The sequence below is a fragment of the Marinifilum sp. JC120 genome (assembly GCA_004923195.1).
Taxonomy (GTDB): Bacteria; Desulfobacterota; Desulfovibrionia; order Desulfovibrionales; family Desulfovibrionaceae; genus Maridesulfovibrio.
This window is the reverse complement of record RDSB01000001.1, coordinates 519,045-570,104: the sequence shown is the minus strand read 5'-3', so window position 1 is coordinate 570,104 and position 51,060 is coordinate 519,045. Positions and strand designations below refer to the sequence as shown.

41 protein-coding genes and 1 pseudogene (1 of these 42 cut by a window edge) are annotated in these 51,060 nt (G+C 46.8%); 27 read left to right on the top strand and 15 right to left on the bottom strand.

Annotation, left to right across the window (positions count from 1 at the left end):
• Window positions 1-618 precede the first annotated feature (618 nt).
• A pseudogene (locus D0S45_02650) lies at window positions 619-798 on the top strand (cell filamentation protein Fic).
• Between the two features lie 171 nt (window positions 799-969).
• Here the strand turns inward: D0S45_02650 and D0S45_02645 are convergent.
• Window positions 970-2,151 carry a sensor histidine kinase gene (locus D0S45_02645; protein ID TIH20260.1) on the bottom strand — a complete coding sequence of 394 codons (1,182 nt, stop codon included), beginning with the start codon at window positions 2,149-2,151 and terminating at the stop codon, window positions 970-972.
• 7 nt (window positions 2,152-2,158) lie between these two features.
• A complete protein-coding gene (locus tag D0S45_02640; GenBank protein TIH20259.1) occupies window positions 2,159-2,371 on the bottom strand; it encodes a hypothetical protein in 213 nt (70 codons plus the stop codon).
• Window positions 2,372-2,954: 583 nt separating this feature from the next.
• Here D0S45_02640 and D0S45_02635 point away from each other — a divergent pair.
• The 3 genes from D0S45_02635 to D0S45_02625 all read left to right on the top strand — a co-directional run bounded on the left by D0S45_02635 (window position 2,955) and on the right by D0S45_02625 (window position 5,945).
• On the top strand, window positions 2,955-3,497 hold the full coding sequence (locus D0S45_02635; GenBank protein ID TIH20258.1) for a hypothetical protein: 543 nt from the start codon (window positions 2,955-2,957) through the stop codon (window positions 3,495-3,497).
• A 340-nt stretch (window positions 3,498-3,837) separates the two neighbouring features.
• Entirely contained in the window at window positions 3,838-4,569 is a 732-nt protein-coding gene (locus D0S45_02630) for a hypothetical protein (GenBank protein TIH20257.1), read from the top strand.
• Window positions 4,566-5,945, top strand: coding sequence for a TonB-dependent receptor (locus tag D0S45_02625; protein TIH20256.1), 1,380 nt, complete (start codon window positions 4,566-4,568; stop codon window positions 5,943-5,945). Before D0S45_02630 ends, D0S45_02625 begins: the two co-directional genes overlap by 4 nt.
• 70 nt (window positions 5,946-6,015) lie before the next feature.
• Here the strand turns inward: D0S45_02625 and D0S45_02620 are convergent, their stop codons facing one another.
• Window positions 6,016-7,050, bottom strand: coding sequence for an AraC family transcriptional regulator (locus D0S45_02620; GenBank protein ID TIH20255.1), 1,035 nt, complete (start codon window positions 7,048-7,050; stop codon window positions 6,016-6,018).
• 253 nt (window positions 7,051-7,303) lie between these two features.
• On the opposite strand from D0S45_02620, the gene D0S45_02615 reads away from it, so the two are divergent.
• The 10 genes from D0S45_02615 (at window position 7,304) to hydF (ending at window position 19,356) form a co-directional block, all read left to right on the top strand.
• On the top strand, window positions 7,304-9,097 hold the full coding sequence (locus D0S45_02615) for an ABC transporter ATP-binding protein (GenBank protein ID TIH20254.1): 1,794 nt from the start codon (window positions 7,304-7,306) through the stop codon (window positions 9,095-9,097).
• A complete protein-coding gene (locus D0S45_02610) occupies window positions 9,094-10,893 on the top strand; it encodes an ABC transporter ATP-binding protein (GenBank protein TIH20253.1) in 1,800 nt (599 codons plus the stop codon). Before D0S45_02615 ends, D0S45_02610 begins: the two co-directional genes overlap by 4 nt.
• An 8-nt stretch (window positions 10,894-10,901) precedes the next feature.
• Window positions 10,902-12,308: an MATE family efflux transporter gene (locus D0S45_02605; protein TIH20252.1), complete on the top strand. Its 1,407-nt coding sequence runs from the start codon at window positions 10,902-10,904 to the stop codon at window positions 12,306-12,308.
• 556 nt (window positions 12,309-12,864) lie between these two features.
• Window positions 12,865-14,199, top strand: a complete 1,335-nt coding sequence (locus D0S45_02600; protein ID TIH20251.1) for a 4Fe-4S dicluster domain-containing protein — start codon at window positions 12,865-12,867, stop codon at window positions 14,197-14,199.
• A 12-nt stretch (window positions 14,200-14,211) separates the two neighbouring features.
• Window positions 14,212-14,550 carry a twin-arginine translocation signal domain-containing protein gene (locus tag D0S45_02595; GenBank protein TIH20250.1) on the top strand — a complete coding sequence of 113 codons (339 nt, stop codon included), beginning with the start codon at window positions 14,212-14,214 and terminating at the stop codon, window positions 14,548-14,550.
• A 223-nt stretch (window positions 14,551-14,773) separates the two neighbouring features.
• Complete coding sequence (locus tag D0S45_02590) at window positions 14,774-15,016, top strand: CopG family transcriptional regulator (GenBank protein ID TIH20249.1); 243 nt, start codon at window positions 14,774-14,776, stop codon at window positions 15,014-15,016.
• 14 nt (window positions 15,017-15,030) lie between these two features.
• Entirely contained in the window at window positions 15,031-16,455 is a 1,425-nt protein-coding gene (gene hydG, locus D0S45_02585) for a [FeFe] hydrogenase H-cluster radical SAM maturase HydG (GenBank protein ID TIH20248.1), read from the top strand.
• Window positions 16,456-16,570: 115 nt separating this feature from the next.
• Window positions 16,571-17,176 carry a hypothetical protein gene (locus D0S45_02580; protein TIH20247.1) on the top strand — a complete coding sequence of 202 codons (606 nt, stop codon included), beginning with the start codon at window positions 16,571-16,573 and terminating at the stop codon, window positions 17,174-17,176.
• Window positions 17,157-18,164: a [FeFe] hydrogenase H-cluster radical SAM maturase HydE gene (hydE, locus tag D0S45_02575; protein TIH20246.1), complete on the top strand. Its 1,008-nt coding sequence runs from the start codon at window positions 17,157-17,159 to the stop codon at window positions 18,162-18,164. The genes D0S45_02580 and hydE overlap by 20 nt, the downstream gene beginning before the upstream one ends.
• A complete protein-coding gene (gene hydF, locus D0S45_02570) occupies window positions 18,154-19,356 on the top strand; it encodes a [FeFe] hydrogenase H-cluster maturation GTPase HydF (protein ID TIH20245.1) in 1,203 nt (400 codons plus the stop codon). Before hydE ends, hydF begins: the two co-directional genes overlap by 11 nt.
• Before the next feature lie 443 nt (window positions 19,357-19,799).
• Here hydF and D0S45_02565 read toward each other — a convergent pair whose 3' ends face one another.
• A complete protein-coding gene (locus D0S45_02565; GenBank protein TIH20244.1) occupies window positions 19,800-22,490 on the bottom strand; it encodes an AAA family ATPase in 2,691 nt (896 codons plus the stop codon).
• Window positions 22,491-22,743: 253 nt separating this feature from the next.
• On the opposite strand from D0S45_02565, the gene D0S45_02560 reads away from it, so the two are divergent.
• From D0S45_02560 to D0S45_02510, 11 genes are all read left to right on the top strand, one after another.
• Complete coding sequence (locus tag D0S45_02560; protein TIH20243.1) at window positions 22,744-23,034, top strand: hypothetical protein; 291 nt, start codon at window positions 22,744-22,746, stop codon at window positions 23,032-23,034.
• Between the two features lie 131 nt (window positions 23,035-23,165).
• Window positions 23,166-24,431 carry a PAS domain S-box protein gene (locus D0S45_02555; GenBank protein TIH20242.1) on the top strand — a complete coding sequence of 422 codons (1,266 nt, stop codon included), beginning with the start codon at window positions 23,166-23,168 and terminating at the stop codon, window positions 24,429-24,431.
• Between the two features lie 322 nt (window positions 24,432-24,753).
• Window positions 24,754-25,539, top strand: a complete 786-nt coding sequence (locus tag D0S45_02550; GenBank protein ID TIH20241.1) for an ABC transporter substrate-binding protein — start codon at window positions 24,754-24,756, stop codon at window positions 25,537-25,539.
• Window positions 25,540-25,590: 51 nt separating this feature from the next.
• Window positions 25,591-26,247, top strand: a complete 657-nt coding sequence (locus D0S45_02545; protein ID TIH20240.1) for an amino acid ABC transporter permease — start codon at window positions 25,591-25,593, stop codon at window positions 26,245-26,247.
• Window positions 26,248-26,256: 9 nt separating this feature from the next.
• A complete protein-coding gene (locus tag D0S45_02540; protein TIH20239.1) occupies window positions 26,257-26,988 on the top strand; it encodes an amino acid ABC transporter ATP-binding protein in 732 nt (243 codons plus the stop codon).
• A 13-nt stretch (window positions 26,989-27,001) separates the two neighbouring features.
• Window positions 27,002-28,315 carry a lysine 2,3-aminomutase gene (gene ablA / locus D0S45_02535; GenBank protein TIH20238.1) on the top strand — a complete coding sequence of 438 codons (1,314 nt, stop codon included), beginning with the start codon at window positions 27,002-27,004 and terminating at the stop codon, window positions 28,313-28,315.
• A complete protein-coding gene (gene ablB / locus D0S45_02530) occupies window positions 28,305-29,144 on the top strand; it encodes a putative beta-lysine N-acetyltransferase (protein ID TIH20237.1) in 840 nt (279 codons plus the stop codon). Before ablA ends, ablB begins: the two co-directional genes overlap by 11 nt.
• 29 nt (window positions 29,145-29,173) lie before the next feature.
• On the top strand, window positions 29,174-30,013 hold the full coding sequence (locus D0S45_02525; GenBank protein ID TIH20236.1) for a glycine betaine ABC transporter substrate-binding protein: 840 nt from the start codon (window positions 29,174-29,176) through the stop codon (window positions 30,011-30,013).
• Between the two features lie 172 nt (window positions 30,014-30,185).
• Window positions 30,186-32,486 carry a hypothetical protein gene (locus D0S45_02520; protein ID TIH20235.1) on the top strand — a complete coding sequence of 767 codons (2,301 nt, stop codon included), beginning with the start codon at window positions 30,186-30,188 and terminating at the stop codon, window positions 32,484-32,486.
• 1 nt (window position 32,487) lies between these two features.
• On the top strand, window positions 32,488-33,900 hold the full coding sequence (locus D0S45_02515; protein TIH20234.1) for an amino acid permease: 1,413 nt from the start codon (window positions 32,488-32,490) through the stop codon (window positions 33,898-33,900).
• A gap of 13 nt (window positions 33,901-33,913) precedes the next feature.
• On the top strand, window positions 33,914-35,266 hold the full coding sequence (locus D0S45_02510) for an amino acid permease (protein ID TIH20233.1): 1,353 nt from the start codon (window positions 33,914-33,916) through the stop codon (window positions 35,264-35,266).
• Here D0S45_02510 and D0S45_02505 read toward each other — a convergent pair.
• From D0S45_02505 to D0S45_02490, 4 genes are all read right to left on the bottom strand, one after another.
• Window positions 35,263-37,989, bottom strand: a complete 2,727-nt coding sequence (locus tag D0S45_02505; GenBank protein ID TIH20232.1) for a glycosyltransferase — start codon at window positions 37,987-37,989, stop codon at window positions 35,263-35,265. The genes D0S45_02510 and D0S45_02505 overlap by 4 nt on opposite strands.
• Before the next feature lie 9 nt (window positions 37,990-37,998).
• Window positions 37,999-39,534, bottom strand: coding sequence for an HlyD family efflux transporter periplasmic adaptor subunit (locus tag D0S45_02500; protein ID TIH20231.1), 1,536 nt, complete (start codon window positions 39,532-39,534; stop codon window positions 37,999-38,001).
• A gap of 214 nt (window positions 39,535-39,748) precedes the next feature.
• A complete protein-coding gene (locus tag D0S45_02495; GenBank protein TIH20230.1) occupies window positions 39,749-40,549 on the bottom strand; it encodes a hypothetical protein in 801 nt (266 codons plus the stop codon).
• Window positions 40,531-41,148, bottom strand: coding sequence for a TetR family transcriptional regulator (locus D0S45_02490; protein ID TIH20229.1), 618 nt, complete (start codon window positions 41,146-41,148; stop codon window positions 40,531-40,533). Before D0S45_02490 ends, D0S45_02495 begins: the two co-directional genes overlap by 19 nt.
• A 214-nt stretch (window positions 41,149-41,362) precedes the next feature.
• Here D0S45_02490 and D0S45_02485 point away from each other — a divergent pair, with 214 nt between their 5' ends.
• Together D0S45_02485 and D0S45_02480 are read left to right on the top strand one after the other, a co-directional pair.
• Window positions 41,363-42,187 (top strand): hypothetical protein, encoded by an 825-nt coding sequence (locus D0S45_02485; GenBank protein TIH20228.1) that lies wholly within the window; start codon window positions 41,363-41,365, stop codon window positions 42,185-42,187.
• Complete coding sequence (locus D0S45_02480) at window positions 42,187-42,711, top strand: hypothetical protein (protein TIH20227.1); 525 nt, start codon at window positions 42,187-42,189, stop codon at window positions 42,709-42,711. Before D0S45_02485 ends, D0S45_02480 begins: the two co-directional genes overlap by 1 nt.
• Before the next feature lie 112 nt (window positions 42,712-42,823).
• Here D0S45_02480 and D0S45_02475 read toward each other — a convergent pair whose 3' ends face one another.
• The 7 genes from D0S45_02475 to thrS form a co-directional block, all read right to left on the bottom strand.
• Complete coding sequence (locus D0S45_02475) at window positions 42,824-44,413, bottom strand: alkaline phosphatase (protein TIH20226.1); 1,590 nt, start codon at window positions 44,411-44,413, stop codon at window positions 42,824-42,826.
• Window positions 44,414-44,582: 169 nt separating this feature from the next.
• Window positions 44,583-46,982 (bottom strand): phenylalanine--tRNA ligase subunit beta, encoded by a 2,400-nt coding sequence (locus D0S45_02470; GenBank protein TIH20225.1) that lies wholly within the window; start codon window positions 46,980-46,982, stop codon window positions 44,583-44,585.
• 32 nt (window positions 46,983-47,014) lie between these two features.
• Complete coding sequence (locus D0S45_02465) at window positions 47,015-48,061, bottom strand: phenylalanine--tRNA ligase subunit alpha (GenBank protein ID TIH20224.1); 1,047 nt, start codon at window positions 48,059-48,061, stop codon at window positions 47,015-47,017.
• 1 nt (window position 48,062) lies between these two features.
• Window positions 48,063-48,416, bottom strand: a complete 354-nt coding sequence (locus D0S45_02460; protein ID TIH20223.1) for a 50S ribosomal protein L20 — start codon at window positions 48,414-48,416, stop codon at window positions 48,063-48,065.
• Window positions 48,417-48,509: 93 nt separating this feature from the next.
• On the bottom strand, window positions 48,510-48,707 hold the full coding sequence (locus tag D0S45_02455) for a 50S ribosomal protein L35 (GenBank protein TIH20222.1): 198 nt from the start codon (window positions 48,705-48,707) through the stop codon (window positions 48,510-48,512).
• A 43-nt stretch (window positions 48,708-48,750) separates the two neighbouring features.
• Window positions 48,751-49,296 (bottom strand): translation initiation factor IF-3, encoded by a 546-nt coding sequence (locus tag D0S45_02450; GenBank protein ID TIH20221.1) that lies wholly within the window; start codon window positions 49,294-49,296, stop codon window positions 48,751-48,753.
• Window positions 49,283-51,060, bottom strand: the 3' portion of a protein-coding gene (gene thrS / locus D0S45_02445; GenBank protein TIH20220.1) for a threonine--tRNA ligase. 151 nt of this gene lie beyond the right edge of the window; 1,778 of the gene's 1,929 nt are visible here — the last part of the coding sequence; the start codon falls outside the window, past its right edge; the stop codon is at window positions 49,283-49,285. The genes D0S45_02450 and thrS overlap by 14 nt, the downstream gene beginning before the upstream one ends.

Here is a 51,060-nt window from a genome sequence, read left to right as displayed (position 1 = left end):
GCTTCGTTATATGAATAGCCTAGATCGGTGACGAGCTTGACGGCAGACTTCCTAAATTCTTCTGAATACTCTCGGTTACTCATGACTGTCTCTCCATGAGCTGACCTTAACCTCTCGAAGACTGTCCGTCATCTATAGGGCACTTCAAGAGCAACCACAGCACCGCCCCACATAATCGAAAGTAAATGCCGCCAATCTTCCCCCGTCATTCCTTCGGGAGTACTACATTCTTTGAATGATCCCCCATGGGCCTGCTACAAGATTGTGGACACGAGGTTAAGTCGCTATCCTGACTTTCAATTGAGGCCTACTATAATCGCAGAAGACGCCATTTCAGCAATGGATGGCTGTCACCTGCTGAATTCGAAATCAACTGTCAGGAAAATATGTTTGTGGCTTAACTGACTGTCCAGAAAAGTGTGGCAGGATCAGTTCGCGGATGTCCCGGTGGAAAGTCTGGTTTTCGAACACCAAGAAGAATATTATGACGCCCTTCAACAGAGCACGATTAAGGCGGACTCGGTACTGTTCATTGAGTTCATGCTCAGAATGATTCAGAATGTCGTTTCATCTGCCACCCCCCAAGTTAAAGAATTGATTGAAGTCATTTCTGGCGAAATGCGCCGTGATGAGTTGCAAACTGCTTTGGGTCTCAAAGACCGCAAGTAATTCAGGGAGCTTTACCTCAAGCCTGTACTTGAAGAGGGGCTTGTGGAAATGACCATTCCCAACAAGGCCAAGAGTAGAAATCAGAAGTATCGGTTGACTGAGAAGGGGCAACTGGCTGCGTACCGCTAACCAGTCTTTTTTCGAGGAAGCTTGGAGTATAGGCCTGTCTTTGCCGCGGTTGAACTTGCTTTTTGTCTTTAGTTTTTTTCACCTATAAAAGCGTGTTTAGAGGGAATATGAAATATAAGAGGGGTCATATATTCCCCGGAGCGGAGAGTCCGAATAAATGCGATGTTGCAGTTAGGCCTTGGGCAGGTGGACATATATGGTTGTCATTTCGGGGGTAGAACAGTTTAACTCAATATTGCCATTTTGAGCTTTGACCATCATCATGGCTAAGTATGTTCCCAGTCCAGTTCCGAATTCTTTGCCTGATGTAATCATTTTGTTGAAAAAAGTGTCTCTTATGCTCTCTGGAACTGCTCCGTAGTTGCTAATAGCGATGGAACAATACTTGTTTTTACTGAGAATAACTGCAATTGGCTTTCCTTGAGGAGAAGCTTCTAATGCATTTGTAAGTAGGTTCATGAAGATGCTGTAGAGAAGAAACTTATCTCCAGTTACGGGAAAATAATCGCTTTCAGTGTCATCAGCGCCCATGCAGGTGATTTTAATTTCATGTTTGTAACTTGAATGGGAGCTAGTGATACGTTCGACAACAGTTGAGAGTATTTCGAATAGATTTACAGTCGTAAATTTTTTTTTATAAGTTCCTTCTTCTATCCGATAAAGTGTTAAGCTTGACTCAAGTATCTCAAGCATTTTTTCCCCACTGTCCCGGATCAGTCGCACAATGATCTTTTGTTTGTCAGTTAGGTTGGGATCAGAAAGAACCGATTCTGGCAATGATGCTGATGCGATCAAAGCATTTCTGAGATCGTGATGGATCATTTTTTCTATTAATTCCCTTACTTCGATTTCTTCATGTAAACGGTCTATTTCGGTTTTGAGTATAGATATAGATTGATTTGCATCATCCAAATCAGCAATGTTTATTGTTAATTCGGCATCTGTGATACGTTGTTTTTTCTTATAACCATCAATCCTATCAATGGTATTTTGAGATTCCGTATCAAGTTTTTCCAGACTTCGTTTTAATTTGTAGCGCTCAGACTGCATGTCTGTGATCACATCATCCTGCTCCAAAATTTTATTCTGGAGTTTGAATTTTTTCATATCACTTGTAGACGTTGCTGTTTTGTCCCGTATACCTCTCATTATAGTCGCAATTGTTCCAATAAGAATACCAAGGAGTAAGGTTCCCAGAAGTACTAATGCACGTGATATTTGTATGGTCCAAAATAAGAAAGCGATCTGAATCTGCTCAGTATTTTGGATGATGAACAATACGAAAAAAAGGATTATCAATATGATGACAGCTAAATATGACTTTTGTCTGACTTTTGTTAGAAATTTTATCATCAATACCTCAGGAAATATCCATCTTTTTTAGATGAGGAGGTTGGTTCTTTGTGGGAGAGTGTTTGCCACACCAATCTGTTTTTTTTACTCTTGGCCAAATTCCCATGGCGTTATTGGAGGTTGGATAAACTATTGGAGGCGAGAACCTGCATATCCCGTCATCCTTGTAGTCCATTTGGCTTTGAAGGTAGTAACGACAATTTTCACATGCTTTATCCATTGAGTGATCTCCTTAAAAGTCTTGCTGTCGGTAAAGTTGTGTGTTTTTTTGATTCTCCCTTTAATCTTATGACTTCTGTAATCTTAGGTCAACCAGCATGCAAAAAAAATAATGCTCAGTCCTGATCCCGTTCTTTGTTTTTGAAGATGAGGTTTGAGTCCGTCCTACAGAGTTTGTGAAGTGCCCTATAGATGACGGACAGTCTCTGAGAGGTTAAGTTCAGTTCATGGAGAGACAGTCATGAGTAACCAAAAGTATTCAGAAGAATTTAGGAGTCTGCCGTTAAGCTCATCACCGAGCTTGGCAATTCATATAATGAAGCTGCGGAGCAGCTTGGATGTAGCTCTTGGTCCATTCGGCAATGGACTAAATAGTATAGCAAGATAAAGGATGTTCCACCTGAGTTTGAGCATATCTCTGCTGCTGATGAGATGAAAAAGATTCGAGAAGAAAATGCTCGACTCCGCATGGAGAACGAAATCTTAAAAAAGGCAGCGGCGTACTTTGCCAAGGAGTCCCTATAAAGTACGCATGGATCGCCAAACAAGACGGACTCTATCCGGTCATTTCTTTGTGCCGCGTTTTGTCTGTAAGTAGAAGCGGCTATTATGACTGGCAAAAAAGGTTACCAAGCGAGCAAGAGAAACGGCGGAAACAAATTCGTCAGGCTGCTCGTGCTTCTTATAAAGAAAGCGACAGTGTTTATGGATACCGGAAAGTTTATAAGGACGTAATTGAGGCTGTCGATTTCTATTGTTGTCCAGAAACAGTACGGCGCATCCTTGCTGCTGAGGGGATGAAATATCACTCGGTGCGTAAGCATCGCTACTCGAAGTCGCATCGGAACGAATCTTTTGCGCTAAACTTATTATCAAGAGAAGCAGAACTGACGTGCAATGCACTGGATATGGCTATCAATAACCGACGTCCTACTGGAGAGGTACTGTTTCACTCAGATCGAAGAAGTCAGTACACCTGTACTTCTTTTTCATCGGCTCTTCACAAGCACGGCTGCATAACCAGCATGAGTCGACGAGGTAACTGCTGGGATAATGCTGTCGCAGAAAACTTTTTCAGCAAACTAAAAAGAGAGCGGGTAAACCGCACCGTCTATAAAACTGCGTGAGCAGGCAAGGCAGGATATTTTTATCTACCTTGAAATTTTCGACAACAGAAAACGCAGACATGCCGGGATCGGCTATGCTTCACCAGATCGATTTGAGCAGGACTATTACCGTTACCGTAAACAAAAACTAGTTGCTTAACCTAAAAACGGGCTGTCCGTTCTTTATGTAGCATTTCAAACGTTATTATTGCCGAATGGTATTTGAAGATCTCTGTTTTTGAGTATTGAAGCTCCTTCTGCGGGGAGAGGTTTGTAGATTATTTGATGTTAGTTTTCATTTTCATTTTCATTGGTGCGCTGACTGACCGAAAAAAATTCAACCAGATATGAGGAATGAAGAATGAAGATTGTATTGAAGGCCATGCGGGGGAGTGTCGTTTTGCTGATGGCGGTTGCCTTAGCAATTGTATTAGTGGGCATATGCCCTGCATATGCCCAGAATGAGGAAAAGGAAGAAAACAAACAGGAAGACTATGTATTAAAACCGGTAAAGGTTTTCGCCAATAAACGCGAACAGAGTGCTCAGAAAGTGCCTATTTCCATGACTATCATGGACAGCAATAAGCTTGAGGATGCGGGAATCAAGACACTCAAAGATGTTTTTGACCGTATTCCCAATCTGTACACAGGGGAAACTGTAGGTAACAATCGGTTTATGTCCTTTCGTGGTAAGACTACCATGGGCTTTATCGAAGCTAACCCTCTTATCGTTTATGTTGACGGCGTTCCCATGGATTCGTTTCTGAATACAGATCCGAGCCTGCTGAATATCGAACGTATTGAGATTTTGCGAGGATCTCAGAGCGTTATGTACGGAAAAAGCAGTATGGGCGGAGTCATCAATATTATTTCCAAAAAACCGACTAATGAAAAAGCATTCACTACTTATGGTTCAGTGGGCAGCTATCTCAGTCGTGAATTAGGCGGGTTGGCAACTGGGCCCATCATTGAAGACAAGGTTTATTACTCTGTTTCCGCTCAGTACGAAGGCACTGACGGCTATATGAAGAATAAAAATTCTCATGAAAGTAACAAAAGGGACACGGCCGCATTAAAGGGCAGTTGCGCATGACTCCCAGCGACCAGCTCGAGATGAACCTTGTTGCAGATTACATGTCTGAGTACAAAGGGATGGAAGCTAACATTAAAGGGATCAGCCCGACTCTTGAAAGTGAGCTCAACCCTGATGATAGTACTGTTGGTAATGCTTTTAACACTGCATTCTCTCTGGGGTATACTACAGATTGGAGTAAGCTTGAGTCTGTTTCTACCTATCGCCGTGACTCGGTGGATTACATGCAGGATATGACTTATCTTCACCTTGGCGGAATTAAGGATTCCCGTCGTCAGATTGAAAAGTGGGAGTTCAGTCAGGAACTTCGTCTCAAATCACCTGAAGATCAGGGCGGTATAAGTTGGCTGGCAGGCTTTTATGGCAGCCACAAAGACCATAATAGAAAGAAGGTCTATTCAACTATTCCGGCTCTTGGCATGGAGATGCATAGTCCCAACGAAGAAACTACTAATGATTATGCCGCATTCGGGCAGGTGGTTTTTCCGTTCTTTCAAGATAAGCTGGAATTGTCTACTGCTTTACGTTTGCAGTACACAGATAAGAAAATAGACTTCAAGCACTATAGGGTTATGGGTGGTGTGGTTACCCCGGGTAATCAGGAAACCACCAGTGATAACTGGAGTGCGGTCCTGCCGCGTCTCGGGCTTTCCTATCAGTTTACTGACGATATAATGGCTTACTCCAGTGTAACAAGAGGTTTTCAGCCCGGGGGATTCAACTGGTCCAGTATCAACATAGATCCTGGTAAACATACTTTCGAAGAACAGACTTCCTGGGATTATGAGGTAGGTGCTAAAACCATGTTTTTGAATAACAAACTTATGGTCAACGCCAACTTATTCTATTCTGATATCAGTGACTTGCAGACCATCTCCTATGAGGCCACAACCATGTCCTATCTGGCGCGTAATGCAGGTAAGGCTTATAGCTGGGGTGGGGAGCTTGATGTCACAGCCCGACTGATTAAAGGGTTGGATCTGGAGTTCGCTGCAGCATTTACAAGAGCGAAGTTTGAGAAGTACACTGGTGAAGGTGCGACCGGACCGTTTGACTATAAAGATAACCATGTGCCTCTTACGCCTGAGCATACCTTGAGTGTCGCAGCTCAGTATCGATTTGAAAACGGTATCTTCGTACGTGGTGAGGTGCTGAATTACGGAAAGTTGTATTGGGACGACGCAAACACTTCCTCCCGTAGTGACATGACCATTTCTAACGCAAAAGTGGGCTATGAGTCGGATAACTGGAAGGCTTTCCTTTATGGTAATAACGTTTTCGATGAGCGCTACCTGACTTATTATAGTGCCAGTTCTGATATGGGCACTGTCGGTACTCCCAGAGAGTTCGGAATTAAGGCGGAACTGACTTTTTAACGAATAACTACCAACATGATAAAAGCGCAGGCCGGATATCCGACCTGCGCTTTTTTGTTGTAACTTGTATTTATTCCTGAAGGCTTGTCGGGGGAGGGAGACGATACCCCTTGGCAATCGTTCCCGGAGTAACACCGAAGTGTTTTTTGAAGGCGGCAATAAAGTGGCTGACATTAGTGTAACCTACGTCCCATGCGCATTCACTTACGTTTTTTTCTTCATTGATGATGGACAGGTAAGCTGTTTTTACTCGTTGTTTTTGCAGATAGCCGAAGACTGTTGTTCCGAAGGCCTGTTTGAATCCCCGTTTAAGTTTGAATTCATTGATTCCCACTTCCCGGGATATATCCTGAAGCGACGGCGGGGTGACTATATTGTTTTTTATTATCATTCGGACTTGATGCAGTTTTGTTATATCATCTTGAGACATGGGAATTTTTTTTCCGTCTTTATTCTCTTGGAGATGATCAAGAATGACGCAAAGCATTTCCAAACCTGCGCTGCAAGCAAAAACTTTAGCTAAGTCAGGATCCATGGTTGACCGCATCACCCGGTCGGCCAGAGCAATGGCTTGCGGAGGAGCGGGAAGGCTCTCTGCGTGTATCGTATCGTCGTTTTTAAGGATCATCTCAACAAAATTGGCAGGGAGGCTTTGTACCAGTCTGGTGCCAAAAAGGTCGTACAGGAATTGTGGGTCGGTCATGAGCATTACGCTGCTGTGCTTTTGGTTTCTCATGGAGGTTGTTTCGCCGCAACTGTTGGGGGCGTATCCAATGTAGAGGTCGTTATCGCAAATATGAACCTCTTTACCTGAGTCTCCGTAGAATCTGACAATGCCGTGTCCTGAGAGTGATACTGAAAAAACGAGAGGTGATTTTTTAAACGAGAAATATTTCGGTTCCGGATCAGGGGCGACATTGTCAGCGATAACCATGCTGAAACCTGAATTTAGGGTCAGCTCGCAGATACCCTGAGCATAATTTGTATGAGATACATCAAGAGAACGGGTGAAGGAATTGTACCCCTTAGAATTGAGCAGTTCAAGAGCACCGAAAAAGGTGCTGTCCATATTTTGCTGAACTACCATATCAATAGTACTGTTCATAATATCTCCTTGATTATTAAATGAAATCAGTAGTCACTGACATTTGTTAATATTGATATAGAAAATCAAAATCAAACAAAGTTTTGCTGTTGTCAATGAGTTTCATTTTTGAGCATGGATGATCCTTTTGCAGGTAGCGTTAATTTTTTGGACCAAGCATATATTACAACTGAGTATCTTCAGAATGCTCAATCCTGAACTGTGTTGTTTTGTCTGTGTATTTTCCGGTAACCGGTGATTCAAAAGGATTCTCATGCTGTTAAAAATTGTTTCCAAGATTTTTTACTATTCAGGCAAGCGTGCGCTTGTACTGGCGCCTGCCATCGGGTGTTCCTTGCTCAGTTCGGTTTTGTCTTTGGCTCCTGCTATCGCAGCTTTTGTGATTCTTCAGGCGTTGTCTTCCGGGGAGATCCACAAGCAGTGGTGTTTTGTTGTCGGTTTGGTAACAGCCCTGGCGATGATATTTCGATATTTGTTTGCACTTGGCTCAGGATTGATGAGTCACAAGGTCGGTAATGTTGTTTCTACTTCTCTTCGAGAAGCAATACTTGAGAAGGTCGGGCAGCTCGGATCTGGATCTCTTTCGTCTGTCTCGCAGGGGCGCATGAAAAAGATGCTTACCGAGGATGTGAATCAGGTTGATATGTTTGTATCACACCATCTTCCTGATTTGGTTTCAGCGATTGTTATGCCACTGGGCATCGGTCTTACTTTATTCTTGATTGACTGGCGTATGGCTTTGGCCGTTCTTGTGCCGTTGCCGTTTGCCATGTGGGTGCAGGCTGGCTCCGCCAAGATAGTCCAACAGGATAATTTTATGGCTACATATGGTGCTGCTCAGGAGCGCATGAATAACACCATTATCGAATTCATCAGAGGGATGCCGGTAGTTAAAATATTCAACCGCAGCCATGAATCCTGCGACAGGTTGCGCTCAAGTGTGGTTGAATACAAGGACATGCAGGCTTCTTTCATCAAGAAGCTTACGGGCCGCTGGGGAACCTTTCTGGCTTTTGTTACCTTGTGTCATGTTCCGCTTGGAATTTTCGGACTGTGGATGTTTTCTCAAGGTAGAATCGAACTTGCCGAGCTTGTATTATTCCTAATGCTCGGCCCTATGCTGTTTGCCCCTCTTATTAAAATGATGCGTATCGGCGCGATACTCAGCCAGCTTAACGAAATTTTAGTCGGGATGGATTCTCTGTTTTCACAGGAAGCTGATGAGCGGCAGGTATATAGAAAATATGGAATTGATCAATTCGACGGCGATAATACGATTACAGTTAAGGATCTTTGTTTCGCTTATGGAGAGTCACAAGTCCTGAGTGACATTAACATGGTCATCAGGCCGGAAAATCTGGTGGCTGTGGTCGGCCTGAGTGGAAGTGGCAAGAGCACGCTGGCGGCGTTACTGGCCGGAATGGAAAAGCCTCAGTCGGGATCTATTCATATCGGTTCGCGAGATATGGCGGAAATGAGTCTTGAGGAGCTTTCAAAAACAGTGAGTGTTTTTTTTCAGGACTCTTTTGTTTTTACCGGATCAGTCCGCGACAACATTTTGCTGGGTTGTCCCGATGCTGACATAGAGAGTGTTCTCGAGGCTGCCCGTACGGCTCAATGTCATGATTGTATTCTTGCATTGCCGGATGGATACGACACCGTGATCGGAGAGGGCGGGCAGGTGCAGTTAAGCGGGGGAGAAAAGCAACGTATTGTTTTGGCCCGCTGCATTCTTCGGGATGCCCCTGTGCTGATAATGGATGAGGCTACAGCCGCTATGGATGCAGAAAATGAGTCCAGAATTCAGGAAGCCCTATCGCGATTTACTAAATCTAAAACCGTTATTGTGATCACCCACCGAATTCATACTGTGGAAAAAGCAGATCATATAGTGGTGCTCAATGAAGGTCGTGTATCCGGGCAGGGGAGCCATGCCCATCTCCTTAAGATTGATAATACTTATGCTGCCATGTGGAACGCTCATTTGGCGGCGAAACGCTGGAAGATCGGTACACGGATTATAGAAGATCAGGAGGTGGTGGCATGATGGTTGCTCAGGTAGTTCGATCAATATTCAGAATTTCCGGTAGTGAAAGTCATTTTGTTAAGCCCGTTTTACTTTCGGCTTTAGCCACATGCCTGTTTGGTTTATCCTACATGGTCGTAGCATGGAGTGCTGGAGGGAATTGGCTGTTTTCAGGGGGCGGTTTATGGTTAGGCGCAGGTGGCTTAATCGTTCTTGGGCTCGGATATGTGGTCGCCACAACAAAGGCGCGTTTGAATTCTACACTCATGGCCTGCAATGTCGTGGCAAAGGCTCGAGTCCGTTTAGGGGAGCACCTTCAAAGTTTGCCCCTTTCTTTTTTCAAGCGCAAAGACCCCGGGACCATTACCGCCTATATACTTCAAGACATGGTCAGCGTGGAGAACGTATTCAGCCAATTTTTTGTGGAACTGGTTGCCGCAGTTACTCTGCCGTTAGTTTTCTCTTATCTATTGTTTAATGTGGACTGGCGATTGGCGTTACCCCTTTGCATGGTCTTTGTGTTGGCATTTCCCGTCTTACAACTTGCCCGCACAGCGGTTCAGCAATATGGCCAAAAGCATATTGAATCCCGTAACAGGGTCTTCCTTTATATTATGGAGTATATTTCCGGTATCCGGGAGCTTCGATCCTGCATGGCTACCGGGCTGGACTTCAAACCGATGGCTGCGGCACTTGAACGTCAACGGACTTCTTTGATGCGTTTTGAAATTAGCTCCGTAGGCCCGATTCTCGTTTACTCCGCTATTTTGGATTTCGGCTTTATCATAATGTTTTTAGTTGGACTTGGTCTTATGTCTTCATCGTATATTACTGAAGGCATTTTCGTCATATTTTTTGTGCTTGGGTACAAATTTTTTGATCCGTTAAGAGATATAGGTGCTTTCCTTGCTGAACTGAAAGGAATGGGTACTGCCGCAATAAGGATCACAAGTGTCTTGGATCAGCAGCCACTTCCGGTGAAGGTGTCATATGAAACTCTGGTGGGTAATGCGGTCGAGTTTAAAAATGTATCTTTTTCATATGAAGAAAATGCTCAGACATTAAAAAATATCAATTTTACGGTTCCTGAAGGAAGCATAACAGCATTGGTCGGCCCTTCGGGAGGGGGGAAGACAACCATTGCCAGTCTGGTTGCCAGATTTTGGGATGTGCAGGAAGGGGAAATTAACATCGGTGGAGTGGATATCCGTTCACTACAGCCGGAAGATTTGCTCAGCAGACTCAGCGTTGTTTTTCAGGACGTCTACATTTTTAATGATACAGTTTTTAATAATATACGGATAGGTAATCCTGATGCCACCGATCAGGAAGTTGTGGAAGCAGCTAAGGCTGCTTGTTGCCATGATTTTATTTTGAATCTTCCTCAAGGATACTACACTGTAGTGGGCGGGATTAGTTCCGGCCTTTCCGGCGGAGAACGACAGCGGCTGTCCATTGCCCGGGCCATACTCAAAGACGCTCCGATCGTATTGCTCGATGAAGCAACTTCTGCCCTTGATCCTGAAAATGAGCTGGCCCTGCAGTCTGCTCTAAACAATCTTTTGATCGGTAAGACTGTTCTGGTCATCGCTCATCGTCTGGCAACTATCTGCGATGCTGATCAGATTCTTGTGTTGGACCAAGGGAGTCTTGTTGAACAAGGAATTCATGAAGAACTTATGAGCAGGCAGGGGTTGTACTATCAACATTGGAATCTTCAGCATCAAACAGAGTTATGGCAGTTCCGTTCTGCTTCTATGTTTCAAGAGCGCTGTATTGTGGAATTAGTGAAATCTAAATCTTATACCCAAGGATAGGAAAGTACATGAAACGCAGTTCTCTCTGGAAGGATATGGCTAGTATCACAGCTTTTATGGGGCCGATACTTATTACCCAGTACGCTCAGATAGCCAACGGAGTGGTGGATACACTTATGTGCGGGCGACTTGATGCTCAGGCATTGGGGGCTGTTGGTCTCGGGGTCGCCGTTTGGGTTCCGATGCAGGCATTTCTTATCGGCATTCTTTATAGTCTTCTGGTTGAGCTTGCACAGCTTTGCGGTGCTGGCAAAGAGTCAGAAGTTTCCTTTACCACGCAGCAGGCGTCATGGCTCGGATTTGTTCTTGCTAGCGGTATGGGGCTGCTTACATATTTTGCCTCTTCCCATCTCACTCTTTTCGGATTGCCGCAGGAATTGTTGCCTATGGTGGAAAAGTATTTGCGCGGTCTGGCTTGGGGATTTCCGTTTTGTGGTTTGTTTTATAGTCTGCGTTTTTATTGTGAAGGACAGGGTGCTCCCAAGGCGGTGACAGCCATTTCCATTGGTGCCGTGGGTTGCAATATCCTGCTTAATTACGGCCTTATGTTCGGTGGGTTGGGAATGCCTGCACTCGGATTGCAAGGGTGCGGTATTGCAACCGGGGTGTGCTGGGTTTTCAGTTTTCTTGCTGTGACCATTTATGTGTCCGTTGCTTCCCGATTTGCTAAAAACAGGCTTTTTAGGAACTTTTTCGCTCCTGATTTTGGGGCCGTGGTAAAACTCTTCCGGGTTGGCTTGCCTATCGGCATCGCTTTTCTTTCTGAATATCTGGTCATGGCCTGCATCGCACTCATGATTGGCCGCCTTGGAATAGTAGCCGTTGCCAGCCATCAGATTACTTACAACTTCTCGTTGGTATTGTTCACCCTTCCTGTAGCGCTTTCTATTGCTATAAGCATTGTCGTGGGACAAGCGCGTGGTGCACAGGATGCAGTCCTTGAGCGTCGTATGGTTAGCACCGGCATGTTCATGGCCACAGTTATCGGATTGGTTTTGACTGTACTGCTTTTGTTCATGGCAACATGGATTCCTTCCCTGTATACCAGTGATCCTGCTGTGGTGCATCTGGCTGGTGCTTTGCTGACCATTGCCGCTTTTTTCCAGCTTACAGATTCCATTCAGGTGGGGCTTTCAGGAGCTTTGCGCGGTATACACGATACCACCGTTCCTTTGCTTCTGACTGCCGCCAGTTACTGGGGGGTAGGTATCCCTCTTGGGTATGTCCTTTCCGAGGGCACAGAACTCACCTCCGGCATTTTGCCGCAGATGGGCGTACAGGGTTGGTGGATCGGATTGATTATAGCTATTTCACTGGCCGGAGTGTTGCTTTTTGTACGCGTAAGGCGAAGCTTTTGGGGAGAGAAGGGAGTTGAATCTATCGAAACAGAAACGCTGGCTGAAGAATCTGTCTAATGTAGTATTTGGTTGTTTTATGAAAGTCTCTTTCTTTTTAACCTCGGAAGATTATCAGTTTCGCTTTTGCTTTTTCGGTTATATCGGCCAGATTCATCCAATTGTGTCGAGGCTGAGGGCAAAGATTACAGCAGCTTAATCTTTGCCCCTGCTCACACCGGGATCGCTGCGCTGAATCCTCGCCAGCGTTTCTCTGCTCAACCCGGCCTGTCGGTTGTTGTTACCATCTTAAGGCGGCAGCAAATCCGGGCATACCTTTGATTCTAATTGACCAACTTCTATTCCCGTCTTGCCGCTGTTTTATTATTAGTCTGATAGATCTTCCTTCATTTCATCATCATTTTGAATTTTTCATAAAGTAATTAGTAGGCTATGTAGGTCTACTGTATTTTTTCAGCATGTCTTTATCTCTATTCTCCCAAGGTTATATCTCTTTTGGATGGTTAATTGACATGTATAATAGAAGTGTATTAGTACGTCTTTAGTGTTACTTTTTATAATTATGTGTTTGGTGTGTTTGACGTTTCTAAACTAGTTTTAACGAAGGAGAACATGCATGTCAGGATGTGCGCCTAAGTCCCCGCCTGCCGGGGTTGCAGCAATTCAACCTGCTGTGAATGAAAATGCCAAGCGAATGGAGGGCGTTGAGTACAGTCTTTACGCTCCTCCTGTGGGAGTTGATGCAGACACTGTCAGGTTTGTGCGGGTTGACGAATCCAAGTGCGAAGGCTGCGGTGCGTGTGAAGAGTATTGCGCGAGTGGTGCTATCCAGTCGATCAATGATGATGGAATTCATCGTATTGTTGATCCTGTTGCCTGTATGAACTGCGGCCAGTGCCTTACCAACTGTCCTTATGGTGCCGTTTACGAGGGAGTTTCTTTCGTGGATGAGCTTGCCGCCAAACTCAAGGACCCGGATACCATTGTTGTATCCATGCCTGCTCCGGCAGTACGGTACGGTCTTGGTGAATGTTTCGGTGCTCCCACCGGGACATATGTCGGCGGAAAGATGCATGCAGCACTGCGCAAACTGGGATTCGACTACATCTGGGATAACGAATTCACTGCGGATGTAACCATCATGGAAGAGGGAACTGAGCTTCTTAACAGGGTTAAGAGTCAGGGTAGCAAGGATGCAATGCCTTTGCCGCAGTTTACTTCCTGCTGTCCGGGTTGGGTAAAATTTGCAGAAACCTTTTATCCGGATCTGATTCCCAATTTGTCCACCTGTAAATCACCTATCGGTATGCTTGGTCCTTTGGCTAAGACATATGGTGCAAAGGAAACAAAGACAGACGGTAAGAAAATTTACACTGTTTCCATCATGCCCTGTATTGCCAAAAAATATGAAGGTGTGCGCAGTGAATTGGATGACGGCGGATTTGACCGCGACATCGACGCTACCATCAATACCCGTGAGCTTGCTTACATGATCAAAGCTGCCGGTATTGATTTCAACAACCTTCCAGACGAAGACCCTGATCCGGTTCTTGGTGAATCCACCGGTGCGGCTACCATCTTCGGTAACAGCGGCGGGGTAATGGAAGCGGCTCTCAGGCTTGCCTACGAAGTCCTTTCCGGCACTAAGCTGGACAATCCTGATATCAAAGTTGTCCGTACCCACGAGGGTATTAACACTGCTGACGTGAAGGTTCCCAACTTCGGAACAGTTAAGGTTGCTGTAGCCAGCGGACTGGATAACGCTGCCAAGCTTTGCGACGAAGTGCGTGCCGGAAAATCTCCCTATCACTTCATTGAGGTTATGACCTGTCCCGGCGGTTGCGTTAACGGCGGCGGACAGCCTCTTGATCCTGAAATCCAGGCATCTCTGTTCAGATCTACCGTGGCTCAGATCAACAAGCGGTTCAGAGCTCGTAAAATAAAGGCATAAGGAGAAACTGACATGAAATTAAGCAGACGCAGTTTCATTAAGGCCGCAGGCGCGGTGGCCGGATATGCGGTTCTGGGTATTAATGTCGCTAAAGAAGCAGCGGCTGACGTGATGGATTTTGTCGCTCGCCGTCAGAATTCAGTGTATGCGGCTGATGCGAACAAGAATATCTATAAGTACAGAAAATCTCAGAATAACCCTATGGTCGTTAAGATTTACGATCCTAAAAACGGTTTTCTGCATGATGGTCCCTGCGGACATGAATCCCATCATCTTCTGCATACCCACTACTATGATCGCAGCAGTAAGCTTGAAGCCTTGAAAAAGAAGGGCATCGAGCTGAATCTCTAGATAAAGCATGAATGCGTTAACCTGCGGTAAGGATATATCTGAGTTAAGGGTCGGCGTAAGCGTTGGAGGTTGATTTAGCATTGTTATGCAAATCGGCCAGTGTCTTTCTTACCGGCAAATTACCAAGGAAAAGGGTTCGTCCTGACTTCCTACAGGGGTTTCCCCGGCAAGCTCCGGAAGCTGTCAGCTGCTTCTTTACTTCGACCATTGCGGAGCGTTTTCAATGGATAAACGTTTGGGAATTATTGGAATAACCATCAAAGACAGATATCAATCTGCACCTAAGGTCAACCGGACTCTTAGTGAACATGGAGAGATCATTGTAGGGCGCATGGGGCTTCCTTTCCGCGAAAAGGGCGTGAATGTCATCGGGATAATCATCGAGGCAACCACGGACGAGGTCGGAGCATTGACCGGGCAACTGGGTATGCTTCAAGGCGTAAAAGTCAAATCACTTCTCGTGTAGGAAGGGAAACAGTTATGAATAAGAACACCACCCTTGGAACTGATCTTGAGTCATTTATTGATGAAGAGCTTATCTGGTCGGAAATTGAAAAAGCCACCGACCCGGAACCATCCCTTGTCCGTGAAACAATAGCGAAAGCCAAAGAGAGAAAGGGGCTTTCTCCCTTTGAGGCGGCGGTCTTGCTGAAGAATACGGACAAGGAACTGGATAATGAAATTTTTGAAGCTGCCATTGAGGCTAAGAAGGGCATCTATGGCAATAGGTTAGTCCTTTTTGCTCCTCTTTATATTTCAAATGAATGCGTCAATCAGTGTGCATACTGTGGTTTTAATGCCACTAATAATGATCTTCAACGCCGCACTCTCAGTGCAGAGGAAATCCACAAAGAAGTCGAAGTCCTTGAAGATCTGGGACACAAGAGACTGCTGCTGGTTTATGGCGAGCATCCCAAATATGATGCTGATTGGATCGCCCAGAGTGTGAGGGATGTCTATTCTGTGACTTCACGCAAAAGCGGCGAAATTCGTAGAGTCAACATCAACTGTGCGCCGTTGGATGTTGAGGGATTCAGGAAGCTGCATGAGGTGGGTATCGGAACCTACCAGTGTTTCCATGAAACCTACCATCAGGAAACATACAAAAAATATCATCTCGCAGGGCGTAAGACGGATTACAACTGGCGGCTCTATGCCATGCACCGGGCCATGGAAGCGGGCATTGATGATGTGGGCATGGGTGCTCTTTTCGGTCTTTTTGATCCGGTATTCGAGGTAATGGGGCTGCTTTATCATGCTCAGCAGTTGGAAATTGACCATGGCGTGGGTCCTCATACGATCTCCTTTCCCCGTATTGAACCGGCACAGAATTCAGAGCTGGCTTTCAATCCTCCTTATCTTTCCTCAGATCACGACTTTAAGAAGATAGTGGCAGTGCTCCGTCTTGCAGTGCCCCACACCGGGCTGATTTTGACTACCCGTGAAAATGCCGATTTCCGCAAAGAGTTGCTTGAAGTAGGGGTTTCTCAGCTTTCCGCAGGATCACGGACTTACCCCGGCGCATACAGCGATCCTGAATTTGATCGCCCTGATGTGCAGCAGTTCTGTGTTGGTGATAACCGTTCCCTTGATGAAACCATCAGGTCAATTGTCGGTGAGCATGGTTACGTGCCTTCCTGGTGTACTGCCTGTTACCGCCTTGGCCGTACCGGGGAGCATTTTATGGAACTGGCTAAAACTGGATTCATTCAGAAATTCTGTTTGCCCAACGGATTATTGACCTTTAAGGAATACCTTGAGGATTACGCTTCCGAAGAGACTAAGAAGGTTGGCGAGGAATTGATCAGGAATGAGATCGCAAATTATTCTGATCCTGATCGGCGAAAATTGCTGACTGACCGCCTTGTCCGTATGGAAAAAGGCGAGCGGGATCTTTATATATAAATACGTTCTTGAGTAAACGTGTCTGAATCCAGAAATTGTGTTTTCTGGATTCAGACACAGTCGCAACTGCTGTACAAACTGGGGCTTAACCCGGGTGAAACGAGGGGGCAAATAAGTGAAGCTCGTATGCGGTGTCGGGGAACTTGGTATTCCCTCAATGTTTGCCAAGGCAAAACGAAGAATTGTCCTTCATGCGGCGGTTTACGGTCCTTTTTCAAAGTCGAAAGTTCATATTCAGGGGTTGGAAAAGGCATTGTTGCGGACCGGTTTCAGTCGTCTTGATGTCATTGCTGTGCAGTCCGGTGACGCAAACAAATGGGATGAATCGTTTTTGAGTGCTCTTCGTTTCGGGATTTCTCGACAATCTGTCATGGATGAGCTTGAGTTGTCACAGTCATTTCTATATGAACTGGCTGAACGTTACCCTGAAAAAGTGAATGTTTATCCAGCTAGCAATTTGCCATGCCTGCCGCTTGTTATTGTAGATGATACCATTTGTTTCGGGCAGTATGCCCATTCCTGTTTTCATGCTCCGGAAGGGTTCTGGGGATGTGTGGAGGCCGATGTTGAAACTCTTTTCAGCTGGGCTGAATCAGGGAATGTTCCGCAAGGAATCAGCGGTGATGAGGTGGCAGCATTCAGGCTGGTCAGTGAATGTTCAAGGGCCATGAAGTGTAGCGGAGCAGGTGAAGGAGTCGGTAATGGGTGTGCTTGGTCGTGAAGATCTTTTTTATTACCTGAATGGCGGCAATGATGATGAACTGTATTCTCTAGCCGACAGTGAGCGGAAAGATTCATTTGGTCAGGAAGTTTATTTGCGGGCCATTGTTGAATTTTCTAATGTTTGCAATAAAAAGTGTAATTACTGCGGTTTGCGTGCTCCAAATTCAAATGTAAATCGCTATCGTATGGATGTCGATTCTATAGTTGAATCCGCTAGTCTGGCAGCTGAAGCCGGGGCGCGTACCATCGTGCTGCAATCCGGCGATGATTTCAGCTATTCCCTTTCACATGTTGAAGAAATCATCCTAGCGATTAAAGAATCGCATGATGTAGCGATAACTCTTTCCCTCGGTGATCGTAGCGTAGGGGAGTATGAACATTGGTTTAACTGCGGGGCGGACCGTTGTCTGCTTAAGCTGGAAACCACTATTCCCGATGTTTATGAAAAAGTTAGGTGCGGTGAAAAGTTTCATGAGCGCATGGAGTTGCTGCGGTCCTTGCAAGAGATAGGGTATGAGGTCGGGTCTGGTGTCATTGTGGGGCTGCCGGAATATACTGCGGAGCAGCTGGCAGATGATTTACTTTTTCTCAGTGAACTTGAGCTGGATATGATTGCGGCAGGGCCGTTTATCCCACATCCTGACACTCCTTTTTCTTTTGTTGGAAGCGGAGATATTGATCTGTCTTACAGATTTACGGCTTTGGCTCGGCTACTTAATCCTTTCTCCAATATTCCTGCTACCTCTGCTCTTGATTCATTTGATTCCGAAGGCAGGAAAAAAGGTTTGCAACGTGGCTGCAATGTTATCATGCCATCAGTTACGCCTACCGCCAAACGAAGAGATTACAATATTTATCCGGGTAAAAATTCCGTTTCTGTTGATGTTACCGATTCCATTTCCAAGGCTGAAGAGCTGATCCGTTCATTGGGTTTTGTTCCTTCGGCTTCCAAAGGTTCTTCAAGGAGAATGAATAATGTCGAATAAAGCTCCACGCGGTGTTCGTCTGGTTATAACTCTTGTTGGCAAACGTAATGCCGGTAAGTCATCGTTGATAAATGCAATTGCCGGACAGGATGTGGCTATTGTCTCCGAACAGCCCGGAACGACCACTGACCCGGTGCCTAAGCATTATGAATTGCTCCCTTTAGGACCGGTAACGTTTTATGACACCGCCGGACTTGATGACTTTGGAGAAGTGGGTGAACTCCGTGTAAAAGCGACCAATAAAATTTTGATGCGTACGGATCTAGCCCTGATTGTAGTGGGGGAAGATGGGCTGACGGATTATGAGGTGGAGTTGATCGGTAAGATTGCTGAGTTGGAGATTCCGTATCTGGTTGTTTTCAATAAGAACGACCTGCGCGAACCGACTGAAGCGGATATGGAATATTGCCGGAAGGGTAGTATTCCGTTTCACAGAGCTTCAGTGCTTGAATCCTGCTCTGTTGATAAGCTCAAGAAAGCCATTATTGATCTGGCCCCAGAGGAAATGAAACGGGAGCCTGTCCTTGCCGGAGATCTTTTCGGTGAAGGGGATTGGGTGGTTTGTGTTGTGCCCATTGATCTATCTGCTCCCAAGGGACGTTTGATCCTTCCGCAGGTGCAGGTTTTACGGGATATTCTTGATTGTAACGGCGTGGGCGTGACTGTCAAAGAGCACGAGATTGAGGACACATTATCATCAATGAAGCGCAAGCCTGCATTAGTCATAACCGATTCACAGGTTGTTATGAGCGTTGCCGAGGATGTACCGGATGAGATTCCGTTGACTACCTTCTCTACGCTCTTTGCGCGGTACAAGGGCGATTTGCCCCGTCTTGTGGAGGGAGCAACGGCTATTGATTCATTGCAGGATGGAGATACCATCCTTATAGGTGAAGCCTGTTCTCATCATTCTATGGAAGATGATATCGGAAAGGTCAAAATTCCACGCTGGATTCGTGAGTATACCGGTAAGGATATCAACTTTGTTGTGTATTCCGGGCATGATTTTCCTGATGATCTTGAACGTTTCAAGCTGGTGATTCATTGCGGCGCCTGTATGATTAACCGTAGTGAGATGCTGCGGCGTATCAAGGAGTGCCAGCGTAGCGGCGTTCCGGTAACCAACTATGGAGTGGCAATATCCAAAGTTCAAGGAGTGCTGGATCGGATCATTAGCCCCTTTAATCTCTAATATTTCTAAATAAATTAAGGCCAGCATCCGTCTTTCATTAAGATGGGTGCTGGCCTTTTTTATTTTTTTCCCACGGACCTGAAAGCAGGGACAGCTGCTATCAGGCCCGCGCTCGAATTAGAGGTAGTAAGTCCGAGTCGCCGTGGGATTTGAAAAACAGAATGCCCCGAGGATGGAGGTAGATCTTCTTGGTGTGAATTAAGAAGTCGAAAAGCACGCTGAGCAGTAGCGGCTTCCCGAACTGGGGTCGTTTTTCTTGAAAAGTATCTACTTGATTATGTGTTACTAGTCAAGAAAGAGTGTTACATTAATTTGATTAAAATTAAATTCTTATTCATTTGATGTGGGAAGATAGTTTTAGGGAATGTAGAGAAAATCCGGTCCGAGCATGAAGCTTGGACCGGATTTTTTATCTTCTTAGTTTGTTGCGGAGGGGAGGTGGGCTATTCGTATTTTTTTCTTTGAGCTTCGATGTATTTGCGTTGATCGTCATCTAGGATTGCGTCGGTGAAATTGGTGTTTTTTATGATTGCGGCTTTTAGGGTAGCATCTGTTAGATCGGCTCCTGTGAAATTTGCGTCGGTGAGGTCAGCAGCAGTAAGGTTTGCAGCAGTAAGGTTTGCTCTTGTAAGATTTGCTTCTGTTAGATTTGCACCTGTTAAGTTTGTTTTTATAAGGTCTGCATCGGTAAAAATAGTGCCAGAGAGGTCTGAATCAGTGAGGTTTGCATCGGTTAAATTTGCTCTTTCTAAGTTTGTTTTCCACAAATCAGCTTTAGTTAGCACTGATCCTGATAGTTGTGCATTCATTAGAACGCTCAGTCTACATGCTGTTTTATTTAAGTTGCAGTTAGTTAGTTTGGTTCTAAGAGAAGCAAATAGGTCTATAAGTTGTTTAGAGATATCTAAGTACGATATATCAAGGCGGAATGAGTTTTCTCTTTGGGATTGGACTTGGTGTATGAATCTACGAAATGAATATGGTTCTGGCCATGTTATTTGGGATATATTTTTGGTGTGCTCGGCGCATATATTTAAAACGAGAAATAATGATTCTTCTGCATTTGTAGCATGTGTTTGTATTGATTTATATGATTTGCAGTTAGCCAACGTATTTAAAGGAAAGCTTTCTTTAATAACGTAGTTGAGTCTGGATATTATCATGTTTTGCCAACTGCTTATTTCGTTAAGAGGTATTTGTGATATTTCACGTTTTATAAATAGTAACAAATCATGGTCTAGTCGAGCTGGGCCAAACATTTGAACCCATTTACGTAAGAAATCTTCATGGTTAAAGTGTTGATTCATAGATTTTAACCATTTTATTTCTTGGGTTACTCTTCTTGCGGCTAAATATTCACCAAAGCTTTTATGAGTAAACTCAAAAGCCTGCTCCTGAGTATTTCCTGCTGACCCAAAATAAAATGACACCAGCAACTTTGCATGGGGTTCGTCGCCGCACTCATTGAGAGCTTCCAATATAGATTGCTCTCCTCCGATGGATTCACATCTTTCCTTGATTGCTTTCCAACTTGACCGCCTAATTTCTCCTCCCTGCCATGCACATATAGCGGCTTCCATGAGAAATCTGCTGAAGGTGTCAGGATTGATATCCAAACCATCATATTTGCTTGTGGCAAACTTTTTATTAAATTCGTTTAACAGGTGTTCATAAACGGTATTTATATTGGTGTCGTGATCGATTTGAAATTTGCTTTCAACTGCGAGAGCCAGCAGATAGTTAAGTAACGGTTGAGCAGAAATTTCCTTTAGTGATTCTTGTGATTGAGATTCATTGGTTAAAAAATCTGGCAGTCCTGTAGCCTCAGTTCCTTGGATTGAGTTATATCTCTCCCACCATTCAATTCGTTGGTCTGTTTGTATAATTGACTGGGAGTCTTCTGTATAAAGTTCATAATAATTTTCGTTTATGAGATATTCAAGGATATTAATAATGCCACTTTTCCCATCATACCAGTTTTCGACGGACTCAACTGCCAACGTTCTGCCTGTAACAATAGTCTTAAAGTTTTGAGCGTCTCCATAAGCATTTCGCAGGTAGCGCATAAAGTCATCCGCAGCTTTTTGTCCTTGCGTACCTGCTTCGGAAATTTCGTCTAAACCATCAAGGACGACAACTACATCATCTTTCAACACTTCAAAGTCTCTAAAGAAACCGTGTTGCTCATTCATGAAGTTATCAATAGCACGGGTGAAGTTGTCAGTAATATTAAATTTTTGTAGTGGAACAAAAACAACTTTCTTTCCTCTAGCAGCTAGTTTTGCACAAAGTATTTTGGAAAATGATGATTTTCCGCATCCCGGACCGCCTTTGATAAAAAGCTGGTTTTCACTCCCTAATAGCCATTCCTCAACTCGTTTAATAAGGTCAAAGGCGACGCGAACTTGTTTTCTAGGGGGTTCGTCTTTTGTTTCAATTTTTTGTTCAATATACCCCCGCAATGGAATATAAATTTTATCAAGTCCAAAAGAGGCACCGAAAACTTGCTCTTGCGGCAGGGTCTGCACATATGCAAGATAAGCCCCCCAACGCTCTTCACGGCGTACAGCGTCGTCAAAAGGAGTATCAAAAGCGTCTTTTATCCGTTGGTATTTATCAAGATTTTCCAGCCATTCTTCGCGAAGTGATAGAACAAATTGTCCGGGCAGTCTGTCTGAAATATGTCCGGCAGTATTCGCGTCAACTCCTGTTCCTAGAATAATGCTTTTCAGTACATTTCGGGCCGGTTCCATGATGCCGATTTCTTCCGGCTTCTTCGCGAAATCAATTCCTATACAGATTTCCGCTTCATCGAATTTACCTATAGCTTTTTCAAGCAGGGAATCATCAAATTCACATTCACTGGGTATAAGTTCTTCATTTTTCTGGGAAAGATCGGTCATTGCCTTGTGCAGGGCGCGCATTATCAGTTTCCATGTATCGTCCTGCCAGCTACTTTCAGTTCGGCTAAAACCAACTGAATCTAGCATATCGACACCAGCAACGGCCATTTTATCCATTTTGCCGAATGAGCACCATAGTCCTGCCTTCATTGAGCTGAGGACAAATTTTTTGAGATCAAATTGTGGATCAAAGTTCCATTTTTTTGCTGGTTTTCTAATTATATCTGTCATTGTCGCTCCGAAATATGTTATGGTATATTTGAATTTGGATTGTGATTAATTTGTAACCAGATATTAAGGGGATAGGTCAAGCTTTTTTAGTGTTTTGGATTGTCATATAATTTTTCGCCCCCCTTCCCCGATGCCATTCCCCTAGGCAGTACTTCTATATTGTCCCCACAAGAATATTATGCTTAATATGACAGCATATACTCAATGATCGCTACGATCTGGTGTGCTTTTACCAAATTTAAGGAGACTCAAAATGGATATCGTTCATGACATTGAAATTCCATGTATGGCGGAGGGGATTGGACTTGGCAAACTGACCATTAAGCACCCTTCAGGGGCGATAGGGAGGCCCGTGTTTGTTGCTGATGCCTCCAATGATGCTTACGGTCCCACTGAGGTCGACGCTCTTATGCCTGTTGATGGGCATACTTATTCCGATGAGCAGCTTGAGTACGTGCGCTATCACGGCTTGCAGATACAGGGTGAGCGGGCATGGTATATGGATGGCTGGGCACCAAGTAAACATGTTTGCAAAGGGCACTAGGTCCTCATTAAAACTACGAGTACTTATAAAAAATGCTTTTCCTGAAGGCTTGGCTTAAATTTTAGCTAAGCCTTTTTTCTGTTTCCGCCCAAAAAATCCATCCTCACTTTATTTGAATTAACCCGAATAGATTGTTAAGAAGTTATACTTCAATTAATTATCAAGCACAGGAACTCCCCGTGAGCTCAAATACAGACGACAATTTTGAACGTCTTCCCGAACCTATTTCAGAAGTCTTTGAATCCTTTTCCGACTTTATCCTTTTTACTGATGGCGGCGGGCGCATCTGTTCGGCCAGTAGTCGGGTGGTGGAGTTTTTTGGCGGTCCTTTGGACGGGCGACGTCTCTGGAATATTTTGGGCGTTGAATCATCCGGGATTGATGATTTCATTGAAGCCTACCCAGTAGCGGGGGTGCATGAGATTCCATATGGTGAAAGCGGCGGGAGCTATTCCCTGCGCTTGATTCCCCTTGCCGGGCCGTATTGTTCCGAAGGTTATGTTGCCGTTGTTACCAATAATGCTCCTTTTGTGGAATTGCACGAGGCTTACGAGGAGCGCATGGAAGATAATATTGCGGCCCTTGATGATAGTATTGCCCTTTTTAATGCTCTGTTTGAAGCGGCGCAGGACCCTACTTTTCTGGCAGATTCTTCATTTCGAATACTCACTTCCAATCCCGCCGCAGAAAGGCTTTTCGGGCGTAGTTCCGCTCTTTCCGGTAATAGTTGCTTGAGCATATTCAGCGCGAAATCTTCAAAGGTTGTGCGGGAGCATTTTGAAACCTGCACCACTGAGATTCCGGTTCCCTTTGATGAATTGCTTACCGCGAGGCATAGTTCCGGAAGGGAAATTACAGTTGAGCTGACCATGCATAAAGTGCGTCTGCAAACCGGTATAGTGTTTCATATCGGACTCCGCGACATGACCGATATTCAGCGTCTGGAAACCGGGCTGGAAGAAACACGCGAGCAGGTTGACGGCATGAACGTGGCTTTGCGTACAGTTATTGAGTCTGTAGAAGAAGAAAAAAAGGATATGCACGAAGACTTTGCCTTGCAGGTCCGCGAACAGATAATGCCAGCCCTTGACCGGATGATCAAAGAACCGGTTCCGCAGATGCGTATGAGTTTTGGGCGTTTTATCAAGGAACGGCTATCAGCACTTGCCGGGGAGACCGGTGATCAATTTGAAGACCTGCTGCTGAAATTAACTCCTCGTGAAGTGGAAATCTGCCGTTATATCGAGGCCGGAAAAGGTACTGAACGTATAGGCGAACTCCTCTCAATTACCGCTGACACCGTACGCACCCACCGCAAAAATATTCGCCGTAAGCTTGGCTTGCAGGGCAAGAGTGTCTCATTGATTTCTTATCTCAAACTTCAGATTCAGTCTTAAAGCCATTGGGTATGCCATGTACCCAATAAGTACCCAATAGATAGCCTTGTAGGTAGATGGTAAGTCTGTATTGTTCTGAGCGACGACAATATTGTCGTCAATTCTTTTACTTATCTGCATAGAAATGAAACCTGATGAGCTTGCAATAATTAATTTACGGGAAGCAATAGTTACTATTGTATTCTCTCTTATTGCATTGTTTTCATTGCTAGGTTTCTCATATGTGCATCGTAGTGAGATTCAAAGCTCCACTTCATCTTCTTATATAGTCATATATAAGAGTGTGCATCTTCAAAATTAGTTTACATATTCAGGAGAAAACATGAGACGTTTTACTGCCTTATACCTTGCGGTGTTCACACTGTTGATCGCTGTGGCTTTTACTGGTTGCGCCCAGCAGGAAAAGACCGGCCTTGCTAAGGTCAAAGAAGCCGGGGAAGTCAGCTTTGCCATGAGCGGCGGCTATCCTCCTTTCAACTTTTTTAACAAGCAGAATGAGTTGGTCGGCTTTGATGTGGATGTAGCCAAAGAAGTTGCCAAAAGATTAGGCGTGAAGCTGAAACCCGTCACCACCGAGTGGAGCGGAATTATTGAAGGGCTGCGTTCCGGTATCTATAGCGGTATTCTTGGCAGCATGGCAGCTACGGATCAGCGTAAAAAGGTCGTGGATTTTTCCACCCCGTATTACTACTCCGGCGCGCAGATGTTTGTCCGCGCAGATGCCCCTTTTAAGTCTGCTGAAGAACTGAAGGCCAAGGCAGTAGGGCTGGTTACCGGAACTACTTTTGAGCAGGACGCCAAAGACCTCGGAGTCACTGATATCCGTCTTTACAAGGATGATACCCATACGCTTACCGAGCTTTCCAGCGGCGTAATTGACGGCGTGATAACTGACCGTGTTGTGGGTGTGAACGCCATGAACAGCGGCAAATTTAAGGTTAAGCCCCTTAGTTCCCCGTTGCGTAAGGAAGACATCGCAGTCGCTTTCCGTAAGGAAGATAAAACCCTTACGGATGAGGTGAATAAGATACTTAAACAGATGCACGAAGACGGTACCCTTACTGATTTGAGTAAGAAGTGGCTTAAGGTAGATATTACCAAGAAATAGATAAAGATAAGGGGGCTTAAGGCCTCCTTTTTTTTGAGCAAAGGAAAAAAGATGTATTTCGATTTTAGTAGTCTGCCAGAGTATATTCCATATTTTCTTCCGGCAGCATGGATGACCCTTGAGATTACTGTGCTTGGTATTCTTCTTGGGTTTGTTCTCGGCCTCATTACCGTATTCATGCGCATTTCCGATAAGCGGATATTCAATCTTCCGGCCCATGCATACATCTACTTAGTTCGCGGAACCCCGCTTTTGTTGCAGTTGTTGTTTATCTATTTCGGTATGCGCAGCCTTATCGGGCTTTCCGCTCTTCCGGCTGCTGTTCTTGCTTTGGGAGTTCATAACGGGGCTTATATTGCTGAGATTTTCAGGGGCGCGATTTCCTCCATTTCCTCCGGGCAGATGGAAGCAGCGCGCAGTATCGGGATGAGTTATCCGCGGGCAATGCTCAGGATTATCCTGCCGCAGGCTTTCAAGCGTGCGATTCCTGCTTTAGGGAACCAATTTATCATCGCTTTGAAGGATTCTTCCCTTGCCAGCACAATCACCATCAATGAACTGCTGCTTAAATCGCAGCAATTAGCCTCTTCTAATTTCATGATGATGGAAATGCTGTCTATCGCCGGGGTATTTTATCTTATCTATACCGGTGCGTTCACTTTTCTTTTTCATGCAATCGAAAGAAAGCTCGATACGAGCAGGGCTTAAGGAGAAACTATGCAGGAAACTATCAGTATAGAAAATGTTCACAAATGGTTCGACGCCAACCACGTGCTCAAGGGAATTGATCTTAATGTAGGCAACTCCGACGTGGTTGTGGTTATCGGTGCTAGCGGGTCTGGAAAATCCACATTGCTCAGGTGCGTAAACCGCCTTGAAACCTACACCAAAGGCGAAATCAGCATCAACGGAGACACGGTCCCCAGCGACGAAAAGGAAATCAATTCCATGCGTAGCCGGGTAGGGATGGTCTTTCAGCACTTCAATCTTTTCCCGCATATGAGCGTGCTGGGCAACGTTACTGAAGGCCCCACACAGGTACGGAAGATGCCCAAGAAAGAAGCTGTAGATCTGGGCATGTCTTTTCTGGATAAGGTCGGCATGGCTGAGAAAGCAACTGCCTACCCGGAAACATTATCCGGCGGACAGAAGCAGCGGGTGGCCATTGCCCGGGCTTTGGCAATGGAGCCGGAAGTGATGCTTTTTGATGAACCTACTTCAGCTCTTGACCCGGAACTTGTCGGCGAAGTGCTCACGGTTATGCGTGACCTCGCTGACGACGGCATGACCATGATGGTTGTGACTCATGAAATGAATTTTGCAAATGAGGTAGCGGATTCCGTAGCCTTTATGGATCAGGGCGTGATTCTGGAACAGGATAGCCCGTCCCGTCTGTTCTCCGCTCCGGCGGAGCAACGAACGCAGGAATTCCTCTCTCAAATTTTATAAAATACAGGATATTATGACTGTTTATACAGAACGACAGGAAACACTGGCATGCGTGATTGATGATGAATCTTCCAAGTCTGATTGGACTGACTGGAAGTGGCACATCCGCAATACAATCAGGACTGTCTCCGGTTTTGAAAAAGCTCTTGGTATCAAATTCAGTGATGCTGAGCGCAAAAAACATGAGCTGACCATGCGGAAATTTCCGCTGGCTATCACTCCTTATTATCTTTCACTTATTGATGTTGAAGATTATGAAAATGATCCCGTATTCCTGCAATCTTTCCCCAGCCCGGAAGAGCTGAAGATTGAGCGTTGCGATATGACTGACCCGCTGCATGAGGATGAAGACAGCCCTGTGCCCGGTCTTACCCACCGTTACCCGGACCGGGTGCTTTTTCATATCAGTAACCTTTGCTCCATGTATTGCAGGCACTGCACCCGCAAGCGCAAAGTCGGTGATCAGGATTCCATTCCTTCCCGCGCTCAGCTGGAGCAGGGCATCGAATACATCCGCAACACTCCGCAGGTGCGTGATGTGCTGCTTTCCGGGGGTGATCCGTTCATGCTTTCAGATGAAAAGCTGGATTGGATTCTGACCAAGCTCGGCGAGATTGAACATGTTGAGGTCATCCGCATCGGGACCCGCATGCCGGTTGTTCTGCCTTATCGCATCACTGACAATCTGGTGAATATGCTCAAGAAGCATCATCCGCTCTGGATCAACACCCATTTCAATCATCCTCGGGAAGTCACTGATTCTTCCAGACGTGCTCTTGCCAAGCTGGCTGACGGAGGAATTCCTCTCGGCAATCAGAGTGTGTTGCTGGCCGGAGTTAACGATTGCCCGCGTTTGATCAAGACTCTGAACCAGAAGTTGGTCAAAAACCGGGTCCGCCCTTACTACCTCTACCAATGTGACCTTTCCGAGGGCCTCAGCCATTTCCGTACCCCGGTGGGTAAGGGTATTGAAATCCTTGAAAGCCTGCGCGGACATACCAGCGGTTTTGCCGTGCCGACCTATGTTGTTGATGCTCCGGGCGGGGGCGGTAAAATTCCGGTCATGCCCAACTATATTGTTTCTTGGGCCGCTAATAAAGTGGTGCTGCGAAATTACGAAGGGGTCATCACTACTTATACAGAACCGGAATCTTACGATAGCAATTATTGTGATCGCAACTGCGCTGATTGCAATTTGCAACTCAAGGAGGACGGAGCTGAGGAAAAAGCAATAGGTATTGAAAAACTCATTTCCGATTGGGACGATACCCTCAGCTTAACCCCCGAAGATAACGAAAGGGCGGAACGCAATTCTCATGTTGCATGATTCCATTATAATGATCGGCCGGAGTTGCGTTCAGATAGGCCCGTTCAATGACCGCATTTATCTGATGTCTCTTGCTCCTGAAGATTGTGAGGGAATCAATCTGGTTGATGTGTTGATTAATGCTGCCGTGCGCGAAGATCTTTCCAAGATTTTTGTCAAGGTTCCCGAATACCACTCGCTCCCGTTTCTTTCATGCGGTTTTGAAAAAGAGGCGCATGTTCCGGGAATGTTTGGAGACTCTGACGGTTTTTTTCTGAGCTTCTATCGTCACCAGTGGCGCAAGGAGCAAGGTAACAGGGATGAGCTTGATCACGTTCTTTCTGTTGCTGAAAGTAAAAAAGGGAAGGGGAATATCTCGACCCTGCCACGTAGTCTGTTGATGCGTAGACTCGGACCGGAAGATGCGCATGCGCTTGCGCATCTTTACGGTCAAACTTTTAAAACCTACCCGTTTCCCATTACCGATCCTGAATTCATTTGTCAGGAAATGGGTGCGGGCGTGCGTTTTATGGGCGTGTATGAAGGGGATAGCCTTGTGGGCGCTGCTTCAGCTGAAGTAGCTGCTGACGGAAACAGTGCAGAGATGACCGATTTCGCAGTTAACCCCGATTACCGCAAGGCGGGGATTGCCGGAGCGTTGCTGCGGTCCCTTGAAGATGATTGTTCCAAGTCCGGGATCAAGTGTTTTTTCACTATTGCGCGGGCTTGTTCTTATGGAATTAATTCCCTGTTTTCCAAGGGGGATTATGGTTATTCCGGGCGGCTGATCAATAATACTAATATCAGCGGCAGTCTGGAATCCATGAATGTCTGGTATAAGGTTTTGTAATTATTTTAAAATTAAGTTTAGGGGTTTGTATGTTGAAACGGATTTTACCTTTGGTTCTGCTGCTTGTTCTTCTTTCTACAAATGCATTTGCCGAGAGACTGAAAATTAAGCTGGTTACTCCTGCCTACGCGTGCGCTATTACTTCTACTAATCTAGCTGCTGCGGTTCTTGATCGCGCCGGATATGATTCTGAGATTTTGATGGTTTCAATTGCAACTATGTGGAAGGCACTGGAGATAGGCGAAGCTGATGCCACTTTAGCTGCATGGCTTCCTGCCACACATGCTCCTTACTATGACAAAGTTAAGGATAAGGTTGTCAATTATGGAGCCAACACCAAGGGCGCGAGATTGGGCTGGGTTGTCCCCAAATATGTGACCATTGATTCAATTACTGAACTTAATGCCAACAAGGATAAATTTGACGGTGAGATTGTAGGTATTGCTCCCAGTGCCGGACTGATGCTTCTTTCAGAAAAAGCGGTCAAGGAATATGATCTCGACTTTGAGCTTAAAGACAGCAGCGGTGCAGCTATGACCGCCTTGCTTGGTGATGCTATTCGTCAGAACAAATGGGTAGTTGTTACCGGCTGGTCCCCGCATTGGAAGTTCGGTCGTTGGGAGCTGAAATATCTGGAAGATCCTAAAGGTGTTCTGGGCGGAGCTGAAGAAATTGTGACTATCACACGTAAGGGCTTTGCTGATGACTATCCCGAGGCTGCTGCAATCTTGGATCGCATTTACTGGGATATCGGCGTGATGCAGGCTGAGATGTTTAAAAATGAAGAAGAGGGTGTTGATCCGCTGAAGAATGCGCAGGCCTTTTTGGACAGTCATCCTGAATTGCTGAAAAAATGGTTAGGTAAATAGTCGCTGACCATCTTTTTCCCTTATACAATTATGAATTGGCCCGAGCTTAATGTTCGGGCCTTTTTTTTTGGTAATGGCCTTAAGATTTAAAGTAGTGTACTGCTGATATTAATAAAAAAAATTTAAAAGGATGTTTTTGCTGACTAACAATTAAATATTGGGGAGCGACTGTATGAAAATTACAAAGCACATGTGGCCTGTCCTGATTGTCTCGGCGCAGTTTGAATCTAATAATGATGAAGGACTTAGACTACGCAGTCTTGAAGATGAACTGACCTCAGAACAGGAATGCTCTGTATATCCTTCATTCAGTTATGAAGACGCCATTGAAATTTTCATATCCCGCGCTGATATGGGAGCGGTGGTCATTGACTGGGATATCCGCCTTGAAAGAGATGATGAAAAGGATATCCCGGAACATCTGCTTAATGAGATACGCAAACGCAACAAGAATATACCAGTATTCCTGCTTACCGAGCGGGCCACGATGGAGAGCATTTCTACCGATGTCTTGAGCAAAATTAATGAATGCTTATGGAAGAGTGCTGAAACTGCCGAATTTTTGGCCGGACGTATTGAGACCAGACTGCTGGAGTATGTAAAATCTGTGTTTCCGGTCTTTTTCGGAGAAATGGTCAAGTATTCAGAAGCTTACAAATATGCATGGCATACGCCGGGACATATGGGCGGGGAAGGGTTCCTCAAAAGTCCTGCCGGGGTGGCGATGCATAAGTTTTATGGCGAAAATGTTTTCCGTTCTGACCTGTCTATCTCTGTTCCTGAACTGGGATCTCTGCTCGATCATAGCGGGGTTGTGGGAGATGCCGAGAACAATTCAGCCCGAATATTCGGGGCCGATCATACTTTCTACGTGCTTAACGGTACCTCCAACGTAAACCAGATTATCTGGCGCAGTCAGCTGGTGCGCGACGATATCGCTTTTGTGGATCGTAATTGCCATAAGTCTCTCAACTACGCCATGGTTATCACCGATGCCTATCCCATTTACATGGTTCCCCGGCGTAACAAGCGGGGCATAATCGGGCCATGCCGTCTTTCTGAATTTTCCGAAGAATCCATCCAGTCCAAGGTGCGCGAAAACAAACTGATTCCTGATGAACTCAAGAAGCAGAGCGTACGTATGTCCGCACTGACCAACTCCACTTATGACGGGGTTTGCTACAACGTCATCAACATCAAGAAACAGCTTCAGAAGAGCGTGGATAACCTGCATTTTGATGAAGCATGGTACGCCTACGCCCGTTTCCATCCTATGTATAAAGATCATTTCGGCATGGCAGATGATGACCGCAACGAGCATCATCCTCCCATTTTTTGTTCCCACTCAACTCATAAACTGCTAACCGCTTTTTCACAGGCTTCCATGCTCCATGTGCGTGACGGCAGTGATGTGCAGATTGATCGTGACGAGCTTAACGAATCTTACATGATGCATGGGTCTACCTCACCTCAGTACAGCATGATTGCTTCTCTGGACGTTGCCACCAAGATGATGGAGGACAGCGGTGAAGTCCTCATGCACGATACCATGGTCGAGGCTGTAAATCTGCGTAAGAAAGTTTCCATGATTGCCAGTGAAATGAAGGAAGAGGACAGCTGGTTCTTTGAGATGTGGCAGCCGGAGAAAGTTCAGGTGGGCGAGGATTTCAAGAAGTTTGAGGATGTCTCCACCGACTATCTCTGCACGCATCAGGAACCTTGGGTCTTCTCTGCAAAAGATAACTGGCATGGCTTTGAGGATATGGAAGATGAGTACGCCATGCTCGACCCCATTAAGTTGACTTTCACAACTCCCGGCTTGCTCAAAGACGGAACTATGGAAGAGGAAGGTATTCCTGCATCCATCGTTACCGACTACCTGATCAATCATGGCATAGTTTGCGAAAAGACCGACTATTATTCCTTCCTCATGCTTAATTCCATGGGCACCAATAAAGCCAAACAAGGATCGTTGCTTGCTGGACTGCTCAAGTTCAAGGAAGTCTACGATGCCAACATGGTGCTTGATGTCGTTCTTCCCGGTCTGGTTAAAGACTATCCTGAAACATATGCCGGGGTAGGCGTGAAAGATCACTGCAATGCTATCCACAATTATTATAAAGAACACAAGCTGCTCGATAAAATGCAGGCAGCTTTTCAGGTTATCCCGGATCAGGCTATTAAACCGTCCGAAGCCTATCACGCTGTAGTCCGCAAAAATGTTGAATATGTTGAACTATCGGAAATGAAAGACCGCATCCCGGCTGTCATGGTGGTTCCGTATCCTCCCGGCATTCCCGTAATCATGGGTGGGGAAATTCTTAATGATAAAGCCCAGCCTGTCTTCGATTACCTCATGGCACGTCAGGATTTTGAAAATGTATTCCCCGGATACGAAAGCGATATCCACGGCGTAGAGCGCATCGAGAGAGACGGCAAAAAGTACTTCAAAACCATGTGTTTGAAGAAGTAGAATGGGCGAATCACATTCAAAACAGAAATTATCAGTTTTTACCCTGATGATGATAAACGTAGCGGCGATTTTGTCGCTACGTGCTTTGCCCGGTCTTGCGGAATACGGCTGGGGGCTGATTTTTTATCTGGCACTGGGATCAATCTGTTTTTTCATTCCTTCGGCTCTTGTTGCGGCTGAGCTGGCTTCGGGCTGGGATGATGAAGGCGGCGTGTATCTGTGGGTAAAAGAAGCCTTTGGCCCCAAGTGGGGCTTTGTTGCGATTTTTATGCAGTGGGTGGAGAATCTGCCGTGGTTTCCGGCTGTGCTGGCTTTCTGCGGCTCGGCCATTGCGTATACTTTTGATCCGCAGCTTGCTTCGAATAAATGGTTCATTGTGGCGGTTATTCAGGTTGCTTTGTGGCTGGCAACGTTTTTGAATTTCCGGGATATGAAACTATCCGCTTTTTTCAGTTCATCAGGTGCCATTGCCGGGACAATCGTTCCCGGTCTGCTGATTATTGTGCTGGGCATTGATCATGTCGCATCCGGGGGGACGGTACAAATCCCTTTCACACCCGCCGCGCTTATGCCGGACATTGAGAGCTTGCAGCAACTGATGCTGCTGGCGGCCATGCTGATTTCATTTACAGGTATGGAAATGTCCGCAGTACACGTTAATGAAGTGCGTAACCCGGCAGTGAATTATCCCAAGGCAATTTTTGCAGCCAGTGCGCTGATTATCGGTTTGTCTGCATTGGGATCACTCGCTATCGCCATGGTGGTTCCGGCAGATGGGGTAAGTCTCAGTGCCGGAGTGTGTCAGGCTTTCGACAAGCTTTTCCAGATTCATAAAATGGAATACATGACTCCGGTCATTTGTTTTTTGATGGCTTACGGTGCGTTGACCATGGTCATCACCTGGATGGTGGGTCCGTCCAAGGGTATCCGTGAAGTTGCCCGCGAAGGTTATCTACCAAGCCGTTGGAGGAAGACCAACAAATACGGGATACCTACCAACATCTTGCTCATTCAGAGCGGGCTTTCGTCCCTTGTTTCCTGTGTCATTCTTTTTATGCCCACGGTCTCCAGTGCGTTTATGCTTATGAGCGCATTGGCCGTGCAGCTTTATCTAATCATGTATCTGCTCATGTTCGCGGCGGCAATCAAGCTGCGCTACAGCCGTCCGGGCGTGAAAAGGGGCTACACCATACCCGGTGGCAAGCCCGGAATATGGTTGGTGTCAGGACTGGCAATCGTAACCTGTATTTTCGTTTTTGTTTTCGGTTTTATTCCACCAAAAGCAGTACTTGATGAAGGTCTTACGGCTTCAGCAGGGTATATCGGATTTTTAATAGTAGGTGTTGTGGTGTTCACCTCTGTCCCGCTTTATTTTTACGGCAGGGCAGTGAGAAAGCATGCTGAACTAAAATAAAGTCGCCGAAGGCATGGAGGACCAAGATATGTCAGCTGAGCATAAGAAAATGGGTGTAGTTGCTTGTACGGCGGTAGTAGCCGGTAACATGATGGGCTCGGGCATCGCTTTGCTCCCGGCAAACCTTGCTTCCATCGGCAGTATTTCTATCATCGGCTGGGGCGTGGCTCTGGTAGGTGCGCTGGCCTTGGCTTACGTTTATTCGAGGCTGGGCATGGAAGATCCGCAAGAGGGTGGGCCCATTGCTTACTCCGGTGAGGTGGCACCTATTCTGGGATATCAGTCCGGGCTGCTTTATTACCACGCCAACTGGATCGGTAATCTGGCAATTGCCATTACCGGGGTGGACTATCTTTCCGTTTTCTTTCCAGCTTTGCAGGACCCTATGGCATCCGGCGTTACTTCCATCGCGATTATCTGGTTCTTTACCGGAATCAACATCCTCGGCGCGGATTGGATCGGCAGATTGGTTTCCGTGGGCGTCGTCTTGCTGTTAGTCCCGGTGATCATTACCGGAACAGCTGGCTGGGCGTTCTTTGATGCAGCCCAGTTTAACGCTAATTGGCTGGTGAAAGGACATACCCCGGATTCAGCGGTGCTGGCGGCAATCATCTTGTGTATCTGGAGTTTTATCGGAGTGGAAAGTGCCGCGGTTAACACTGCTGTGGTCAAGAACCCAAAACGCACAATCCCCTTATCCACCATGATCGGCACCGCATTGGCCGGGGTGGTTTATATTCTATCCTGCACAGCCATATCGGGTATGTTTCCGGCTGAGAAAATGGCTGCGTCAGGCGCACCTTTTTCCTTGGCAATGGGCCATATTTGCGCGGGGATGCCATTTTCTGAGTATGTTCCAAAGGTTGTTTCCGCTGTAACCGCTTTTGCTTGTCTGGCCTCGCTCGGTTCATGGATGATGCTGGTCTCACAGGCCGGTTCAAGGGCCGCAAGCGATGGAACATTGCCTGAAGTCTTCGGACGCAAAAACCACCACGGAACCCCGGTTATGGGGTTAATATTTTCATCAATCATGATGAGCATTCTTTTGGTGGTGCTAATGCTGCTTTCCAAGGGCGGCAACACCCAGTCCCTGTTCGGTAATATCGCGTCCATAGCCGTATTGCTGACTCTGCCACCGTACTTTTACTCCGCACTCAACCTATTGCGTCGTTATGGTTTCCACGCCAAGAAGGCATGGTTACAGATCGCATCCGCACTGCTGGCTTGCGGATTCTGCCTCATCGCACTTTCCGGCGCAGCTAAAGATGCACTTATCGGCTGCATGATAGTCATGCTCTGCACCTTTATTTTTTATGTAGGTAAGGACAGAACTGAATTTGAGCGGAAGATGAAGGAGTTGAGTTAGTTCTTCTGATTTTTACGGAAGATAACATCATTGCCGGGACCATCCGGCGGTGCCCACGCGGCTCCTCCTTTAGGCATTCTTGTCACTGCCTTCCATGGATGTGTTGCCGGGGGAGTTACCGCGCTGTCAGTCACGACGTTGTTCTGGCTGTAACCGCCGTGAAAATTTATGTCCGTGAAAAGTTCGCAGTTTTTGACTCTGTTGTTTGCGGCTCCCCATTGAAAGGCCAGATGCCGGATATTACGGGCTGTTGAGTTGCTGAGAACGTTGTTGTAGCTGCGGGCAAAACGAATATATCCGTTTCCCTGTTTGCCTTTGTTCCATGCTCCGTCGATGTGAATATTGTCAGCGATATTATCACGGCTGTTTTCGAATACCAGAGGGTGGCGACCCGCATTTATTATGTTGATGTCTTTTATTTTGCTTTTGACCGCCCAATCCAGACGTATGCCATCTATGGCGTAGGCAGGAGCAATGTTTTCGTAAGTTTCTTTTATCTTTTTACTTTTCGCTTCCGGGGCCTGTTGTTCAAGCGTAAAACCGGAAAGGGTCACATTCGAGACCGGGCTTGCAGAGCGGACCATGGTTCCTTTGGGGAAAGTGATCGGGAGGGGCTGTTTGAGTCCCACAAAACCTTTGGTAGTCCATGCCACCTCGGCAATAAAAAACCTGATCCAAGGTTTGGATTTACGCCAGTTTGTATCACCGATAGAGTCGAAAAATTCCGGCGAGTTGGCTATGCGTATCCAAATGTAAGGTGCTTTTTCCGGAAAGCCGTCTATGGCAATTGTACGATCTCCTTTGCGGGCTGCTATTTTAGTTTGCCCGACAAGTGATCCTTTTTGTCCGCCGATATCAAAAATTGCTTTTCCCTGTTCTACCTTGAGCTTGGAGATAAGTTTGGTTTTATCCCTCCCTGCACCATTAATTTTAACCGAACTTCTATTAACTCGTATCGGCTCATTAAGGATAAAAGTTCCTGCGGGGATATTGATCTCGAGCAGTTCGCTTGCAGGACAGGATTCAATCGCAGCATTTATTTCTTTACTACTGCTGGCAGTAATAGTCCGCACTGCCATAGAAGGATCGTGCGTATCCTCGGCAATTGCTTGTGGCACATTGGTGATGACCCGGCTGTAGTGGACCAGTTCGTACATGCGAGGGAGGGTGACCACTCCGGTAAGCAGTGCGCATATGGCAATCAATGCAACTTTGGTAAATGTAAGCATTGAGAAGCGGACTATTTTCCGGGCAAGTCTATTGCCGACATCCATGGTTCCCACTAGTTGTGTTTTCTTTTTCTTGTCCTTTTTGCTTGTCTTGTTCCATGATTGTTTGGCGAGATTGTGCATGTTTTGTATCTTGAGCAGTGAACCTATCCACTGGTTGTATATTGTGAGGGGAACATGAAGTATAGTCAGCTTCATGCCTTGAAGCACGTAAACCCACATCATTGCCAATCGGGCGATAACTACCCATGCAAGGTAAAAGGCTACGAAATACCATGACTGGAATATACCGAGCAGTAAAACCGCGCACGGCCCTACAAGCGGGGTAAATGCGGATAATCTCTGGTCGACAATGCACCACCAGATGAATCCTCCCATGTTTCTCGGCCCGAGCTTTATGGCCCGCCAATTGTTACGCAGCATGTTTCCGTACCAGCGTTTCATGAGCGACATGCTGGTTTTGAAAAAACTGGATTCACGGGTTTCCAGTGCAAGCACTTTTGCATCGGGAATGTAAAGCATGTCCATACGCTCTTTCAGCAGGTAGAACCATGTGGACTTGTCATCGCCCATCAAAAAACGAAATCTTCCGAAAAGCCAGTGGTCAAGGTGGTCAGCTTCAAGAAAGCGGATAAATTCTTCTTTGACGACGACGCTGGAGCGGTACATGGAGAATCGCCCGGTCATGGTTAGTACCCGTCTGGAAAGACTGTGCGACTGAAATATATGATGGCGCTGGGCGAATTTTACGGTGTACCAGTCCTGAAAAATGCTGGCGTAGTTTGGCGAAACTCCCACACTGTTGGTGGTCAATGCACCTAGGGACTTGTTGCTTCTGAAGTAGGGGAGGGTCTTTTTGAACATGCCGGGTTCGACAAGTGAGTCGCCATCCATGAAAATTACAATGTCGTTGGCAGCATCGGGGTGCCATGAGTAGGGATCGTTGTAATGCCGGGCTATGGCGCGCAGGGCATGGCCCATTGCGATTCTTTTACCCTGATTCTGGTGCATGAAAACAATATTCAGGGATGAGCCGCCCGGAGTGCTGCTGATTACTTTTGAGATGAAATGAATCTCTTCGTCAGAACCGACTGAAGCATATATGAATATCTCGCTCGGAATGGTCAGCGATTCACGGATCAGAGCCGAGAATACGAGTTGACTGACGCTTTTGTCTTCCTTGAAAGAGGGCACCATTATGTACAGTCGTTTGGGGTATTTGTCCTTCAGCGACATTGCCTCTGCGCGAAGGCGTGGAAAATATGACAAGCTATAGCGGTAATGACGGACAATATGCCACATCTGCCATGAGTAACGCCATATTCCGAAGAGTGAAAATGATATGATGATGCCGTTTTTAATGTCCCAAGCTCTTTCCGGTAGGGCGGCAAGTACTGCCCAGGCGAACAAAAGGTAGCAAGCGGTGGCTGGAATTGAAGCTTTAGCGGCTTCGTACCACGGCAGCTGATTAAAAGGATCTTCGTTTTTAACCATCGTTTATTTCTAGAAAATGTTTTTCAGCATCTTGTCGTAAGAAGTCTCAATGCTGACATTTGCACCAAGTCCTGCCACGAGAGAAGTCGGTAGATTTACCAGATTGATTTTTACCGGAACTTCCTTACGGGTTATTTCCAGACCCAGAGGGCCCGATTGTTTTGTCTTCATGGCTTTGAGTCCCATCGCTTGAACTGTGCCCTTACATGTTATGTCCAGAGACGGGATATACACCATTGCCTGTGCTCCTGGGGCTATGCGTTGTGCTTCTTCAAAAGTGAAGCTGGCCAGAATCCATGGATTGGATTTTGTTGCTGCAAGAGTGACAACATTGGTCCCTTTGTTAATATAGTTACCGGGTTCCTGTGTGATTGAGTATACTGTTCCGTCTGTCTTACTGAGCACACGGGTCTTTTCAAAAAGGGTAACCTGTCGGGCAAGATCCTGTTCGCTCATTTCCACAATCCGTTCTTGAACTTTAATTTTTGCTTCCAATTCACGGATTTGGCCCTGAACTTTGCCATCGGATAAAAATTTCCCGTTCTCTGAACTTTTTGAATTTTCTTCAGCAAGCAGAAGCTGTTCAGTAAGTGCATTTCTTTCAGCCTCAAGCGAACGCAGATCCTTGTTGCGTATATCCCAGTAAGATTTGCTTGTGGCACCAGCTTTTACAAGATCACTGGCCCGGTCAAATTCATTTTTGGCGGTGTCAATTTCAGCGACAACACCGTCTAATTTATGACGTAGCCGCTTCAGTTCATGTTGGGCCGCCTTGCGGTACATTCCTACTGATTTGGCTTCCTCCTGTAGTGCGACATAGAGGTAGTTCAGTTTTTCTTTCTCAATTTCCATTACATTTTTGCTGTCTTCTATTTTGCGGCGTAGTTCTGTGTCGTCCAGAGTAAAGAGCAGGTCTCCCTTTTGCACGGTCTGTCCTTCCTGCACCTGTATGTTGTCGAGGAAGGCTGAAATTTCAGTTGCAGAGTCAATAAGGCCGCCTGAAACTACTGCACGGGTACTGCGCGCAAGAGAGATACTGTTGTAAAAAATAAAGCTTACGAGCAGCAAGGCACTAATGATGAAGGGCATGAGTAGTACCGATCTGCCGTAAAAGCTGCGTTTGAACTGCTGACGTTCAGAGTGAGTGAGTGGGGCTTCTGTAGTAACGGCAGAGAAACCGGCCTCGACTTTTTCAATAAAACCTTCAACGTCATCTATCTGGCCTTCAATACTGGCTTTGACGTAGGATGAGAGTATGGTTTTGCCCTGTTCGGAAATAGATTCGAACGAAAAACCAGCTGATTCTTTATCTTGTCTGCGTAGCATAACTGTTGCATCGAAAGAAAGAGCCATATGTTTGAGGGGCAAGGAAAAAGACGCAGTTCCCTCCCAGTTTTCAGGAAGGATTCCTTTACATATTTCTGCCCGGACACCGTTAAGAGACCAATCAAGGACTTTATAGCGTTGGCCCTCAATTTCAATGGTGGCAGGGAGGTTTATGCGGTGTGATTTGCGCAGTGATTTATTTTCGGTACGTACTGGCAATGTGAGCTCCTGATAGTTTATCGCGAAAAAGGACGAAACTTTATGCAAAGGTAAATTGCAATTATATTCTAAAACAGGGTCAATTTGTCGTCGATTTTGGTGTTAGAAAAACGTTAGTTCTGTTATCATTAGCAAAAGGTGGGCCAAAATAATAAGAAATCCCCTGCTGAGATAACCTCAGCAGGGGATTTTAAATTCTATTTCTTAGTGAAGTTTAAAACTTCACGTACAACCGCATGCCCGACATGTAGAATTTGTTCTTCGGTTCCATGTAGGTTCCGGTGCTTACTGTGTCTTTCTCTGAGTCTTCAATGTGCCAGTAGCGGAAGTACGGTTCCATTCCCAGTGCGTAGTCATCAAAGTCGTACTCAAGAAATGCGGAGACTCGTCCACCGCCACCGGAAGCAAATTTCTGCGTGTTGTTGACGTCTTCGTAATTGGGCCCGACATCAGAAAGTTTGCTTTTAACCTTTCCGCCCAGCAGCAAATCGCCTTCCAGCGTGCCGCCGATGGACCAGCCTTCATCCAGTTTGGTGATTATATTTACACCTACAGGCAGGTAAAGCTGTTTGATCTGGCGTTCGTAACCGCCAGTGGCTTTAATGTCGTCATTCCAATAGCGGGCAGCTATGCCAAGATAGGGGGTTATCCCTGTGTGACCATAGTCGATACCCATGCCGATAGTTGCGCGTCCGCTAATGAAGTAATCGTCAGTGTCGCATTTGAGCGGTGTGCCGTCGCTATATTTGCCGCTGTATCTAAGTGAGCCGGCAAGGCCTTCAAGCTCGGCATTAACCATGATGTTATAGTCGGTAAAATATCCGGTCCACGATCCGAATCCGCCGTTGAGGATGCCTTTTTCATGCATTACGTTAGGTTCATCGTAATACATGTACATGCCTTCATACCCCAGTTTGAATTCGCTGGTGGGGAAAAGCTCTTTATCTGCTGCAAAAGCGGAAGTGGAAAGAAGCAGTAGGCCTGTGATGAATATGATTAATTTTCTTTTAAACATGAGTGCATGAACATTTCGATTAAAGAGTCTGATTCAGCGTCAATATTAACTTCTTCCGGGAAAAACTGAGAGTATTGGGCCAGACCGAGCAAAATTGAAAAATACTGGGCGGCGGCAACTTTGGGTTTAAGCTCTTTTCTGAAAACACCGTCTTTTTGGCCCTGTTCGATGATTTTTTCGGTTCTCTTCAGAAATTTGTATTCGTATTCCCTGAATTTTAATTTGAAGGGCATGAGTTCTTCAGACCATTCAGTCTTGTTGAACATGATGCCGAATGCTGCGCGAAAATTTTCTTCTGTACCGGCATGGCTGATCCAGACCCGCATCAGGCTTTCCAGCATTTCCTTGGGTTCGAGTTTTTCTTCAAATCTGCTGAAGAGCAAATCCCGGACAGGCATAAATGCGTAATCAAAAAGTTTTTCAAAGAGATCGGTTTTGTTTTTAAAATGCCAGTAAACCGCTCCGCGGGTAACTCCGGCGTCTTCAGCGATATCCTGCAATGTGGTTTTTGCATATCCTTTTTCGTTGAATACCTTGAAGGCTGAGGCAAGCAGGGCCTGCCGTGTTTTTTCTGCCTCTTCTTTGGTCTTTCTGGCCATGTCTGATCCTATTTTGCTTATTTTCTCATTAATTTAGCTTCTTCGCGTAACTTCATCTTATTACAACCTGAGTGCTGGAAAGTCCAGACGTGTATGTAAAGCGGGAAAATCAGCGATATGTATCGCAGTCTTCGGTGATACCGGTCAGGTAAAAAATTATTTTCTGTCAAAATAGCGTTAGTTTATGACTTGAAGCCTTTTGCTATCTGCGCGTATGTTTTACGTGACCTTTATATTTTTATATTTGGTGGTAATCATGAAAATTGTAGTTCCTTGTTCCGAGCCTGATTTAGATGCAAAGGTGGCCCCTAAGCTGGGTACAGCCGCACACATATTGATAATTGAAACTGAAGATATGTCTTTTGAGGTAAAGGAAGGGCCGCCGCCATCATCCGGTCCGGGGGCCGGGGTAGCGATTATTTCACTGGCTGTCAGTAATGGGGCTGAAGCATTGCTGGTAGGGTATGTGGCTCCGCACATAGTAGGTGCTATGAAGGGCAAAGGGCTCGAAATCATAACCGGAGTAAAAGGCTGTGTCCGTGAGGCTGTGGCAGACTATCTCGAATCTACGGGGCTCAGTAGCGACGGTCCGATTGTAGAGTCTAGAGCATCGTCTGAGCGGGAACTCTGGGAAATTGCCATGCAAAAGGGATTGCGGCAGTTTTATCAGCTTCTGCCAAAGCTAATCGGGGTTATCTTGTTGCTGGGGTTGTTTCGCGGTTTTGTCTCTGAGGCAACTTTGCTGTCTATGTTTTCCGGTTCAGTTTTAAAGGATTCAATTTTAGGGGCGGCCCTTGGTAGTGTGTTGGTAGGGAATCCGGTTAACAGTTACGTGATCGGTGACAGCCTGCTCAGTGCCGGGGTGAAGCAGTCCGGCGTTATTGCCTTGATGATGGCCTGGGTTACTGTCGGCCTGATCCAACTGCCTGCTGAATCTGCCGCACTAGGAAGTCGGTTCGCAATCGTGCGCAATTTGTGCGGTTTTGTAATGGCGATATTAATGGCTCTGACTGTTTCTGTTTGTGGAGGGCTGTTGTGATGTCCGCTATGAAAATCATTTGGAAACACATAAAACCATGGGTTTTCCCGTTGGGTGTAATCTGTATTTACGGTCTCTGTCAGTTGCATTATCCTCAATCTACTGCCCGTGCAATTGAAGTCTCCAAGACGCTTTTTACTCAACTCGGATTGCCTATATGCATTGTGCTGGTCATGATGACGCTCATTAACCGCTATTTAAATCCGGCATCTGTAGCCCGGTTTCTCGGCAACAAGACTGGAATCAAGGGAGTTTTTCTTTCCGGGCTGGCGGGCATCATCTCAATGGGACCAATCTACGCATGGTATCCGTTATTCAAGGATTTGAAAGAGAAGGGCGCATCCATATTCATCATCGCCAACTTCATTGGTTGCCGTTCTGTTAAGCCAGTCCTCCTGCCTATAATGCTGGCCTATTTCGGCTGGCAGTTTTCCACGGCATTTGTGTTGATAAATTTGGTCGGGGCGATGGGGACGGCTTATTTGGTGGCAATGTTCTGCCCGGTATCAAGCCCGTCTAGCTGATCAACCATGGCGGACAGTCGGAAAATAAAGTAAGCTGTATTGTTCTTTAGAACAGAAAAACGAAACCGCAATGTTGGTATACATACCAACATTGCGGTTATTCTTTTCAATTCTACGGGGTGTTGTTAATTTTTTCTATTTCATAAACGGTGGTGGTGCCGCTTACTTCACTGCCGACGATTACAAGGGGTTTGCCGCTGGGGCTGTCAGCTGCGGAAACGAAACAAAGACCTTCAGGGCCGAGGTCTCCGGCTTCTTTACTTTTTACGTCCTTGCTGAAATCACGGTTCAACTCATACTGTACGAATGTGGGGTTCTTCGGGTCGGTGATGTCGTAGACCATGATTCCACCGATGCGTTCGAGTCCGACAAAAGCATAGGCTCTGCCGTCTATTTCACCGACTGTGACACCTTCAGGTTCCGGGCCTTTGTCGTCGCTGCGGTCATCCATTTCATTATCGTCATTTGAAGCGTTGAAGCCTTCAGGAACCGTTTTGGCGGTAATTTTCTCGAAATCATCGCCGGAATCATAAACCAGTTTTCCATCCTCGGAGTAGATGGAGAAGGAGCGCGCACCGAAAGCTACCAGACGGTCTAAATCTCCGTCACCGTCGGTATCGGAAAGATCCTTGATCACTTTGAGACGGCCAAGATTTTTCTTTTCCTGAAGTTCTGCCGCATTGGGGAAGGCCTTTGCATCGAGCTTGGCTTTGCCTGCGCGGACTTCATCTACGTATGAAATGTGATCGTCATCTTCGCCGTACTCGCGTCCGTCACCTTCGTTAGCGGTGACAATATAAGTTTTACCACCGGCTTTATAAGAGGCGATGGAGTCGGGCATGTAACAACCGAACACCTGCCAAGATTTAAGCATGATACCACCATCTTTGTTACTGGCATCGAAAACATTTTTATGAGCAGCCCAGTCTTTAAGCCCCAGAGGAAAAATGTCTTTGATTTTACCGGATGCAATATCAATTACAGCAATGGCGTTATTTTCCTGCAGGGAAACGAAGACGGTTTTGGAGTCTGGAGAAACAGCCAGATATTCAGGTTCAAGGTCCTGAGCTACAGTAGCCTTGGGATGGGAGATGCGGACACCTTTTTTCTGAAGTTCAGTTTTTTTTGAGTTGTAACCGTCAAAGCGGACCTGTTTTACGACTGCTTTCTTCAGCCCTTTGGAAATATTAATAATAGTCACGGAACCTTCAGGGTCATTGTCATACTTGTCGTTAGGCTCACCTTCGTTGGCGGAAATGATGTGTTTACCATCGGGGGTAAAGGTAACCATGTCGGGCAATGCTCCGGCAGGAAAGACGGCCTTTACGTCACCAGCTGTATTCATGACCACGATTTTACCGGTATTCTGCTTGGGGGTAGCTTCGACAGCCGCGGCCACAAGACCTTTTTTTACAGCAACGCTGTTAGCGCCCTTGCCGTATTTTTTTACACTGATGGAGTCGACCAGAGCGGGCTTGTTTACATTGCTAATATTCAAAATATCAATGGCTTTGCTGTCGCCGTTGACAACAAAAGCCTGCATGCTGGCAGGATCAAAGCTGACAATTTCAGCGGCGGATTCGTCAAAAGCACCGGTGTGATAAGTTCCGGCCTTAACCAGTTTGATTCCTGCCGCGCTGCAAATTCCGGCAGTGGCGGTTAAAGACGCGGCACAGAGCAGTGCGATAAAAGTTTTTTTCATGATTTCTCCTGAGTTGTCTGAGTGTAGGGATTATTAGCGAACATTAGATTCAAATTAAATTAACAGTCTAATGTTACGTAAAAGAGGAGAATCATGTACAATTTATAATCAAAAAAGGCCCGGCTGAACATGTTCAGCCGGGCCTTTTAAATTAGTCAGTATCAGAAGACTAGAAACGTACAGGCAGGGACTTTTCAAGTCCTGCGAGCACCTTCTTGTGCTCTTTGTCTACAGCTTTGTCGGTCAGGGTTTTCTGGCCGTGGCGGTAGGTGATGCGGAAGGAGAGGTTGCGCTCATCTTCCTGTCCTTCGGGTACGAAGACATTGACCAGTTCAACTGATTCAATCAGCGGCAGTCTGAGGCCGAGGATCGCTTCCTTGATTGTTTCCGCGTGCAGGGAAACGGGACCGATTGCGGTCACGTCACGTCTGGACGGCGGGAATACCGGCAGTGTTTCGAATTTGATCTCGTGTGCCATGACGATCTCGCGCAGCAGGTCGGCGTTGAGGTCGGCCATCCAAACCTCTTTCTTGGCGTGGTACTTGTCGGCAATATCTGCCTTGACCATGCCCATGAAACCGATTTTCTGCTCACCGAGAGTGATGTTCACACAAGGCTCGAGGTAGCTGTGATCTTCAGCAAGGGAGAAGGTTGCTTCGCCCAGTTTGAGATCGTGCAGCAGGTGTTCAACAAGGCCTTTTACATCCATGTAGTCGGCATCGCCCTGTTCGTTAGGCCATTCGGCACCTGAACGGGGACCGTTAAGCATGATGCCCAGACGGGTCTGCTCGCGGGTTTCGGTGTCGGAAGTTTCGTCTTTGATGAACTTCTTGGCAATTTCGAACACCCGGATGTGGGTGTTGCCCTGTGCGAGGTTGTGACGCACGGTGTTGAGCAGGCCGGGAGCCAGCTCGGTACGCATGACGTTCTGGTCTTCGCTAAGGGGGTTGGCGATGTTCACACGGCCTTCTTTGGGAAGGCCCAGCAGGTCGAGATCATCATCACCTACGAAGCTGTAGTTGATGGCTTCGTGCAGACCGACACCACGACCCCAGTTCTTAATACGGCGGTAAAAGCCGTAAGGGGTTTCCGCAATAACGGAAGCGTCAAAGGTCTTGGAGATGCGGGGCAGTACGGAAGGAATCTTATCCATGCCGAAGTAGCGGGCTACTTCTTCGTACAGATCGGCCTCGCGTTCGAGGTCCAGTCTGTAGGAGGGAGTGGATACTTTCCAGCAATCCGCATCATTATCGTTAACTTCCAGTCCCATGAGGGAGAAAGCTTTTTTACTGAATTCAGGCTCAAGGTTCAGACCAAGCCAGCTGTTGCAGCGTTTGTGGCGGTAATCGTGGGTACGGTCCTGCCAAGGCTTGGGTTCGTTCTTAGCCACGCCGGAAACAATTTTTGCACCGGACAGTTCACTCATGAGCTGAGCTGCACGGTCCATGGCAAAGGTATTCATCTGCTGGTCCACGCCGCGTTCGAAGCGGTAGGAAGCTTCAGAAGGCAGTGCCAGACGGCGGGCGGTCTTGCGCACGAGGCCGGGGCGGAACACAGCGGATTCGAGGACCACGTTGGTGGAGCCGTCGTGAATCTCGGAGTTCATGCCGCCCATAACGCCTGCAAGTGCTACCGGACGTTCAGCATCCCAGATAAGCAGGTCGGAGCCTATAAGCTTACGTTCCTGTTCATCAAGAGTGGTGAATTTGGTTCCTTCGGGAGCAAGGCCTACGCGGATTTTGTCGCCCTTGAGCAGGTCTGCGTCAAAGGAGTGCAGGGGCTGGCCAAGTTCGAAAAGAACGTAGTTGGTCACGTCAACAATGTTGCTGATGGGACGTACGCCTACGGAAAGGAGACGGTAACGCATCCAATCCGGGGAAGGTGCGATCTTTGCGCCTTGCAGGATTCTGGCCTGGTAAAGCGGGCAGAGGTCGGGATCGTCGATTTCAATTCCCAGCATATCTGCCGCATTGCCACCGTTCTCAACAAGGTTGAGTTTAGGCATGTTGATGGGCAGGTCGAATGCCAGCGAGGCTTCACGGGCGATACCGAGCATGGATAGGCAGTCAGCACGGTTGGGGGTAATCCCCAGATCCATGACTGTATCTTCCATGTTCATGGCTTCGGTGAATTTCGCGCCGGGAGTAAGTCCCTCGGGCAGGATCATGATGCCGTCGTGCTCTTCGGAGAGTTCCAGTTCGCGCTCGGAGCAGATCATGCCGTGGGATTTAACGCCGCGAAGTTTTGCCTTCTTGATTTTGAAATCACCGGGCATGGTCACGCCGACTTTGGCCACAGGCACGTTTATGCCTTTGGTTACGTTGGGTGCGCCGCAAACGATATCAAGAAGATCGCCGTCACCGACGTCTACTTTACAAACAGACAGTTTGTCGGCCTCGGGGTGCTTGTCGCACTCCACAACATGCCCGACGACGATGTCTTTAATTGCTTCAAAAGGATTGAAAATTTCTTCAAGCTCAAGGCCGAGCATGGTCAGCCTGTCGCCAAGCTCCTGAATTTCGCCCTCATAAGGAACGAAATCCCGCAGCCATTGCATGCTTAAAAGCATTTAAGCCTCCAGCAGTATTTACTGCGTATATATTAGGAAAACTGTTCGAGGAATCGGATGTCGTTTTCAAAGAACATGCGCAGGTCGCCGATGCCGTATTTGAGCATGGCTACGCGTTCAATGCCGAGTCCGAATGCGAAACCGGAGTATTTTTCGGTGTCGTAATCAACTGCTTTCATTACGTTGGGGTCCATCATGCCGCAACCGAGGATTTCCACCCAACCGGTCTGCTTACATACACGGCAAGGCTTGCCGTCGATGGTTCCTTTGCCGCCGCACATTACGCAGGAGATATCAACTTCCGCGCTGGGTTCGGTAAAGGGAAAGAAGCTGGGGCGGAAACGTACGTCAGTCTTAGGTCCGAATAGCTGGTGGACGAATGCGGTCAAGGTTCCCCTGAGGTCCGCCATGCTGACGTTCTGGTCAACCAGAAAACCTTCAATCTGGTGGAACATGGGGGTATGGGTCAGGTCGGAATCCCTGCGGTAAACCTTACCCGGTGCGATTGCTGCCAGCGGAGGATTTCTGTCCTTCATGGTGCGGATCTGCAAGGGGGAGGTGTGGGTGCGTAGCAGGATGGACTCTGAGATGTACAGGGTGTCCTGCATGTCGCGCGCGGGGTGTTCCGGCGGAATGTTCAGTGCTTCGAAGTTGTACCAGTCGTTTTCAACTTCGGGTCCGGTTACGACTTCAAATCCCAGCCCGATAAATACGTCACAGATCTCGTCCATGACGAGGGTGACCGGGTGGAGCGAACCTTCAGCTGGTTTGCGTCCGGGCATGGTGGGGTCGAAACGGGACAGGCTCTCAGCGGTGGCGGCTTTTTCAAGCTGGCTCTGCTTTCCCTCGATGAGCTCGGTGAGAGTGGCCTTTACTTCATTGGCTTTTTTACCTGCAACAGGTTTGTCTTCGTTAGGAAGTGCGGGCAGACCGGACATGATTTTAGCAACACGGCCCTTGCGGCCGAGCATGTCGATTTTAATGCCTTCCAGTTCAGACAAAGAAGCCTGATCCAGGCGTGCTTCGCACTCCGGGACCAGGCCTTCAAGTTCCTGTAACAGGGACTTTACGTCCGACACTTTAGCTAACCTGAGCTTTAGCGGTCTCGACGACTTTAGCGAATGCAGGAGCATCGTTAACAGCGAGGTCGGCGAGAACTTTACGGTTCAGAGCAACACCGGCGAGGGAGAGGCCGTGAATAAGACGGCTGTAAGACAGACCGTTCAGGCGTGCTGCTGCGTTAATGCGCTGAATCCAGAGTTTACGCATGTCGCGTTTGCGCAGCTTACGACCAACGTAAGCCATGCAGAGTGAACGCTCAACGCGCTCTCTGGCGGTGCGGTAAAGGGTTGATCCGGAACCACGGAAACCCTTGGCCATTTTTAAATATTTTTTGTGACGCTTCTTAGCGGCTACACCACGTTTTACTCTCATGTTATTCCTCCTGGGGAATGTATCTAAAACCAGCCACGAACGTAGTTCCGTGGACAGGAGTGTTCTTTAATAATAATTCTTAACAAATCGCAATTAAGCGTAGGGAAGCATACGTTTGACCTGGCCGATGTTGGCGCTGTCAACTGTAGTGCTCTGACCCAGTCTGCTTTTGCGTTTTGCGTTCTTCTTAGTCAGGATATGACGCAGACCCTGACGACGACGTTTGAATTTTCCACTACCAGTCTTGGAGAAACGCTTAGCAGCGCCTCTTCTAGTCTTCATTTTAGGCATTTTATCCTCCTAGGGAATACCAGCTGTTAAGCTGGCAAAGACCTTATTTTTTAATAGGAGCCAACATCATGTTCATGGTGCGGCCTTCGGACCTTGGGGCTTGCTCCATCTTGGCAATCTCCATGGTATCCTCTTTGACTCGCTCCAGAACAGTTAACCCTCTGTCCTTATGGACAATTTCTCGGCCCCTGAAAAATATAGTGACTTTGCACCTATCGCCGCCTTCGAGAAACCGACGGATGTGCTTGAGCTTTGTCTGGTAATCGTGCTCGTCTGTCTTGGGGCGAAACTTGACTTCCTTGATCTGGATTACAGTCTGCTTCTTTTTGGCTTCCTGCTTACGCTTCTGCTGCTGATATTTGAACTTACCATAGTCCATAATCTTGCAAACAGGCGGATCAGCCTTTTCTGCAACTTCAACCAAATCAAGACCCCGGTCCTGTGCGATTTCAAGGGCTTCACGTGTGGGAAGTTCTCCCAACTGATTGCCTTCGTCGTCAATAACCATGACCCTGGGAACTCTAATGCGCTCGTTTCGGCGGGCACCGTCATCCCTGCGATAGGGACGCCTGTCTCTATGAAAAGCTATAGCTCATGCCTCCGCGTTTGAATGGTTCGTTAATGGCGGTCGAAATAAGCTCTGCCGCGTCTTCAATAGACTTAAGTCCGGGGTCTTCCCCGTCGCGGGCCCTTACATTGACCGATTCCGCAGCGACTTCTTTGTCGCCAATTACTAACATGAACGGGATTTTATCAAGCTGGGCCTCCCGAACTTTGTAGCCCAGTTTCTCATTGCGATGATCAACCTCGGCACGAATGCCCTTTTCTTGCAGAAACTGCAAGACTTTTTGTGCAAATTCGTTCTGAGAGTCGGTAACAGTGAGAATTTTTGCCTGAACAGGGGATAGCCATGCAGGCAGTGCGCCACCGGTATGTTCAAGTAGAACTCCGATGAAACGTTCGATGGAACCGAGGATTACCCGGTGGAGCATTACAGGTCTGTGACGCTCACCATCTTCGCCCACATAGCTTAAGTCAAACCGCTCTGGCAAGGTAAAGTCACACTGGATTGTAGCACATTGCCAGCGACGTTCAAGTGCATCTTTAATAATAATATCAATTTTGGGACCGTAGAAAGCACCGTCGCCTTCATTGATTGAGTATTCCATACCCATTTCATTGAGTGCGTCTTCAAGTGCGTTGGTTGCTCTGTCCCAATCTTCATCAGAGCCGATGGCCTTTTCAGGCTTGGTGCTGACTTCCGCTTCGTATTCAAATCCGAATAGATCCATCACATCGCCGACGAATTTTGCAACTCCGATAATTTCGTCTCTGAGCTGATCAGGGCGGCAGATGAGGTGGGCATCATCCTGAGTGAATGAGCGCACGCGGAGTAAACCGTGCAGCACTCCGGATTTTTCATGGCGGTGGACCACACCCAGCTCAAAATAACGCTGGGGCATGTCGCGGTAGCTGCGCAGTCTGGATTTGAATACCAGCATGTGAGAGAGACAGTTCATGGGCTTGATGCCGTAGGACTGCTCATCAATCTCAGTGAAATACATGTTCTCGCGGTAGTTGTCGTAGTGGCCTGATTTTTCCCAAAGCTCGCGCTTGAGAATGAGTGGGCCCTGTACGAACTGGTAACCGCGTTTGAGGTGTTCCTTGCGTTCAAAGTCTTCAAGGATGGCCCGGACCAGTGCTCCTTTAGGATGCCAGATGATCATACCCGCACCCACTTCAGGGCTGACGGAAAAGAGATCAAGCTGAGTTCCCAGTTTGCGGTGGTCGCGTTTTTTAGCTTCTTCAAGCTGGGCAAGATGTTTTTTCAGCGACTTGGGATCGGGGAAAGCGGTTCCGTAAATACGCTGCAACTGCTGGCGGTTTTCATCGCCGCGCCAGTATGCACCTGCGACGGAGAGCAGCTTGAAAGCCTTAAGCATGCCTGTGCGGGCCACGTGGGGGCCACGGCAGAGATCTGCAAATTCACCGTTGGTGTATACGGAAACTGTTTCTTCGCCCAAGTCGTTGATCAGTTCGATCTTGTAATCTTCGCCCATTCCTTCGAACTTTTTAAGTGCATCTGCGCTGGAAAGCACTTCGCAGGTAAATTCTTCGTTGGCACCCACACGGCGCAGCATTTCGGCTTCGATGGCCTCCAGATCTTCAGGAGTGAAGGGGCGTTCGTAATCGAAGTCATAGTAGAAGCCGCTGGCAATGGAGGGGCCGATGGTTACTTTGGCTGTGGGGAAGAGCTTCTTCACTGCTTCAGCCATAAGGTGTGCAGTGGAGTGGCGGATTACTTCCAGACCTTCTACGGAGTCAGCCATTACCGGCTCAAGGTCGGTACAGT

What these genes read in the sequence shown, in the direction of transcription:
- ablB (TIH20237.1), top strand. Translation starts at nt 28,305, where the DNA reads ATGTTGCATGATTCCATTATAATGATCGGCCGGAGTTGCGTTCAGATA.
- D0S45_02625 (TIH20256.1), top strand. Translation starts at nt 4,566, where the DNA reads ATGACTCCCAGCGACCAGCTCGAGATGAACCTTGTTGCAGATTACATG.
- D0S45_02480 (TIH20227.1), top strand. Translation starts at nt 42,187, where the DNA reads ATGTCCGCTATGAAAATCATTTGGAAACACATAAAACCATGGGTTTTC.
- D0S45_02565 (TIH20244.1), bottom strand. Translation starts at nt 22,490, where the DNA reads ATGACAGATATAATTAGAAAACCAGCAAAAAAATGGAACTTTGATCCA.
- D0S45_02475 (TIH20226.1), bottom strand. Translation starts at nt 44,413, where the DNA reads ATGAAAAAAACTTTTATCGCACTGCTCTGTGCCGCGTCTTTAACCGCC.
- D0S45_02595 (TIH20250.1), top strand. Translation starts at nt 14,212, where the DNA reads ATGAAATTAAGCAGACGCAGTTTCATTAAGGCCGCAGGCGCGGTGGCC.
- hydE (TIH20246.1), top strand. Translation starts at nt 17,157, where the DNA reads ATGGGTGTGCTTGGTCGTGAAGATCTTTTTTATTACCTGAATGGCGGC.
- D0S45_02550 (TIH20241.1), top strand. Translation starts at nt 24,754, where the DNA reads ATGAGACGTTTTACTGCCTTATACCTTGCGGTGTTCACACTGTTGATC.
- D0S45_02560 (TIH20243.1), top strand. Translation starts at nt 22,744, where the DNA reads ATGGATATCGTTCATGACATTGAAATTCCATGTATGGCGGAGGGGATT.
- D0S45_02510 (TIH20233.1), top strand. Translation starts at nt 33,914, where the DNA reads ATGGAGGACCAAGATATGTCAGCTGAGCATAAGAAAATGGGTGTAGTT.
- D0S45_02600 (TIH20251.1), top strand. Translation starts at nt 12,865, where the DNA reads ATGTCAGGATGTGCGCCTAAGTCCCCGCCTGCCGGGGTTGCAGCAATT.
- D0S45_02645 (TIH20260.1), bottom strand. Translation starts at nt 2,151, where the DNA reads ATGATAAAATTTCTAACAAAAGTCAGACAAAAGTCATATTTAGCTGTC.
- D0S45_02605 (TIH20252.1), top strand. Translation starts at nt 10,902, where the DNA reads ATGAAACGCAGTTCTCTCTGGAAGGATATGGCTAGTATCACAGCTTTT.
- D0S45_02520 (TIH20235.1), top strand. Translation starts at nt 30,186, where the DNA reads ATGAAAATTACAAAGCACATGTGGCCTGTCCTGATTGTCTCGGCGCAG.
- D0S45_02540 (TIH20239.1), top strand. Translation starts at nt 26,257, where the DNA reads ATGCAGGAAACTATCAGTATAGAAAATGTTCACAAATGGTTCGACGCC.
- D0S45_02455 (TIH20222.1), bottom strand. Translation starts at nt 48,707, where the DNA reads ATGCCTAAAATGAAGACTAGAAGAGGCGCTGCTAAGCGTTTCTCCAAG.
- D0S45_02615 (TIH20254.1), top strand. Translation starts at nt 7,304, where the DNA reads ATGCTGTTAAAAATTGTTTCCAAGATTTTTTACTATTCAGGCAAGCGT.
- D0S45_02490 (TIH20229.1), bottom strand. Translation starts at nt 41,148, where the DNA reads ATGGCCAGAAAGACCAAAGAAGAGGCAGAAAAAACACGGCAGGCCCTG.
- D0S45_02590 (TIH20249.1), top strand. Translation starts at nt 14,774, where the DNA reads ATGGATAAACGTTTGGGAATTATTGGAATAACCATCAAAGACAGATAT.
- D0S45_02470 (TIH20225.1), bottom strand. Translation starts at nt 46,982, where the DNA reads ATGCTTTTAAGCATGCAATGGCTGCGGGATTTCGTTCCTTATGAGGGC.
- hydF (TIH20245.1), top strand. Translation starts at nt 18,154, where the DNA reads ATGTCGAATAAAGCTCCACGCGGTGTTCGTCTGGTTATAACTCTTGTT.
- D0S45_02620 (TIH20255.1), bottom strand. Translation starts at nt 7,050, where the DNA reads ATGAACAGTACTATTGATATGGTAGTTCAGCAAAATATGGACAGCACC.
- ablA (TIH20238.1), top strand. Translation starts at nt 27,002, where the DNA reads ATGACTGTTTATACAGAACGACAGGAAACACTGGCATGCGTGATTGAT.
- D0S45_02515 (TIH20234.1), top strand. Translation starts at nt 32,488, where the DNA reads ATGGGCGAATCACATTCAAAACAGAAATTATCAGTTTTTACCCTGATG.
- D0S45_02640 (TIH20259.1), bottom strand. Translation starts at nt 2,371, where the DNA reads ATGGATAAAGCATGTGAAAATTGTCGTTACTACCTTCAAAGCCAAATG.
- hydG (TIH20248.1), top strand. Translation starts at nt 15,031, where the DNA reads ATGAATAAGAACACCACCCTTGGAACTGATCTTGAGTCATTTATTGAT.
- D0S45_02630 (TIH20257.1), top strand. Translation starts at nt 3,838, where the DNA reads ATGAAGATTGTATTGAAGGCCATGCGGGGGAGTGTCGTTTTGCTGATG.
- D0S45_02545 (TIH20240.1), top strand. Translation starts at nt 25,591, where the DNA reads ATGTATTTCGATTTTAGTAGTCTGCCAGAGTATATTCCATATTTTCTT.
- D0S45_02460 (TIH20223.1), bottom strand. Translation starts at nt 48,416, where the DNA reads ATGAGAGTAAAACGTGGTGTAGCCGCTAAGAAGCGTCACAAAAAATAT.
- D0S45_02610 (TIH20253.1), top strand. Translation starts at nt 9,094, where the DNA reads ATGATGGTTGCTCAGGTAGTTCGATCAATATTCAGAATTTCCGGTAGT.
- D0S45_02505 (TIH20232.1), bottom strand. Translation starts at nt 37,989, where the DNA reads ATGGTTAAAAACGAAGATCCTTTTAATCAGCTGCCGTGGTACGAAGCC.
- D0S45_02525 (TIH20236.1), top strand. Translation starts at nt 29,174, where the DNA reads ATGTTGAAACGGATTTTACCTTTGGTTCTGCTGCTTGTTCTTCTTTCT.
- D0S45_02485 (TIH20228.1), top strand. Translation starts at nt 41,363, where the DNA reads ATGTTTTACGTGACCTTTATATTTTTATATTTGGTGGTAATCATGAAA.
- D0S45_02495 (TIH20230.1), bottom strand. Translation starts at nt 40,549, where the DNA reads ATGTTTAAAAGAAAATTAATCATATTCATCACAGGCCTACTGCTTCTT.